A 57671-nucleotide genomic window follows, 5' to 3' on the forward strand; every position below is an offset into this window, starting at 1 on the left:
GGCGGGCGGCCACGTAGTCGGCGATGTCGCAGACGCGGAGTTCGATCACGTCGTCGAGGTCCTTCTCCGCCAGGAACTCCGCGAGGTTGACGTCCGCGCCGAAGAACTCGGCGAGGATGCTCGCGAAGGTCACCAGGTCGATGCTCTCCAGCTGCAGATCCTCGTGGAAGGTGGTCTTCGGGGTGATCTCGATGCCGAGGACGTCGGTGTCCCCGACCAGTTCTCGCAGCAACTCCGCCACGGTGCCGAAGACCGACGTCGGGCTCTGCTGTTCGATCGTCATGCTCTGCTCCCTGTTCTTACCCGCGGTTCCAGGCCACCACATGCCCGGGGATTCCGGCGAATTCCGCCCCGATACCGATCTCCTCGGCCAGCCCGGCCAGCTCACCTTCCGCCCGGATCGCGATCCTGGGCGGCGTCGCGGCCGGTTCGCGGACGAGGGCGACCGCGACCTCTCCCGTGGTCGCGACGGCCACCTCCAGCGGTGGCACCGTCCGGCCGTGGAGCCCGGTCACCCTGGTCCCGTCGGCGCTCACGCGGAGTTCCGCCGGGTACACGCCGCCCAGGCCGAGTTTCGCGCGGACCGCGTCCTTGATCGCGATCCGTTCCAGCAGCCAGCCGCGCTGCCGCCGGGGCGCGCAGGCGGCGAACTCGGCACGTTCCTCCGTGCCCAGGTAGATGCCGGCGTAGATGTCCCGCGCCGCCGGGCTCGGCCACCGGTCGGTGACCAGCGTCCAGCCGCCGTGGTGGTCCTCGGAAAGCCGGTTCCGGTCCGGGAAGGCGTAGACCCGGTGGGCAGGCCGGTCGCACGGGAACCGGATGTCCCGCCACTGCTCGATCCTGGCCAGCACGGCGCCGTCCAGCACGAGTTCCGCGTCCATCTCCAGCACGTCCGGCCGCGGCAGCCGGACCCGCACCACGCACCGCAGCCGGGTGCCCGGCGCCGGTTCCGGCGCGTACCAGGTGATCCGGCCCATCGACGTCGGGAACGCCAGCAGCGCGTCCGCCTTCGTGGCCATCAGCCAGCAGCCCAGCAACTGGCCGACGTTGTCCAGCAGCGCGCCGGGCGCCGTCGGCACGACGAGGTCGCCGCGGATATGCCGTTCGCCGAGGCCGATGAGCCTGTCGAGCCCTTGGTACGCGGGGCCGTGGAACATCTCGCGGCGGGTGTAGATCTCGGCGGCGCTCAGCGGCGGCGCGGTTTCCGGTCCCGGCGGCGGGGACGGCCGGGGGGCCGTCGGATACCGTTGTTCGAGATGGACGTCCATACTGGCGTGGGGTCCTATTTGGACACTGATCCGATCATCCTCGCGGGTCATCGAAAGCGGCACGCGTACGGCGGGGGCGGCGATCAGCCACCGGGAGAACGCCGCGTTGCTCACCCCGGTCGCGACCGTACCCGGCCAGGCCCGTTCCGCTTCCCGGCAGGCCAGGTCGACCAGCGTCGTCGCCGGCACGGTGGGACGGAAGTCTGCTTCGTCGGGCCAGCCCTCGCGCTGACGGAAGAACCGATGGTCCACCAGGTACGGCATCGTCGTCAGCGACACGTCCACAGCGGACTCGAAGGTGCGCCGCGCCGCGGCGTTGGCGACACTCGCGGCGGCCTCCCTGGTCTCGGCGAGCAGCGCGGTGAACTCCGCGACGATCGCGTCCGGCACGCCGTGGACCAGCTCGGGAACCGCGCCGTCGAACATGCCTTTGAAGTCACCCTCGACCGAGAGCAGCGTGCCCGCCGTGTCGATCCGGGTGCGACGCGGCTCCAGCGCCTCGAACGCCGGGCGTCCGCCCTCCACCCAGACCGCGGTGGCGACCCTGCGCAACTGCGCGAGGCCCGGCCTCGTACCGGACGACGCCGGGATGACCAGATGCGGCCGCGAGCCCAGCGTGTCCGACACGAACGAGCCGAGCTGACCGGCGCCCGCCTGCACGAAGACCCGCGCGCCGTCGGCGTAGAGCGCGTCGACGAGTTCCCGGAACCGGACCTTGCGCACCAGGTGTGCCAGGTACAGCTCGCGGACCTCCACCGGGTCCGCGGGATACGGCCGCGCCGTGGTCGCCGACCAGACCGGGATCCGCGGCGGTTTCAGGTCCAGTTCCGCGGCGAGCCGGGTGAACGGGCCGAGCCGGGATCGCATCAGCGGCGTGTGGAATCCCGACCGGAACGGCAGTGTCCTGGCGACGATGCCATGCTGCGTGCACAGCTTGGCTAGCCGGGCGGCGGCGGCCGGGTCACCGCAGACGATCGTCTGCCGTGGCGCGTTCTCGTGCGAGATCATCAGCTCCGGTTCGGCCGCGAGCAGCGCCTCGGCACGCTCCGCGGAGCAGCCCAGCACGAGGAACTCGGCGTCCGGCAGGGTGAACCCCTGCGGCCAGTACCGGTTCAGCATGTCCTCTGTGGACTGTCCCGGGTACATGCCCGCCGCCTGCATCGCGGTCCATTCGCCGACGCTGTGCCCGGCGAGCAGATCCGGCTTGATGGCGAGCCGCCTCAGCGCGGCGTCGAGCAGCAACCCGACCTGGGACACGCTCGTAGCCCGCGAAAGCACACTCGCCGTCGACCACTCCGGACGGTCCGATCCGAAGTGCCTGGCGACGTCGTCGCACCGTGGTTCCGCGTCCGCCTCCAGCCCTGGGTAGACGAAAGCGGTCTTCGCCCCGGCCTGGTCCAGCAGGGGCGCGGTCGTGCACCAGATGTCGTTGGGGCCGTGCCAGGACCCGCCCTCGGCCGTGACCTTGGCGAGCACCCTCCGCGCGACTTCGAGCCGCTTCTCGTCGGGCCGGACGATCCCGATCCGGCACGGGCCGTGCCCACCGGATTCCGGCTTCGGGCGGGCGAGCAGGGCGCGCAGTTCCCCGGGAGTGTGCGCCGCGAGCAGCAGGACGCGCTCGGGTTCCCCGGTCACCTTGGCCCGGCGCGGCCGCGCGGGCGCCGGGTCGGCCTCCTCCAGCACCACGTGCGCGTTGACGCCGCCGAAACCGAAGGCGTTGACCGCCGCCCGGCGCGGGACGTCCCCCGAACGCCAGCGCTCGGCGGTGGTCAAGGTACGGAATCGCGTTTTGTCCAGAAGGGGGCTCGGATCGGCGCAGTTCAGGGTCGGCGGCAGGATCGCGTGGTGCAGGGCGAGCGCCGCCTTGACCAGTCCGGCGGCCCCGGCGGTCGGCATGGTGTGGCCGATCATCGCCTTCACCGCGCCGATCGCGGCGCGGGGTCCGTCCGGCGGGCCGAACACCTCGGCGAGGGTGGCCAGTTCGGCCGCGTCCCCGGCCGGTGTCGCGGTTCCGTGCGCCTCCAACAGGCCGAGCGCGCCGGGCGCGGTGGGATCGAGGCCCGCCGACGCCCACGCGCGGCGCAGCGCCAGTGTCTGACCGGCGACGGCCGGGCTGAGCAGGCTCGCGCCCTTCCCGTCGCTCGACGTCCCCGAACCACGCAGTACCGCGTAGACCCGGTCGCCGTCGCGGCGCGCGTCGTAAAACCGCTTCAGCACGACGATCGCGGTGCCTTCGCCGATCAGCAGCCCGTCAGCGTCCCGCGAGAACGGGCTGATCCGCTGGCTCGGCGAGAGGGCGCCGAGCTGGGTGAACATCGACCAGAGCGTGTCGTCGTGGCAGTGGTGCACGCCGCCGGCCAGCACGACGTCGCAGCGGCGCCGGGCGAGTTCGCCGATCGCCTGGTCCACGGCGAGCAGCGACGACGCGCAGGCCGCGTCCACCGTGTACGCGGGGCCGCCGAGGTCCAGGCGGTTGGCGACCCGCGACGCGGCGAGGTTCGGCACCAGCCCGATCGCGGTGTCCGGCCGGAACTCGCCGAGCGGTTCCAGCAGAGCGTCCCGGAGCCGGTCCAGCATCTCCGGACGCGCCGACGGCAGCAGCTCCCGGACGGCGCCGGTGATCTGGCGGACCGACCGGACCCGCTGGTCGAACCGCTGGAGCCCGGGCGAGAGGTAGCCGCCCCTGCCGAGGATCACGCCCACGCGTTCGAGGTCTCCGAGCCGTCGCAGGCCACCGGCGTCGTCGACCGCGGAAGCGGCCACGGCCAGCGCGACGAGCTGGTCCGGCTCCATCCCGGCGACGCTGCTGGGGGCGATGCCGAGCGCCGTCGCGTCGAAGTCCAGGCTGTCGGCGACGAACCCGCCGCGCCTTCCGTAGGTGCGATCCGGGGTGCGGCCGTCTCCGTCGTGGAAACTCGGATCCCAGCGGTGCGGCGGGATCTCGGTGATCGCGTCGGTGCCCGACTCGATGTTCCGCCAATATTCGTCCACAGTGGACGCGCCGGGCAGGAACACGCCCATCCCGACGATCGCGACCGGCTCCTGGTTCACCACAGCGACGCCGTGTACAGCACCGAGCGGACGTCGGCCGGACCGTAGGCCAGCTCACGCAGGAGCGCGGCGGTACCCTCGTCCGGGTCGATCAACGCCACCTCGCGGCGCTCGTACTCGCGCGCCAGCTCGGGCGAGACCATGCCCGCGTGATCGTCCGAGGGCGCCCACGGTCCCCAGTGGACGGTCAGCGCCCGGCAGCCGGTACGTTCCGCCCACTGCTCGCCGAGGGTTTCGAGCGCGTCGTTCGCCGCCGCGTAGTCGGTCTGCCCCCGGTTTCCCAGCACCGCGGCGATACTGCCGAAGAAGGTCACGAACCCGGGCCGCACACCGAAATGCTCCAGCGCGTCGAGCAACGCCCGCGCACCGTCCACTTTGGTCCCGTAGACCGTGCGGAACGAGTGCTCGTCCTTGTCGGCCATCAGCTTGTCGTCGATCACGCCGGCCGCGTGGACGACGCCGTCGATCCGCCCGTAGCGGGTGTGCAGATCCTTGACCACCTGCCGGACGGCGGCGGCGTCGCGTACGTCGAGCGACCGGTAGGCGGCGATACCGCCCGCCGCCCGGATCTGGTCGAGCGTCCGCGCGATCTCGCGCTGGGCCAGGACGGTGCGCACCCGGCGTTCGATGTCCGCGAGCGAGCCGCCACGCGCGGCCAAGGCCGAGCGCATCCCCGGCGCGTCATCGGGAAGGTCCTCGTCGCCGGGTTCGGCGGGCCACGGTGTGCGGCCCGCCAGTTCGATCCGGCATCCGCTCGCCGCCAGCGCGACCGCCGCCCGCGCGGTGATCCCGCGGGCGCCGCCGACCAGCAACAGCACCGAATCCGCGTCGAGGCCGAGCGCCTTGACCTCGCCCCCGCCGGGACCGGCGCCCGCATACGCGATCGAACCGAGCGAGCCCGCGGAAGGCTCGAACGCCGCGCGTCCCGCGGTGTCGTAGCGAACGGCCACCGGACCGTCGGCGATCGCCTCTTCCAGCACGATCCGCCCGAGGTCCACTGTGGACTCCACCTCGACCAGTCTGGTCGGCTCGCTCCGCTCCCGCGCCGCCGCGCGAACGAGACCACGCAGCCCGGCGGTGTGCGCGGCACCTGGCCTCGCCACCACGACCACCGCGCCCTTGGCGCTCTTGAGCAGGCCGAACACCTGCGCCGCGACGGGTTCCTCGGCGTCCGACAACGGATTCAGCACGACGACGACGTCGGCCTCGTCCCGCTCCCCCGGCAGGGCACCCGCGTCGGCGAACACCGCGCGGACCGATTCGGCCAGTTCCTCCTGGCCGGGCTCGGCGCTCACCGCGATCGATCTGCCGGTCACCTTGGCGAGGTCGGGCGTGCCGAGCGGCGCGGACACGCGGTCGAGCAGGTACCGGCCGGGAGCGGTTCCGACGGGTGTCTCGGCGGGAACCGGTGTCGCGACGACCGGTGCCGCCGGTTCGAGCCACTTCCGCAGCCGTGCGGCCAGCGCGCTCGCCGTCCGATCACGGCTGAGCTGATCTTGGGCGTCGTCGTGCACCCGGCCGGTGAGACCCAGCTTCGCGAGCAACGAGCCCGCGATCTCGGTGCGTTTGATCGAGTCGATGGAGAGATCCGCTTCCAGGTCGAGATCGGCGTCGATCATCTCGGCCGGATAGCCGGTGCGTTCGCTGATCGCGCCGATCACGGTGGCCAGGACGTCCGTGACCGCGGCCTCCGCGACCGGTTCCGGCTCGGCGACCGGCGTGTGCACGACGGCCGGGGCCTCGACCGGCGGGAGCAACGCCGGCACGACCGGAGCCCGCACCGGAGCGGCGGCGAGCGGCGCGGTGCCGAGGTACCCCAGCATCACGTCCCGTTGCGCCGCCAGCAGCTCGCGGCTGGTGCGAAGGAATTCGACGACGGCCTGGTCACGTCCGGGCGCGGGCTGGTTCATGGTCGTCCTCGGGATTCGTCGGGCGGGCACGAGCCCATGGGCGGGGACCTCGCCGCCTGGCGCGCGGACGGTCTGGCCGTCCACGGTCCAAACGGGCTTGGGAAGCGGACCGACACGGACACGGCCGCGGAAGAGCCGTTCGATGCGCACATCGACACCGGTGAGAGCCAGTCGCGCGAGCGCGGTGAGGAACCCGCGCAGCCCCGGCCCGCCGGGGTCGCACGCGATCACGGTATGCGGCCGGTCGCCGAGGATGTCCTTGGCCAGCCGGGAAAGCACCTGCCCGGGGCCCGCCTCCACGAATGTGCGCGCGCCTGCCGCGTACATGTCCTCGATCAGTTCGACGAACCGCACCGGCGAGCCGATCTGTGCCGCGAGCTCGGCGCGGACCGCCCCGGCTTCGTACGGCCGGGCGGTGCGGTTCGACCACACCGGCGGACCCGGCTCGCCGATCTCGGCATTGTCGAGATCGACGGCGAACACGTCGCTCGCCCCGGCCACCAGCGGGCTGTGGAAGGCGCAGGCGACCGGGATCCGCTTCGCGCCGATCCCCTGGGCGCGCAGTTCGCGGACCGACTCCTCGATGGCGGCCGTCGGTCCGGAAAGGACGGTCTGCCCCGGCGCGTTGTGGTTGGCCAGTACGACGTCCGGGTGGTCGAGTGCGGTGGCCAGTTCCTCGCTGGATGCCTTCACCGCGGCCATCGCGCCCGGGTCCGCGCCCGCGACTTCGGCGATCGAACGGGCCCTGGCCCGGCTGAGCGCCACCAAGGTCGGCGTGTCGAACGCGCCCGCGACCGACAGCGCGGTCAGTTCGCCGTAGCTGTGCCCCGCCAGCAGATCCGGCCGGACGCCGAGGTCGGCGAGCAGCCGGCAGACGGCCGACTCGACGAGCCCGAGCGCGGGCTGTGCGATACGCGTGTCCTTGAGCGCTTCGTCCTGCGCGGCGCGGGCGTCTTCGGTGAACGCGCGCGGCGGGAAAGCCGTCGCGGCGACGTCGGGAGCGAGCCTCAGGACGTCGGCCAGTTCGGGGAAGTGCACGAACAGGTCCGCCAGCATTCCCGTCCGCTGGCTGCCTTGGCCGGGGAACAGGAAGGCGACCGCACCGGGTTCGGTGCTCTCCGCGGCAAGACCTCCACCGTTCTCGACGGCCTCACGCAGTTCCGCGACGTCACTCGCGACGACCGCGAGCCGCACCGGCCCCGATCCGCCCCGCTCGGCGGCGAGGGCGGCGATCTCCCGGAGCGGACGGCCTTCGTTGGCCGCCAGCAGATCACGCAGGGTGGCGCGGGCGGCGTCCACGTCGGTGCCGCGGAGCAGGACCAGCTCGGCGTCCCAGTCACGCGGGCCGTGCCGCCGCCCCGGCGGCACTCCGGGGGCGGCGAGCACCGCGTGGAAATTGGTCCCACCGAACCCGAACGCGCTCACTCCGGCGAACTCGCGTCCGCGCGGAACCGGCGTCGGCCGGGCGCCGGTGGAGAAGGTGAAGGGACTGCTCTCGGCGTCCCAGGCGGGGTTCGGCCTGCTCAGGTGCAATGTGGGCGGCACGACCTCGTGCCACAGCGCCAGCGCCGCCTTCATCAGGCCCGCCAGTCCCGCGGCGCATTTCGTGTGCCCGATCTGGCTCTTCACCGAACCCAGCGCGCACGTGCCCGGTTCGGCACCCGCGGCGAGGAAGAACTCGGTGAGCGTGGTCAGTTCGGTGGCGTCGCCGACGACCGTGCCCGTACCGTGCGCCTCGACCAGCGAGACGTCCGCCGGGGACACACCGGCGTCACTGTAGGCGCGGGCGAGGGCTCGCCGCTGTCCCTCGGGACGCGGCGCGGTGAGGCCGAGCGCCTTGCCGTCACTGGCGGCGCCGACGCCCTTGACCACGGCGTAGACACGGTCGCCGTCGCGTTCGGCGTCGGACCGCCGCTTGAGCACGAGGCACGCGACGCCCTCGCCGAGGGCGATCCCGTCCGCCGCCGCGTCGAACGGACGGCACCGGCCGGTCGGCGACAGGGCACCCGCCGAGGTGAACATGAGGTAGTCGTTGACGCCGTTGTGCAGATCGACCGCTCCGCACAGGACCATCGAACTCGTCCCCGCCCGCAGCTCCTTCACCGCGAGGTCCAGCGCGGCCAGCGAAGAGCCACACGCGGCGTCCACGGTGTAATTGGCGCCGCCGAGGTCGAGCCGGTTGGCGATCCGGCCGGAGATGACGTTGGCGAGGGTGCCGGGGAACGAGTCTTCGGTCAGTTCCGGCAGCTGGGCGAGGAGTTCCTCCGGGACGTCTTCGAGGTAGCTGGGGAGCAGCGCGCGCAGGACTCCTGCGTTCGCCAGGTCTCCCCCGGCTTCGGCGCCGAAGATGACGCTGGTGCGCTCGCGGTCGAAGCCGCCTTCACCGTAGCCGGCGTCTTCGAGGGCGCGGCGCGCGGTTCGCAGGGACACGAGCTGGGCCGGGTCGATGCTGCCCATCGACTTGGGCGGGATGCCGTAGGCGAGCGGGTCGAAGTCCACCGGAGGCAGGAAACCGCCCCATTTCGACGTCGACTGGTCCGCGTAGACATCGGTGTCCCAGCGGTGAACCGGCACCTCGGTGACGGCGTCCGCACCGTGCAGGACGTTGGACCAGAAGGCCGGGAGGTCGGGTGCCCCCGGGAACACACAGGCCATCCCGACGATCGCGATGTCACCGTCCACAACGGACTCCTCGGCGGGAACGCGGGCGGCGAGCAGTTTCGCCGCGCCTTCGGTGACTTCCCGGTGCAGGGCGGCGATGTCGGTACACCGCTCGCGCAGGACCGTCACCTGCCCAGCCATGTACATGCCCTCGGCGAGCTGGCCGAGGGTGTCGACCTCGACGAGCGCGTCGCCTTCCCGCCGGATGCCCTTGCTCGCGATCCGCAGCCGTCCGGTGTTCAGCTCCTCCAGCCGCTGCCAGACCTCCTGCGGCGGAACGCCGTCCGAGCGGAGCCCGGCCTTCAGCGCGGCGAACTCGTCGGTGTACGGACTGGGCAGGCAGCGGGTCAGGTGTCCGGGCGCGGTCTCCAGGGTGACCGTGGACCCGGCGTCGAGCACGCGGTCCTGGAAGGTCCCGGTGATGGCGCCATGAGTCACGGCTTCTTCGGTGAACAGGTACGCGGTGCCCATCAGGATGCCGATGCCCGTGAGCGGCTCCGCCATCGCCGACACCATCGCGGCGGACCGGGCGTCGTGGATCCCACCCGCGAACAGGACCTCGACGTCGTCGGCGCCGTGTTCGCGCAGGACGTCCAGCTGCTGCTCCCACAGCACGAAGCTCGACCGCGGGCCGATATGCCCGCCGCACTCGGCGCCCTCGAAGACGAACCGGCGGATCCCGGCGTCGAGGAACTGCCGCAGGAGGATCGGCGATGGCACGTGCAGGAAGGTCGCGATGCCGTCGGCCTCCAGTGTCTTGGCCTGCGCGGGTTTCCCGCCCGCGATCAGCACGCATCGTGGGCGCGCCGCGCGGATCGCCGCGAGCTGTTCGGCGCGCAGGGCCTCAGGAACGAACCCGAGGATGCCCGCTCCCCACGGTCGTTCACCGAGGGCGCCGGCGGTCCGGCCGAGCAGTTCGGCGGTCTTGGCGCCGTTCGCGGTGGCGACCGCGACGAACGGGAAGCCGTCGTTCGCGGCGACGGCGGCGGCGAACCCGGGCTGGTCGCTCACCCGCGTCATCGGGCCCTGCACGACCGGCAGGCGGGTCCCCAACGTGCGGCACAGCCGTTCGCCTTGGTCCGCGGGGATCACCGCCGGCGCCGCGAGCGAGCGCACGACCGAGCGGACAGCGCTTTCCGCGTCCTCGAAGCGATTCGCGAACAGCGCGGTGAGCCCGTCGTCGGCCCTGGCCAGTTCGGTGCGCTCCGCGGCGGGCACGTCGGCCTCCGGGAACAGGCCGAGCCCGTCGAGCACCACGCCCGCGGCGCCGCCGGCGATCGCGGCCACCGCCGTCCTCGGCCCGATGCCCCCGTACGCCCACACCGGGACACCGTCGCCGAACCGCGCCAGCAACCGCTGCAGCAGGACGAACGTGGTGAGATCCGAGCCGCCCGCTTCGGCTCCCCTCGCCACCAGACCGGAGGCGCCGGCGTCGAGCATCCGGACGGCCTGCTCGACACCGGTCACCTCGGCCAGCACGGGGAGGTCGGCCCTGCCCCGCCAGACCGCCCCCTCGGCCAGCAGCACGAGCCCCGCGCCGCTTTCCCGCACCTCTTCGTCCCGCACGTGACGTCCCGTGGGGATCCGGACGCCAAACGGAAAGCCACAGTCCATTGTGGACCCGATATCCACGATCCCGAGACCGCCACCCCTGGCGACGGCGGCCGCCAGTCCGGGATCGGGACGTCCGAGCGGGTTGACGCCGAGTACCCGCGTGCGCGCCGTCGCATGACTCACCGGCGGACCTCCTGTTCGGCTGGGCTGGTCGAACCTCGCCGGGTTCGGCGATCTTTCAGCGGGATTCCCAAGAAATAACCTACTTGCCGCAGAGAGCGCAATAGTCTCGTGCGAAAACTCGGAAAACAAGGGAACGCGTGCTAAAGTCCGACGCCGGAAACAAATATGTCGGCACCCACGAAACAAGCCTCTGACCTGCACTTTTATCACCCACGTCGCATGTTTTGGCAACGCGTTGCTCACCGATATGACAAAACAGAAGAATTGTCACCGAAAGCAGAATCGATAACCATGGAGCGCATGTGGAAGTAACAGGACGAGTCGTCGTGCTGACCGGCGCGGCACACGGTATCGGCGCCGCCATGGCCAGGCGGTTCGCCGCCGAGGGCGCCGCCGGGGTGGTGGTCTCCGATCTCGATCTCGACGCCGCGGAGGAGGTCGTCGCCGGGATCACCGCCGCGGGCGGCGCCGCGATCGCGCGCCACGCCGACGCGTCGTCCAAAGAGGACTTGAAGATGCTGGTGACCGACGCCCGCTCGGCGTTCGGCGCGGTGGACCTCTTCTGTTCCAACGCGGGCGCCGCGTTCGGGACCGGCGTGCACGCCGCGGACGAACAGTGGACGCGGTCGTGGGCGATCAACGTCATGCAGCACGTGCACGCCGCACAGGTCGCGCTTCCCGGGATGTTGAGCCGAGGGCACGGCTACCTGCTGATCACGGCGTCGGGCGCGGGCCTGCTGGGCACCCCCGGTGACGCGCCGTATTCGGTGACCAAGCACGCGGCCGTCGGGCTCGCCGAATGGCTGGCCATCACCTACCGTCCGCGGGGGGTGCGGGTCAGCGCGCTGTGCCCGCTCGGCGTGCGGACCGCGCTGCTGGAACCCGGGATCGCGGCCGGGCACCCCGCCGCGCTCGCGATCGCCGCCGCCGCGCCCCTGCTGGAACCGGAGGACGTCGCGGAGTCCGTCGTGCACGGGCTGGCGTCGGAGGAGTTCCTGATCCTGCCGCACGAATCGGTGCGGGAGACCTACGCGCGCAAGGCCGCCGGTCTCGACGAATGGATCGACCGCACCATCCTCGAAACCGGCGCGCGGAAGAGGTGACCATGGAGTACCGCAGGCTCGGCGCGAGCGGGCTGTCCGTCAGTGAGATCTCCTACGGCAACTGGCTCACCCACCACGACGGCGCGGAATGCGTGCAGGCCGCGCTCGACGCGGGCGTCACGACGTTTCACACCGCCGCGGCCTGGGACGGCGGTGCCGCCGAGGAGAACCTCGCCGCGGCGCTGAGCCACGCCCGCCGCGACGATCTCGTCCTGTGCACCGGCGTCTTCTGGCCGGAAGGCCCGGGGGTCAACGACGCGGGCCTCAGCCGCAAACACCTGGTCACGTCGCTGCACGGCTCGCTCCGGCGGCTGCGCACCGACTACATCGACGTCTACCAGTTGCTGCGGTTCGACTACCGCACGCCGCTGGAAGAGACGTTCCTCGCGCTGTCGGATCTGGTGCGGCAGGGGAAGATCCTCTACGCGGGCACGGCGGAATGGACGGCGGAACAACTGCTGGAGGCGCGGCCGATCGCCGAGCGGCACGGCGTCCCGCTCGTCGCGAACCAGCCGCACTACTCGATGCTCTGGCGGGTCGCCGAAGCCCAGGTGATGCCGGTGTGCGAACGCTCCGGGATCGGGCAGTTCGCGTCGGTCCCCCTCGCGCAGGGTGTGCTGACCGGCAAGTACCGGCCGGGTGAGATCCCGCCGGGCTCTCGGGCCGCGAAGGCGGTCGAGGCGCGGCCGTTACTCCTGCCGGACCTCCTCGAACGCGTCGGCATGCTGCGCGGCGTCGCCGACGAGGCCGGGTTGACCATGGCTCAGCTGGCGCTCGCGTGGACGTTGCAGCACAACACCGTCGCCTCTGTGGTGACCGGCGCGAGCACCGCCGCCCAGGTGACCGAGAACGCGAAGGCGGCAGGCGTGGTGCTGGACCTCGACGCGCTGACGCGGATCGATCACCTGCTGGGCAGCTTCGTCCAGACGGATCCGCGGCTGACCTGGTCGCCACCCGCGACCACCTGAGGCGCCCGAAAGTCCGTGAAGGCCTCCTTACCTACCCTGAAGGTAGGGAAGGAGGCCTTCACGGACACCCCAGGCCTGCCCTGACGTTGCGGAAGTGGCTTTCGCAACGCGCTCACGAGGGCAACGCGGTCCGCAGGATGGCCTCGAACCGTTCCGCCGTCGGCGGCTCGTCGCGCAGCAATCCCTGCAGCAGCACCCCGTCCACCAGCCCCACCACCATCTCGACCCGAACCGGATCGTCGGTGTAACGGCGGGCGAAGTCCGCCAGGGCCGCCATCCAGCGATCGGTCGACTCGCGGAGCTTCGGCTCCCTCGCCGCCAAGAGGTACAGCTCGTACTCCGCCAGCAGATGCCCTGGCTTGGCGACCACTTCGGCCATCAAGGCGCCGAACCTCCGCAGTGCGTCCTCGCCCCCGTCGGCTTCGGCGGCGAGCATCCGCATCCGTTCGGAGTCCTCGTCCATGCACTGGGTGAGCGCGGCTGTCAGCAGGTCTTCGATCCCCCGGAAGTGGTACGCGGCCGCTGTCGCGGGCAAACCCGCCTCGCGGGCGACGGTACGGTGGCTGACCCCCGATACTCCGTCCCTCGCGACGATGCGCAGCGTGGCCTCGATCAGTTCCCGTTTGCGTTGCTCGCCTTTGGCGAGGCGGCCGTCGGTGCTCGGCTCGTTCAGCGTGCCGCCTCCTCACTGATCGCGGTCCTCCTGCTCAGCAGAGGATACGAGAGCAGCGCGATCAGGATGATCAAGCCACCGGCGACGACCGCCACGGCGAACCCGCCGTCCGCCCCGAACCGGTCGACGACCTCGCCCGACACGGCGGCGCCGAGCGCGACACCGATGCTGAGGCCGGTGATCGCCCACGTCATCCCCTCGGTCAGCTTCTCCGCCGGGACGACCTTCTCGATCATCCCCATGACGACGATCATCGTGGGAGAGAAGAACAATCCGGCGACGAACACCACCGCGCACAGACTCACGACGCCATCCACGACCAGCAACGGCACCACGCTCGCGGCCGTGCCCGCGGTGCCGATCAGGAGCAGCCGAGGCGGCGTCATGGCCGGTTTGAGCGTCCCGAAGACCAGTCCGGAGATCGCGGAGCCCACCGCGTAGACCGAAACGACGACCCCCGCGGCCGACGGCGACCCGACGTGCCGGGCGAACGCCACACTGACGACGTCGACCGTGCCGACGATGACGCCGCCCGCCACCAGCGTCAGCACGAGCACCCGCACGGCGCCCAGCCGGATCGCCGAACTCCCGGCCGATCCGCTCGGCGGCAGAACGGGCGGTTCGGTCTCGCGCTGCGCGACGAACAGCAGCACTCCGATGGCGAGGAAGACCACGGCGACCAGCGGTCCTGCCTCGGGGAAGACAGTGGTGCACAGCGCCACCGACAGCGCGGGCCCGATGACGAAAGTCAGTTCGTCGACCACCGATTCCAACGCGAAGGCGGTGTGCAGCCGAGGTGAGCCTCGGTACAACCGCGACCACCGGGCCCGGACCATAGCCGCCATACTGGGCATGAACCCGGCGAGGATCGCGGACGCGTACAGCGTCCAGACCGGTGCCCCGAAGCGGGCGCAGAGCAGGAGCGCGCCGAGCGCCATCACGCTGATCCCAGTCACGGGCAACAGGATCCGGCTCTGTCCCCGGCGATCCACCAGCCTCGAGACCTGTGGCCCGAGCAGCGCCATGGACAGCGTGAACGTCGCCGAAACCAGACCGGCGAGCCCGTAGTCGCCCCGCGTCTGCGCCAGCATCGTGATGATCCCGATCCCCATCATCGGGATCGGGACCCTGGCGACCAGGCCGGCGGCGGAGAAGGCGAGAGAGCCCTTCGCGGAGAACAGCTCCCGATACTGGCCTGGCACGGCGCCCCCCCACAACTTGAACGATCGTTACATTTTGAACAGTCGTTTCACTTTATACACGCGGCTCGCTCCACCCCGCAACGAGCGCGGGAGCCACCGCGATGAAGTGCCGTTCGGCCGCCGAGATCTCCAGGTCTCCTCAATCACCTCGCGGAGCGCGGCGACGTGCTAACCGGGACGCAGCAACGCGGCCTGGTCCTCGTTTCGCGCAGTACACGGCCCCAGACGGGGGACGACCACGCCCAGTTTCCGACCCCGAGCGGGACTTCACCCCCCTGGAGCCATTGATCAGCGGCCTCGCGTCGGCCGCGCCGCGAGAGTCGTGAGTGGCGATTCGGGTTCTGGTGGACCAGGTGCCTCGTACTTCGGTTCATCATGTCGGGGGAGCTGGGCTGTCCCGTGTCCATGAAGGATTTGGGACTTTGAGCGTCCCGAATCCTTCATGGACGACCCTGTGCCAGCGGCTCCTCACCGGCCTGACATCAACCTCAGCCGGAATCCACGTAGGTACCTGAGCCACCTTGACTCCAGCCCGGTTCGGCACTTACTACCCCCTGCGCCGACCGCTCCCCGACGACGCGAAGGCCACTTTCGCAACCTTGAAGGTTGCGAAAGTGGCCTTCGCATCATGCCGCGCCGGAACCCTCGCGGCGAAAATCAGCTCAGACTCGAGCAAGGCCTCGCATCAGGGTCCTGTGCCCCTTTGGGCACCCACCGCACGTTGGCGAACGAAGCCGAGAACCTGCCGTCGGTGTACACCAGGAACGGTGTGTTGACGTTCTCCAGATCCAGGCCGTTGGCGAAGCACGACACCGGGATCTTCACCGTCGACTTCGGCGCCCCCGCCAGATCGGTGAAGAGCTTGGTCGCGTTCACCTCGGAGAAGCACGGGTAGACGCAGTGCATGCTGATCACCGTCCGGTTGGCGGGCGCCTCGTGCACGATCGTGTCGAACTCCAGCGCCGCGTCAGCGTTGAGATAGCCCCGCAAATCGTTGGTACCGGCCGGGTTCTGGAAGTAGAGCTGGGCAGGCCCGGTGCCGGTCCAGGTCGACTTGAGCCCGTCTTGCTGCACGTTCACGTCCGACTGCACGACGCCGATCTCAGCGTGTGAAGCGGCGCCGTCGGGGCCGATCTCAGTACCGCCCCAGTTCTCCGCCGAGCCGATGAAACCCTTGTACGGCGCGACATCGGTACGGTTGAATACCTCGAGATCCTCGGTCGCCGTGCCGCCGCCACCGGTCGAGCCGCACGTCGCGGGTCCGGCCGTCTCGTCCAGCTGACCGACGGTGACGCGCTGGCCGGCCTTGAGGCCGTAACCGAGTTCGAACAGCGGGTCGTACTCCGCCGAGCCCGCGTTCAGCGGCGTCTGGCAGGCGCTCTTCGGCCACGAATACGGCAGCTTGCCCTTGAAGCCGCCCTTGAGCAGGACGTCGGCGACGCCGCCGCCTTCGGTGCCGGGCAGCCAGGCCGCGACGAACGCGTCGGAGCGGTTGATCTCCTTGTTCATGTACAGCGGGCGGCCGCCGACGTAGACGGTGACGACAGGAGCGCCCTTCCCTCGGACCTTGTCCAGAACGGCCAGGTCCTCGGGGTAGAGCTTCGACGCCTCCAGTGTCTTGCGGGTCAGGTCGCCGACGCCTTCCGCGTACGGGGTCTCACCGATGACGGCGATGACGGCGTCGTAGCCCTTCGGGTCCGTGTCACCCTTCTCGTCGAAGGTGACGTTGACGTCGCCCAACTGCTGCTTGAGCCCGGCGAGGATCGACGTGGCGTTCGGGAAGTCGGCGTTGGTGTTGCCGGTCCCCTGCCAGCTCAGCGTCCAGCCACCGGTCTGGTTCTGAATGCTGTCCGCGCTCTTGCCGACCACGAGGACCTTCGACTTCGGCTTCAGCGGCAGCACGTTGCCGTTGTTCTTCAGCAACGTCTGCGACGAACGGACGGCGTCGCGCGCCAGCCAAGTCTCCTTCAGCGCCTCGTCGGAGTTGGCATAGGACCGGTCCGACGGCTTCTGCGCCTCGTACAGCCCCGAGCGCAGCTTGACGCGCAGGATCCTGGCCACCGCGTCGTCGATTCGCGAAAGCGGGATCTGCCCACCGTTGACCTGGGCGACGGTGTTGGCGATGAACGCCTTCCAGTCGTTCGGCACCATCACGATGTCGATGCCGGCGTTGATCGCCTGCGGACAGGAAGCGTTGGTGCAGCCGGGAACCTGGCCGATGCCGTTCCAGTCGGACACGACGAGGCCGTCGAAGCCCATCTTGCCCTTGAGGATCTGGTTCAGCGCCTTGTCGCTGCCGTGCAGCTTGCCCTCGTCGATACCGAATTCGGCGTTGGTCCAGCTGTTGAACGACACCATCACGGTCTGGGAACCCGCCGCGAGCGCGCCGTAGTAGCCCTGGCCGTGGACGTTGATCATCTCGGCTTCGGACGACGGGTTGACGCCCTGGTCCTGACCCTTCAGAGTGCCGCCGTCCCCGATGAAGTGCTTGGCGGTACCGATCACGCCGTTGTAGCCGATGCGCTTGGTCGAGCCGTCCTGGAGACCGTTGATCGCCTCGTAGCCGTAGGCCCTGGTGATCCGCGGATCCTCGGAGAATCCTTCGTAGGTGCGGCCCCAGCGGTCGTCCTTCACCACGGCCAGCGTCGGCGCGAAGGCCCAGTCCTGGCCGGTGGCACGGATCTGCCGGGCCGTCGCCGCGGAGATGTCGCGCACCAGGCACGGGTCGTGCGCCGCGCCGAGACCGATGTTGTGCGGGAAGACGGTGGCGCCGTACACGTTGTTGTTGCCGTGCACGGCGTCGATGCCCCAGATCACCGGGATCTTCGTCCGGCTGCCCTTCGCGGCTTCCCAGTAGGCGTCCGCGAGCTTGAGCCAGTCCTGCTGGGAGGCGTGCTTGTCCTTGTTCGGCCACGAACCGCCGCCATTGAGGACCGAACCGATCGAGTACTGCCGGACCTCGTCGGGGGTGATCGCCGCGATCTCGGGCTGCGTCATCTGCCCGACCTTCTCCTCAAGGGTCATCTCTTGGAGGATCCGGGCGATCCGCTGCTCGTCACCGCCCTTGCCCTTGAACCGGCTCTCGACCTTCGGCCAGTCGGCGAACGTCGGCAGGCTCTTCTCGATCCGGGCGCAACCGTCCCGGTCGAACGCGGGCTTCCCGATCACGGGCTGTTCGGCGGCGACGGCCGCGGGCGTGGCCACCACGGCCCCGCCGAGCAGCGTGAGACTCATCAAGGCGATCAGCGGACTTCGGCGCGCACGAGAACGTCTTGCCATGGTCTGGTCCATTCTGCGGGAGGCGGGGACCGGCCGATCCTCACCGGACCCGGCGGCCGCGTCAAGAGTTTCGGGCCGGTACACCGAGTGTTAATTTTTGCCATGAACTAAGATTGGGCGAGTCACCCGGCCACGCGCCGCCGGTTCCGCCACTTGGCGGTATACGGCAGCGCGAACAGGTAGAGACCGCTGAACATCAGCAGGAAGAGCGGCGGCAGTGGCGTGTAGAGCACCCACTGGGCCGGGTCGCCCTGTGCCACGACCACGAAGCACACGATGACGGTGGCGACGAAGACGAGGGACGTCCACCGGTGGAACGTCCGGATCCGCTTGCTCACGAGAACCTCCTGGAGTCGTTTTGCCTGATGGCGAAGACGCTAGGGATCCCGTGGGCACCGACGCTTCTCGATTCCTGATCGGTCCGCTTGACCTCCACATTACTTGAGCTTTTACCTTCGCTGGAAACGAAGGGAATCACTCATGACCGTCTTGGTAACCGGCGCCACCGGGAACACCGGCCGCCACGTGGTGGCCGAACTCGTCCGCCGCGGGGAACGCGTCCGGGCACTCACCAGGAACCCCGCCGGGGCACGGCTTCCGGCAGGCGTCGAACTGGTGGAGGGCACGCACACCGCGCCCGAAACACTCACCGATGCCTTCGAGGGCGTCACCCGCCTGCACATCACCGTGACGGCCGGGCTCGCCGACGTCGGCGCCGATCTGGTCAAACGCGCCGTGGCCGCGGGAGTGCGGCGCATGACCATCGTCTGGGGCGGCTACGTCGGGCCGACGGAACAGGCCATGGCCGAGTCCGGGGTGGAGTGGACGCGGCTCGAGCCGCAGGAGTTCATGTCCAACGCCCTGACCTGGACCGACTCCATCCGCACCGGGAAGGTGGTCCGTGAGCCGTTCGACCTCCCGAGCGCTGTGGTGCACGAGGGCGACATCGGCGCCGTCGCCGCCACCGCACTCGTGGAGGACGGGCACTCCGGCAAGGTCTACAACCTCACGGGCCCGGAAGCGCTGACCACGAACGAACGGATCGCCATCCTCTCCTCCGCGCTCGGCCACGACATCGCGCTGGAGCGGATCACGCGACAGCAGGCGATCGACCGGCTGCTGGCCGAGGGCGTCTCGGTCGCGGACGCCGAATACGTCATCGGCTGGCACAGCGATCCGCCGGTGGAGGCGCGCACCGTGGTCGACACGATCGAGAAGGTGACCGGACGCCCTGCCCGCACGTTCGCGCAATGGGTCGCCGAGCACGCCGACCGGTTCAAGCCGTGAGCGGTCAGACCGCCTTCACGATCTCCAGCACCGGCGCCGTGTGCACCGTGCGGATCGCGCGCAGCGCGCCCAGCCGGTGCGTGAGGTAGCGGTGTAGCGCGGCGGGATCCGGGCACAGCGCCTGCGCGGCCAGGTTGGTGGGCCCGGTCGTGGCGACGACGACGGCGAGCTCCTCGTGAGTGGCCAGCGTCGTCGCCACCTCGTCGAGGTCCGCCGGCGCGACGGCCATCCACAGGAACGCCTGCGTGGTCACGCCGTACAGGGCCGCGCTGATCTCGACGTCGAAGAAGAGCGCGCCCCGTGCGCGCAGATCCGCCAGGCGACGGGCCGCGGTCGCCGGCGCCAGTCCCGCCGCCGCGGCGAGATCCGCGATACTCGCTCGGCCGTCCTGCCGGAGGGCGGCGATCAGCGCGTGGTCCGCCGCGGTCAGCGGAACTTCCTCGGTGACGGATTCCGGCGGCCGCAACGCCTCCTGCTGCTCCTCCGTCAACGCGGCGACCCGCCCGCGCCACGCCGTCGGGCCGCCGAGGTAGGTGTGCAGGATGAAATGCGCGGACACCGCCGTGACGCTCGCGGTGCGCGGGATGTCGTGCAGCAGCATGGCGCTCTGCTCGTGTCTCGGCGTGTGCGCGATCGTCACGATCTCCGTGCCACCCGAGGTGAGCTTGACCAGGACGTGTCCGGCCGTCTCGCCAGCGACCGGGCGAGCGTCCGCGCGGTGGCCGGCTGCGCGCTGAGCCATTCCGTGGCGCAGGCGTTCTCGCTCGCGGCGGTGCTGGTGGTGGCGACCATGGTCGCCACCGCGCTGATGCCCCGGACCACTTGAGGGAAAACGAAGGCGACGGTGAGCGTTGGCCCACCGTGGTCGTGAGTGACGATTCGGGTTCTAGCCCGAATCGCCACTCACGACCACCCGGACCGGCACGCTCGCTACCCCTCGGCGGCCTTGAACCACGCGCCGATCCCGGCGAGCGCGCCCGGACCGTAGTCGCCCCTGACGTCGTCGGCCAGATCGGCGATGGTGACGGCGCGCAACGCCGCCCGCCACTGGATTTCGGCGTTCGCCATCGCGCGGCTGATGGCGCACGGCGTCGTGCACGCCTCGGGCGGCGTCGCCATCGGGCCGCGCTGCCGGATCTCGGTGCAGACGAAGGCCGGCCCGGGCCCGTCGATGGCTTCGACGACGTCAAGCACCGTGATCTCCGAAGGCGGCCGGGTGAGGACGTAGCCGCCGGCCTTCCCCTGCACCGACCGGATGAGGCCGGCCCGGGAAAGCGCCTGAAGCTGCTTCGCGAGATAACTCGGCGAGACGTCGTGCAGCTGCGCCAGGCGCGCGGCGGGCGCGGGTTCGTCGACCGAGGTCAGCACGACACAGCAGTGCAGGGCCCACTCCACCCCACCGGACATCTTCACCCGGATGACTCTAACCCGCCTCTTGACTCGGACAAAATCTGTCCGAGTATTATCTCGGACATGAGGTGTCCGGGTTACGGACGCCACCGACGAAGGGCACTGGGCCATGAAATTCGCGATCATCGGCGGGACCGGGCTGATCGGTTCGCAGGTCGTGCGCGACCTGAAGGAGGCGGGGCACGAGGCGGTGCCGCATTCGCCGTCCACCGGGGTCGACCTGCTCACCGGCCAAGGGCTGGACAGCGCGCTCGACGGCGCCGACGTGGTCGTCAACCTCACGAACTCGCCGACCTTCGACGACGCCTCCCCCGCGTTCTTCCGGACGTCGATGGACAACCTCGTCGCGGCCGCGAAGAAGGCGGGCACCGGGCACTTCGTGATCCTGTCGATCGTCGGCGTCGACCAGGTGCCCGAGCTCGACTACTACCGCGCGAAGACGCTGCAGGAGGACATTCTCAAGGAGAGCGGCCTCCCCTACTCGATCGTCCGCGCCACCCAGTTCATGGAATTCGTCGACGCGGTTCTGTCCTGGACCTCCGACGAGACCGCGGTCCGCCTGCCCAGTACGCCGATCCAGCCGATCGCCGCGGCGGACGTCGCCGCCGCCGTTTCCGAGGTGTCGGCCGGGAAGCCGCTGAACGGCACCCTCGACGTGGGCGGCCCGGATGTCTACCCGCTGGACGAGCTGGGCCGGATCACGTTGTCCGCCAAGGGAGACACGCGTCCGGTGACCGTCGACGAGACCGCGGGCATGTTCGCCGCCGTCAAGGGCGACGTCCTCACCACGACGGACGGCGCCCGCATCGCCGAGACCCGCTACCCCGACTGGCTCAAGTAGCGGCACAGCGCGTGAAGGCCCCCTTCCCCTTGGCTGAGCCGAGGGAAGGGGGCCTTCACGCGCTTCGGATCAGCTCGGCAGCAGCGCCGGAGCCGCGAGACGGCTGGCGTTCGCCGCTTCGTCGTCCGGCTGGGCCTGGGCGGAGCGCTCCGCCTCGACCCGCGCGAGGTAGTTGGTGACCTCGCGCTCCTGCTTGTGCGAGTCCCAGCCCAGCAGCGGCGCCATCAGCTCCGCCACCACCGGCGCCGCCGTCACACCGCGGTCCCGCTCCTCGATGGAGATTCGCGTGCGCCGTGTCAGGACGTCCTCCAGATGCAGAGCGCCCTCGTGCGAAACGGCGTAGACGACCTCCGCCTTCAGGTACTCCGTTGTCCCCGGGATCGCTTCGCCCAGTTCGGGACGTTCCGAGATCGACTCCAGAATGTCCTCCACGGCGGTGCCGTAGCGCTGGAGCAAGTGCTCGATGCGGCCGATCGGCAGGCCCGCACGCTGGGCGAGCGAGTGCCGCGCGCCCCACATCTCGTGGTAGCCCGTCGCTCCGACGATCGGCAGCCGCTCGGTCCATGACGACGGCGCGGGACGGCCGAGGTCCTCCACCGCGACGTCGACGGCGTCGGCGGCCATCACGCGGTACGTCGTGTACTTACCGCCGGCCACGATCACCAGACCCGGCACCGGATGCGCCACGGCGTGCTCCCGCGACAGCTTCGTCGTCGACGTCGCCTTCGCGGCCAGCAGCGGCCGAAGCCCCGCGTACACGCCTTCGATGTCGTCTGCCGTGATCGGCGTGCGCAGGACCGCGTTGAGGTGGTCGAGCACGTAGTCGACGTCCGCCTGGCTGGCCGCCGGGTGTTCGCGGTCGAGGTCCCATTCGGTGTCGGTGGTGCCGACGATCCAGTGCCGCCCCCACGGGATGACGAACAGAACACTCTTCTCGGTGCGCAGGATCAGCCCGGTGTCCAGGTCGATCTTCTCGCGCGGGACCACGAGGTGGATGCCCTTCGACGCGCGCACGGTGAACGGCGCGGGGATGCCCGCCGCTTCCGCCATGTCGTCGCTCCACACGCCGGTGGCCGCGACGACCGTCTTCGCCCGGACCTCGATCTCCGCGCCGCTCTCGCGGTCGACGACCTTGGCGCCGACGACGCGTTCGCCGTCACGGATCAGCGACGTGACCCGGGCGCGGGTGAGGACGGAAGCACCCTGTTCCGCCGCGGTGCGCGCGATCATCATCGTGTGGCGTGCGTCGTCGACCTGCGCGTCGTAGTACTGGATGGCGCCGATCAGGGCGTCGTCCGCGAGGCCGGGAGCGGCCTTGCCCGCACCGCGCTTGGACAGGTGCCGGTGCCGCGGCAAGGCCCGCGCTCCGCCGAGGGTGTCGTAGAGCGTGACACCCGCGCCGATGTAGCCGCGTTCCCAGACGCGGTGCTTGAGCGGCACGAGGAACTTCACCGGCCGGACCAGGTGCGGCGCCAGCGTCTGCAGCAGCAGGCTCCGTTCCTTCAGCGCCTCGCGGACCAGCTTGAAGTCCAGGTTCTCCAGGTAACGCAGCCCGCCGTGGATCAGCTTCGACGACCGGCTGGAGGTTCCCGCGGCGAAGTCACGGGCCTCGACGAGCGCGACGGAGAGCCCGCGCGACGCCGCGTCGAGCGCGACGCCGGCACCGGTCACTCCCCCGCCGACGACGAGTACGTCGATCTCCTCGCGAGCGACCTTGCGCAGCGTCTCGGCACGGTAGACCGGGGAAAGCGGTACGGGTGTCACTCTGTTCCTCCTGTTCATCGGGCTCACTCGACCTCGACCCAGTCGAGCGTGCGGCCGACGGCCTTCTGCCAGCCCGCGTAGCCCTCGGCACGCTGTTCGTCCGTCCACGACGGCTCCCAGCGCTTGTCCTCGTTCCAGTTCTGTTCCAGTTCGTCGGTGCTCTTCCAGAACCCGACGGCGAGCCCTGCCGCGTAGGCGGCGCCGAGCGCGGTGGTCTCCGCGACGACCGGCTTCGACACCGGCACACCGAGGATGTCCGCCTGCAGCTGCATGCACAGTTCGTTCGCGGTCACGCCACCGTCCACCCGCAACACGTCGAGCGTGACGCCCGAGTCGTTCTGCATGGCCTCGACGACATCGCGGGTCTGGTAGCAGATCGCTTCGAGGGTCGCCCGCGCGAGATGCGCGTTGGTGGTGGCCCTGGTGAGGCCGACGATCGCGCCGCGCGCGTCGGATCGCCAGTACGGCGCGAAAAGCCCGGAGAACGCGGGGACGAAGTACACGCCACCGTTGTCTTCGACCTGGCGGGCGAGGCTCTCGCTCTGGGACGCGCCGCTGATGATGCCCAGCTGGTCGCGCAGCCACTGCACGGCGGAACCCGTGACGGCGATCGAGCCCTCCAGGGCGTACACCGGCTTCTCGTCGCCGAACTGATAGGCCAGCGTCGTGAGCAGGCCGTGCTTCGAGCGCACGACCTCGTGCCCGGTGTTCAGCAGCAGGAAGTTGCCGGTGCCGTAGGTGTTCTTGGCCTCACCGGGGCGGAAACACACCTGGCCGACGGTCGCCGCCTGCTGGTCGCCGAGCACGCCGGTGATGGCGACCTCGCCGCCGAGCGGGCCGTCCGCACGGGTGACGCCGAAGCGGCCGTTGTTCGACGACGGCGCGATCGACGGCAGCATCTGCTTGGGGACGCCGAAGAACGACAGCAGTTCGTCGTCCCACTCCAGCGTTTCCAGGTCCATGAGCATGGTGCGCGACGCGTTGGTCGGGTCGGTCACGTGCACGCCGCCGTCGGGCCCGCCGGTGAGGTTCCAGATGAGCCAGGTGTCGGTGGTGCCGAAGAGCGCGTCACCCTTTTCGGCGTCTTCGCGGACGCCCTCGACGTTCTCCAGGATCCACTGCAGCTTGCCGCCGGAGAAGTAGGTGGCGGGCGGCAGACCGGCCTTCCGCCGGATGACGTCGCCCTTGCCCTCGCGCTCGAGCGCCGACGCGATCCGGTCGGTGCGGGTGTCCTGCCACACGATGGCGTTGCAGTAGGGCCGCCCGGTCCGGCGGTTCCACACCACCGTGGTCTCACGCTGGTTGGTGATGCCGAGCGACGCGAGATCGGCGGCGGTCAGCTTCGCCTTGTTGAGCGCGGTGGCGATGACCGAACGGGTCCGCTCCCAGATCTCGGTGGCGTCGTGCTCGACCCAGCCCGGCTTCGGCAGGATCTGCTCGTGCTCGAGCTGGTGGCGGGCGATCTCGTTGCCGCCGTGGTCGAAGATCATGAACCGCGTACTGGTGGTGCCCTGGTCGACGGCGCCGATGTAGTCAGACATGGTTTCTCTCCCTAGGAAACGCGCTCGATGTCCTTGGCGGGCAAGGCTTCCGGTGCCGGGTCGGCGGGCAGGTAACGCTCGATGAAGAACTTGTAGATCGCGCCGCCGATGACCGCGCCGATGACCGGCGCCACGATGGGGATCCACCAGTACGGATAGCCGTATTGATCGGTGAACGCGGTGTCGTAACCGGTGAGCCAGGACATCAGCCGCGGGCCGAAGTCGCGGGCCGGGTTGATCGCGTAGCCGGCGTTGGTACCCCAGGCCATGCCGATCGCGACCACCAGGAAGCCGACGACGACCGGGGCGAGGTTCGCGGCGGGCGCGGTGTTGCGGAGGTCGGTGATGGCGAAGATCACCAAAGCGAGGATGGCCGTTCCGATGATCTGGTCCCGGAAGGCGCCCCAGTCACCCACCGGCAGGGTTCCGTTACCCGGAAGAGTGGAGAACACACCCTGGGTCTTGATCGTCAGGCCGGGGTCGGCCGCGTTGAGCACCTCGGTGTAGTTCCAGCGCACCAGCAGCGCGCCCAGGAACGCGCCGGCGGTCTGCGCCAAGGCGTACGGGGCGACCTTGCGCCACGAGAAACCCTTGAACACCGCGAGCGCCACGGTGATGGCGGGGTTCAGATGCGCGCCGCTGATCCGTGAAGCCACGTAGATACCGAGCGTGACACCGATACCCCAGGCCCACGCGATGCTGTCGTGGTCCCCGATGCCCGCGGCGACGACTTGAGCCACCACCCCGCAGCCGAACAGGATGAGGATCATCGTCCCGACGAACTCCGCCGCCAGTTCGCCCGCCAGTCCGCGAGCTTTGAGGTTTCGCACCATTGCTTCCTCCACAAAGGACACCGTTGCCCTGTTGAGGCCGAAGTTAAGTTCGCGGAAACCCGGGGTCAACGGACACCGGTCGGCATTGTCGAACGCCCGGAGACGATGTTCGACATTGTCGAATCAGGGCCGGTCGGGCTACGGTTGAGCCGTGCCCGGTCCGATCCAGTCCATCGAGCGCGCCGCCGCGATCCTGCGGTTGCTGGCGCGCGGTTCGGGGCGTCTCGGCGTCGGCGAGATCGCCGATTCCCTCGAACTCGCCAAGGGAACCGCGCACGGGATCCTGCGCACCCTGCAAGGGGTCGGCTTTGTCGAACAAGACCGGGACACCGGGAAATACCAACTGGGCGCGGCACTGCTGCATCTCGGGACGAGCTACCTCGACGTCAACGAACTCCGGTCGCGCGCGATCAACTGGGCCGACGCGCTGGCCGCGCGCAGCGGTGAAGCGGTCCGGATCGGCGCACCGCTGGAAGGCCGCGTCTTGGTGGTGCACCACGTGTTCCGGCCCGACGACAGCCTTCAGACCCTCGACGTCGGCACGCTTCTGCCGTTGCACGCGACCGCGCTCGGAAAAGTACTTCTGGCCTACGACACCGGTCTCGTGGCATCGTTGCGCACCGGCGAGCCGGAGGCCTACACCCGCCGGACCCTGGTCACCCAGACCGCGATCAAACGCGCCTGTGGCAAGGTGCGCGAGGCGGGCTGGGCGAGCGAGAACGGCGAGATGATCACCGGCGAGGCCGGGATCGCGGCGCCGATCCGCGGCCACGGCGGCATCGTGGTCGGCGCGATCGGGGTGTCCGGCGCGACGGAACGGATCTGTGAAGCCGACGGCAGCCCGATCCCGCGGCTGCTCGGCCACGTGCGCGACGCGGCACGGGCGGTCTCCCGCGATCTCGGCGCGTCCCGATGGTGATGGAGGTGCTCGCGTGGTCCAGCGCTACGTGATGTCGATCGACCAGGGCACCACCTCGACGCGGTGCATCCTGTTCGACGCGCGCGGCAGGCTGGTGTCGGTCGCGCAGCGCGAACACCAGCAGCACTTCCCCCGGCCGGGCTGGGTCGAGCACGACGCGACCGAGATCTGGCGCAACGTCGGCCGGATCGTGCCGCAGGCACTGGCCGACGCCGGCGTCGAACCGGCGCAGGTGGTCGGCCTCGGCATAGCGAACCAGCGCGAGACGACGGTGCTGTGGGACCGGCACACCGGCAACCCGGTCGGCCGCGCGATCGTCTGGCAGGACACCCGCACCGACTCGATGCTCGAACAACTCGCCCGCGAGCCGGGCGCCGACCGCGTCCGGCGGCTGTGCGGGCTGCCGCTGGCCACGTACTTCTCCGCACCGCGTATTCGGTGGATGCTGGAAAGGACCCCTGGCCTGCGGGAACGCGCCGAGCGGGGCGACGTGCTGTTCGGGACGGTCGAGAGCTGGTTGATCTGGAACCTGACCGGCGGGCCCGACGGCGGCGTGCACGTCACCGACGTCACCAACGCCTCGCGCACCATGCTGATGAACCTGCGGACGCTGTCGTGGGACGACGAACTGCTGGAGTTCTTCGACGTCCCGCGCGCGATGCTGCCGCGGATCCGGCCGTCGACCGAGGTGTACGGGACGACGTCACGGGTGGTGCCGGGGATCCGGATCGCGGCGGCGCTCGGCGACCAGCAGGCGGCGTTGTTCGGCCAGACCTGCTTCGCGCCCGGCGAGGCGAAGTGCACGTACGGCACGGGCAGCTTCCTGCTGCTCAACACCGGTCCGACGCCCGTGCTTTCGACCCACGGCATGCTGACCACCGTCGGGTTCAAGATCGGCGACGAGCCCGCCGTGTACGCCCTCGAAGGGTCGATCGCCGTCACCGGATCGCTGGTGCAGTGGTTCCGCGACGGGCTCGAACTGATCGGCAGCGCTCCCGAGATCGAGACACTGGCGCGGACGGTCGAGGACAACGGCGGCTGCTACATCGTGCCCGCGTTCTCGGGCCTGTTCGCGCCGCACTGGCACAGCGAGGCGCGCGGCGTGATCGCCGGGCTGACCTCGTACATCACCAAGGGGCACCTGGCCAGGGCCGTCCTGGAGGCGACGGGCTGGCAGACCCGTGAGGTCGTCGACGCGATGAACGCCGATTCGGGGCTCGCGCTGTCGACACTCAAGGTCGACGGCGGCATGACCGCCGACAACCTGCTGATGCAGTTCGTCGCCGACGTCCTCGACGTGCCGGTGGTGCGCCCGATGGTCGCCGAGACGGTTTCGCTGGGCGCGGCGTACGCGGCCGGGTTGTCGGTCGGGTACTGGCCGGATCTGGAAGGCCTCCGCCGGAACTGGCACCGTGCCGGACAGTGGCTGCCGACGATGGACCCCGCCCGCCGCGACAGCGAATACTCGCACTGGCGCCAGGCCGTGGAACTGACGTTCGGCTGGATGCGCCCGGGTCCGACCGCCGCTCCCCCGGGCTCCGACCTGGTCGAGGTCGTCCTGGCCGATCACCGCCGGATCGAACAGCTGTTCCGGGATCTCCGTAACGACGAGGCCGACCGTCCGGCGCTGATCGCGGAGCTCTCGGCGGCGCTGGTCGCCCATGCCACCGCGACCGAACGGATCGTCCGTCCCGATGCGACGGAGAGCGGGCTCGCGGACGAGCTTCTGACCGTGCTCGAATCCACCGACCCCGAGAAGGCCTTGGTGGTACTGGAGAATTCTGTGGACGCGCATACTCGCGTGGAGGAACGCGGGTTGCTGAACGACCTCCGGCGCACGCTGTCCACTTCGGACCGCACCGGCCTCGGCCGGGCGTTCGTGGCCGAACGGCAGCGGCAGCTGGACCTCGACTGCGGCTCCGCCGCGCACGTCCGCGAGCAAGGCTCCCGGCTGCGCCTCTCGTGACGTGCTACCCTGTCGCCGTGCGCCGCTGGACTCGACTCGTAGTCAAGCGCGCCGGCTGAACCAGGTCGCCGGCGCGCATTCCGGCGACCCCTCGATACGGGGCATCTCCCGGGACCTGGCCCTCCATGGCCTGTACGTTTCCCGCCCTTGGAGTCCACGATGTCCGCTGTTTCGTTCCAGATCCCCGCACCTCGCTCGTCCATGCTGGTCCGCCGCCGGATCGCGACCTACTTCGTCGGCGGCGTCGAGCAGATCCCCGGCCTGGTCGAGGCGCTCGGCTGCCTGGTCCACGACCTGTCCGTCGATGTCCGCGACGGGGTCCGCGAAAGCACCATGACCTGCGCGGTCCTGATCGACGCCGATGAGGTCGAGCCGCTGCTGGAGAGGCTGCGCGGGCTGACCTCGGTCGTCTCCTCCGAACTGGTCTGACCGCCGGTCACGGCCCGGAATCCGTGACTCGCGTGATCAGACACGGAACTCACGTGATTGAAGGCGGATCTCACGAGTTACGTCTCCAAGCACGCGAGTTACGTCTCTGATCACGCGAGATCGGCGCATACATCCCCTATGCCCGAAGTTCCTTGCACGGTTCCATGCAGCCGGTCAAGAAGGTGCCGTCGCGAGGGACGACCGACCCGGTCAAGGACGGAACGACCTACATCACCGCGGGCGGCGGAGGCGGAAGCGTCTCCGAATTCCCGGCGCCGGACACCTACCTGGGCCATGAGACCGCCAACGACACTCCGGTCCAGATGAAGTACTCGGAACGGGACGGCCAGGATCGCACCAAGAAGGTCACCTGGTCCCGTGTCCGGTTCCGCGGCTACAGCCTGGTCGCGGTCGACGTCATCGCGGGTACGGGCACCACACCGCCCAAAATGGACGTCCGGGCGATCAGCGCCGACGGCACCCTGGTCGATCAGATCATCGTGCAGCGTTCCTGAGCAGGCACATCCACCGGACGAGGGGTCCACATCGGCCGATCGGCCGATGTGGACGCCCGTTTTCCCGGCCCATTTCCCGAAGCGAGAAAGCGCCTTCCATGTAGTCGGCCGCTGTTACGGAGTCATGACATGAACGAGACGGGGCCACGATGATCGCCTCTGAACATCGGCAGCATGCTCGACCAACGAACCACGCCCATCGCGGTGCCGGGCACGAACCGGCGAACACGCCTTCGCGTGACGATCCTGATCGTCTTCCTGGCGATCGCCGCGATCCTCGGCTACGTGGTCTTCCGCGTCGGCACGGAAAGCCTTCCGGCCCCCGAACGACGCGACGCCACCGTGGTCTTCGACCGCACGTCGGACGAGCAGGTGATCGGCGACCGGGGCTCGGAAAGATTCCGCACGGCGTCGGTCGTGAAACTGTTCATCGCGCTGGACGCCGTCACCCGCAAGGCGAGCAGGACCGACGAATCCCACATCCACCGGATGCTGGCGAAAAGCGACGACGCCGTCGCCAACACCCTCTGGACCAGAAACGGCGGGCCGGCGATCGTCACCAGGACAGTGGCCGCCGCGGGCCTGAAGAACACCACCCCGCCCGCCGACCCGGGCCGCTGGGGCGACACACTGTCCACAGCGGACGACGTCGCCGCGGTCTACCGCCACATCCTCGCCCTGCCGAAGGCCAAACGGAACGTGGTGCTCAAACCGCTCCGGGAGGCGACGCGCACCGCCGCGGACGGGTTCGACCAGCATTTCGGCATCCCCTCGGCCTTCCCCGGCCTGCCGTGGGCCGTGAAGCAGGGCTGGGCGGCCGGCCGGGGTTCGGTGGACGCGCACACGACCGGGCTCGTCGGTGAAGGCGACCGCTACATCGTCGTCATGCTGTCCGCTTTCGCCGACGGCACGAGCCTCGACGTCGCGACGGCGGCGGTCACCTCGGCGGCCGTGTCGCTGGCTCCCCGTCTGCGAAAGTGACTTCGGCCGCGTTCTCCACGGTCGCCCTGAAAGCGCTTACCAGGAGCTCGGTGAAGCAGGCCCAGGAAGCTGCCGACATACCGCCGGTCTGGGCTTTGAGCGTGGCCAGTTGCTCGCACGCCAGCGGCGCGACCCGGTCCATGAACTGCCCGAGGAACCGCAGCGCAGCGGCGGGCGGCACCCCGGCTCCGGCGAGCTCCGCCACCGCGCGCGAAAACGACGGGCGCACGACGGACGGCGTTCCCGCATCGTCCCGCCCGAGCACGCCGTGCCGCTCCAGGCAACGGACGACGGAGGGCTGGTCACGGGCGATGTCGGCCATCGCCGCGTCCAGCCGCTCGACGCCGTCCACTGTGGTCGTTCCGAGCATCGCGGCGATGGACACCAGGTTGAAGCCCTGTTTCTGCAGCATCGTGATCCGCCGCAGCCGCCGCAGGTGGGCCGGGCCGTAGTAGGCGGACCTGCCGTGCCGCACCGGCGGGGCGAGCAGGCCCCTCGTCTGATGGGCCCGGATATTGCGCGCCGACATGCCGACGATCGTGGAGAGTTCTTCGATCGTGTATCCGGCCGGTCTCGGCGAAAAGGGCTTCACACCGACCAGCTTAACCAATGGTCGGATGAGTGCACCATGAAGCCGGGGCAATGGCACCGCCACTGTCAACCGGCTGAATCAGCGAGTTGCCATAAGTTGATCGGTTCGCGCGCCCGAACACAAGGTGAACGCCCGGTTTACATGGGTTCATGTCAAGCAATGCCGGTTTTGAGGCGTTCCGCTCCCGCCGACTGCTCCAGTCAGGCGATCTTGATGGGCCAAGGACCCCCCTGCCGTTTAAATGCACCTGAGACATCTGATGTCTCGACTCTGTCGACGCCTGCGGAGCGCCGCTGAACCCCACGGTCGGTCGTCAAAGTTTCAACCTTTTCCCCAGGAGGTTTCAATGTTCTGGAAACGGATCGCGGTCGCGGCCGTGGCCGCGACCGGGCTGGCCACGGCGCTGGTGGTGTCCCATCAGGACACACCCGCCGCCGCGGGCACGCCCGCTGCGGCGGCGGTGCCCCAATTCGACCACATCGTTCTCGTGATGTTCGAAAACAAGGACTACAAGGAGATCAGCGGCAGCTCGAAAGCACCGTACTTCAACCAACTCGCCTCGCAGGGAGCCAAGTTCACCAAGGCGTACGGGACGACGCACCCGAGCCAGCCGAACTACATCGCCCAGTTCGCGGGCTCGACGCACGGTGTCGACAGCAACAAATGCCAGGATCTCGGGAACAAGGAGAATCTCGCTTCCCAGCTGGCGGGGATCGGCAAGAAGTTCGTCGGTTATGCCGAAAGCATGCCTTCCGACGGCTACACCGGCTGCACGAAGGGAAAATACGCACGCAAGCACAACAGCTGGGTCAGCTTCGGCAATGTGCCGTCGTCGGCGAACAAACGGTTCTCGTCGTTCCCGAGCGACTTCACCAAGCTGCCGGACGTCGCTTTCGTGACCCCGGACCTGTGCAGCGACATGCACGACTGCCCGGTCGACACCGGTGACAAATGGCTGAAGAAGAACCTCGACGCCTACGCGCAGTGGGCGAAGACGCACAACAGCCTGCTCATCGTCAATTTCGACGAGGACAGCGGGACGTCGGTGAACCAGATCTTCACCACGTTCGTCGGTGCCCACGTGAAGCCGGGCAGCTACAGCGAATCCATCAACCACTACTCGATCCTCCGCACGATCGAGGCGGCGTTCGGCCTGCCGGGCATCGCCAACGCGGCGAACAAGCCGCCGATCACGAGCGTCTGGCGGTGATCGGGTGAACTCCGCGGGCGTGTCCATTGTGGACGCGCCCGCGGGGCGCCCGCGACCCGTCTTGACCATGAGGCACGCCATGAACCCGGCGGAGTCGTAGCGAAGGAGGCCTTCACGGCCGAGTGAACCCGGACACCTCAATAGTTCTTTGGCTCCCCGCAGGAAGGCACGACCGTGAACACCCGCACCCGCGTCCTGATCGCCGTCACCGGAACACTCACGCTGGCCGCGGCCGCCGTGATCTACGTCGGGGCGGCGGGCGCGCGCAACCAGGACGCCGCGTCGGCGGGCACCAGCGACGCCGTCACGCTCGAAGGCCCGCGGTTGCTGTTCCGCAGCACCGCCGACGCCGACCGCGGGCACGTGTCCAGTGTCAGCGCGGCAGATCCCGGCGGGGCACGGGCGGTGTCGACCGTGTCCTGCGGCCGGCTCCACGCGGCGGGCGGCACCGGGATCTGCCTGCGGCCGGAAACCGGGCTGACCACCTACCAGCTGGCCGTGCTCGACCGCCGTCTCGCGGTGACGCAGGAGATCCCGCTGGTCGGGGTGCCCAACCGGGCGCGGGTCTCGGCAGACGGGAAGCGGCTGGCGTGGACGGTGTTCGTCACCGGCGACTCCTACAACGGCGGCCGGTTCTCCACTCGCGCCGGCACCCTCGACCTCACCACCGGCGACGTCGAGGGCACGCTCGAGGACTTCGCCGTGACAGTGGAGGGCAAGCCGTACAAGGCGGCCGACGTCAACTTCTGGGGCATCACCTTCACCCGGCAGCCGAACCGGTTCTACGCCACCATGTCGACCGGCTCCCACCGGTACCTCGTCGAAGGCGACTCGACGGCCCGGACCGTGCGGACCGTGCGGGACAACGTCGAATGCCCGTCCCTCTCCCCCGACGAGACCCGCATCGCCTACAAGTCCGCCGTCGACGGCGACCCCGCGAAGGGCTGGCGGGTCTCGGTGCTCGACCTCGCGAACGGCACCGTGACCGCGCTGGCCGAGACCCGGAGCGTCGACGACCAGCCCGCCTGGCTCGACGGCCGCACCGTCGCCTATGCCCTCCCCCGCACGCCAGGACACTCCGACGTCTGGTCGGTCCCCGCCGACGGCACCGGAACGCCGCGGCTGCTCATCCCGGAGGCCGAGTCGCCCGCCGCGCTGCCCTAGGCTGCCGCGTATGAGGGCCGCGCTGCTGATCGTCGACATGCAGGAAATGCTCGTTCCCCCTGGTCTGGCGCGGCGAGGAACTGGCGGCCGGGCTCGCCGGACTCGCCCGGCGAGCCCGTGAGAACGGCGTTCCGGTGATCGCGCTGCGGCAGATCGGCGCCCCCGGCACCGACTTCGATCCCGCGTCGCCCGGCACCCGGGTCAGCGCGCTGCTCGGTCTCGAACCGGTCGACCTGGTGATCGACAAGACGGCGACCGACTCCTTCTACCGCACCGGCCTGGCGGGGACTGCTGGTCGACCGGGGCGTCGACACCGTGGTGCTGACCGGGCTGGCCACCGACTACTGCGTCGACGCGACCGCCAGGGCCGCGCAGAGCCATGGCCTGGACGTCGTGCTGGTCGCCGACGGCCACGCGCCGTCCGCCGACGGGGATCCCACCACGGGCCTGACGGCCGAACAGGTCATCGCCCGGCACAACCTGCTTCTGAGCACGGCGATCCATCCCGGCGGGCGGGTGCGCGTGGTGCCGTCGGCGGAGGTCGAGTTCACCGGCCCGTAGGATCGGCCCGCCATGATCACGAACTTCCTGCTCGACCACTCCGCCCTCGTGCCGGTGGCGATCCTGCTGGTCGCGCTCGTCTGCGCCGTCCTCGGCCGTCTGTTCGTGGACAGGCGACGGATCCTGTGGGCGCTCGCCGGGGTGTCCTCGCTCCCGGTCTTCGCGCTGACCTTGGTGCCGACAGTGCACACGATCGACGAGGTCCTGTGCACCGTCCAGTTCTCCGTGCCCACGCTGGGAGCGGTCGAACTCCTGGCCAACGTCGCGCTGTTCCTCCCGCCGGTCTGTTTCGCCGCGCTGGCGTCCCGGCGACCGGTGACGATGCTCGCGGCGGGTTCGGTGCTGTCCGCCGTGATCGAGACGCTCCAGGCGCTCGTGCCCGCGATCGGCCGTGCCTGCGACACCAACGACTGGCTGATGAACACCATCGGCGCGGTCCTCGGTGCCCTCATCGCGGCGGGCACGGCGTGGCTGGTAAACCGCCGCGCTCAGTCGGGCAGTTCGACCGGCGCGATCTCGTCGTAGACGTCACCCGGTCCCGGGTTCGCCGGGTCCGTCTCGCCACCGAAGTGGTGCAGGACGCCCCACACCGCGTTGAGCGCCGTCTGGACGGCGCCTTCGGCCCAGCCGGCGGTCCACGAGATGTCGTCGCCCGCCAGGAAGAGACCGCGGTGGCGCTCCTCCAGCCGGTCCTGCTTGAAATGGGTGAACAGCCGGTGCTGGTACCGGTAGTGGCCGGGCAGGTTGGCCTTGAACGCGCCCATGAAATGCGGCTCGGCCTCCCACGACACGGTCACCGGGTCGCCGATGATGTGCCGCCGGACGTCGACGCCCGGATAGATCTCCTTCAGTGACTGCAGCATCACCTCGACCCGCTCGGAGACCGAGAGCGGCAGCCACTTCAGCGAGTCGTCGGCCCAGGTGTAGGACAGGCAGATCACCGCGGGCGCGTCCGGGTCGTCGCCGAGCAGGTACGTGCCGCGCGGCATGCGGTCGGTGAGCGTCATGCTCATCGTGTCGCGGCCGGTCGCCGGGTCCTTGTCCAGCCAGAAGGGCCGGTCGACCGGGACGAAGACCTTCGAGGACTCCATGTAGTGCGTGCGCTCGATCGCCGTCCAGTGGTCGATCGGGAACAGCGCCTCGTCGCATTCGATCTTCGACAGCAGCATCCAGCTCTGCGCGGTGAACACCGCCGCCGGGTAGGTGCGGATGCGGCCCTCGGTGTCGGTCACGGTGATGTTGTTCGGCGCGGTGCGGTGCAGCCGGGCGACGCCGGGGTTCGGGCTCCCGCCGTGCAGCGAGCTCAAACTCGTTCCCACGGGCCAGAACGCGATGTCCTCGGGCGCGTGTTCCCACAGCCGCAACGGGAGCTGCCTGCTCCCGCCGACGATACTGCGGTGCTCGTCGTCGGCACCGGTGTAGACCACCCGCAGGATCTCCAGGATGGAGTTCGGGAAGTCGGTGTCCCAGCCGCCGGTCCCGAAGCCGACCTGTCCGAAGATCTCACGGTCGCGGAAGGACGCGAACGCGGGCGAGTCGCAGAGGAAGCCGTAGAAGGTCTGATTGTCCAGCTTCGGCACGAGTTCGTTCCACAGCCGCTTGATCGTCTTAACGTCGCGTTCGCGGATCGCCTTCTGCATCTCGGTGAACGCGGCCTGCTCGGACAGTGTGCTGTCCCAGGCGGCCGCGACCTTGCCGAAGACGGCGGGAAGTTCGTCCGCGGTGCGCGCGTAGTGGCTCTCCCCCTTGAGATCGACGACGGTGCTCGGCGTTCCCGCAGCCAGCGGGTTCGGGAACGGTGTCGTCTCCAGGCCGACCTTGTCGATGTAGTGGAAGAGCGCGGTCGACGCCGGCGGGAAGCGCATCGCGCCCATCTCCGCGACGACGTCGTCCGGGCAGCCGGGGAAGTTCACCGTGCGCAGGCGGCCGCCGATCTCGGCGATCTCGTACACGACCGGGCGCAGGCCGAGCTTCATCAGCTCGTACGCGGTGACGATGCCGGAGAGGCCGCCGCCGATCACCGCCACCTCGGTGCCGTGGCGCTCGGCGGGGAGCGAGCCGAGCCCGGCGGGGTCGGCGAGGAAATCGTCGTAGGCGAACGGGAAATCGGGGCCGAACATGGTGATCGGACGGCCCGTGGATTCGTCGTGGTGGATCGCGGTCGGGAGGGCGGAGGTCATGCGGAAAGTCCTCGGTACAGATCGGGCCTTCGGTCGGCCAGGTGGGTGTTCTCCAGACGCGACGCGGCGAGCGCGTCACGGGTGACTTCGGCGCCGATCAGCTCCGGACCGGCGCCCGCGCGAGCGAGCACTTCGCCGGTCGGGGCGACGACGCAGGAACGGCCGCAGTAGTTCAGTTCCTGTTCGGTGTCGCAACGATTCGCGTAGGCGACGAACAGCTGGCTCTCGTAGGCACGGGCGGGCACCAGCGTGTCGGCGACCAGTTCGTAGGGGCTCATCAGCGCGGTCGGCACCACGAGCAGTTCGGTCCCCGCCAGCGCGTGCGCCCGCACCAGTTCGGGGAACTCGACGTCGTAGCAGATCAGCAGGCCGACGCGGAGACCGCCGAGGTCCGCCTGCACGACCGCCTCGGTGCCCGGCTCGAACCAGTCACGGTCGATGTCGCCGAACAGATGCGTCTTGCGGTAGTTCGCCAGACGTTGTCCGCCGGGGCCGATCAGCTGGACGCTGTTGTACACGCGGCCGTCGGCGGACTCGGGGTACCCGTAGGCCAGTGCGATACCGCTTTCCCTTGCCAGCGTGGACATCCGCTCCGCCGTCGGACCGTCTGCCGGTTCGGCGAGTTCGTGGGAACGGGCGCCGATGTGGTAGCCGGTGGTGATCATCTCGGCGGCGATCACGAGATCGGCGCCCGACGCCGCGACGGCGGACGGCAGCTCGGCGGACGAGCCCTGATGGACGGCGACCTTCATACCGACGACGATATCCACCGTTTCGATGCACCGATAAGGGCAAATCGTTGCACAGAAAACTGGTATACCGTCGAGTCAGTGCAGCATCACGCAATCCAGCGGCGATTTGTTGTCTGGATCACCCGCCCGGCGGCGGTTCCTCCGCGTGGTCGTCCGCCCAGCCGAGCGCCTCGGTGATCGCCTTCTCCGCGATGGCCGACATGGTCGACATGTAGGTACCGCTGACGTGGTTGTCGTCGAGGTAGACGAGCACGTTGCCGATCACCGGCGGGCAGACCTCGGCCGTGCAGAAGTAGTCGCTGAAGTCGACGAACCGCACGTTCGGCGGGAGATCCGGAACTGTTTCGTACGGCGGCTGGGCAGCGTAGAGCTCTGACCGTGGAGTCGCGCATTCAGGCGCCGTGACACCGCGGACTTCGACACACGCCGACGGCGACTGGCCGAAGCGCGGGTTGTCCCGCACCGCGAGCACCGGGATGCCCGCGTCGTCGACCTTGCGCCACTGCGCGACGTAGCCGGACGGCACTCGTTCCTCGACGCCGGGTTTCACGTCCCTGGTGCCGATCGTCATCACCGCGTCGGGGCGGGTGGTGACGATCTCGTCCACCACGGCGGCGTTCCAGTCGATGCAGGACTGGTCCCCCGGCACGGTGTCGGAGTCGGTGGAGAACGGGCAGCCGCCGCGGAGGATCGAGGTGACCTCCCAGTTCTTCTTTTCGGCGATCGGGAGGAGGGCACCGAGGAACTGCCCGGCGTGGGAGTCGCCGGTGACCACGATCCGGCGAGTGGGATGCCCGGAGGTCTGCGAGGTGCAGACCTCGAGGTCGGCGTTGCGCGGGGAAGTGCCGCAGCGGGCGGGGTCGATCCCGGCCCAGTCTTCGGACACCGCGACGAACGACGGGACGAGCGCGGCGTCGGCGGCGCCCCAGTAGGTGAATCCTTCGGTGTGCGCGAGCGCGCCGGGGTGATCGGGGTCGTCGACCGCGATCGAGTAGCGCTCCGCCTGGCTCACGCTCACCCACTGCCACGCGCCTGCCGCGGCGAGCACGGCCGCGAGCGTCGCGGCGCCGAATCGGTAGGCGCCCCAACCGGTCGCGGTCCCGATCGCGGACACGCGGACCGGTTTTTCGACCAGGTGATGGGTGAGCACGGCGAGAGCGAACGAGAGCGCGATGATCACCGCGCCGCCGCGCAGGCCCACCTCCTCACGGTCACGGGCGACGAGGTAGAACACCAGGACCGGCCAATGCCAGAGGTAGAGCGCATAACTCAGGTCGCCCAGGTACTTCAACGGGCGGCTGCTGAGGAAACGATCGGCGCCGGCTTTGAACGCGGTGTCGCCCGCGAGGATCACCAGCGCCGCGGAAAGCGTCGGCCAGAGCGCGAGATACCCGGGGAAGACCGTGCCGACCTGAAGCACCAGGCCGCAGGAAACGAGACCCGCGACCCCGGCCCAGCCGAACACGACCCGCGCCGGCCGGGGCACCGAAACCCGGTCGAGCACCAGCGCGAGCAGCCCGCCGAGCGCGAACTCCCACACCCGCGTCAGCGAATCAAAGTACGCCAACGGCTGGTCGACCGCGGTCAACCACACCGAATACGCCAGCGAACCCACGAACACCGCGCCGAGCACACCGAGAAGCATCGACCGGACGTTGCGCCGTGTCCGCCTGGCGACCAGCAGCACCAGGCCGACCAGCAACGGCCAAACCACGTAGAACTGCCCCTGGATCGACAACGACCAGAAATGCTGGACCACACTGGCCGAGTCGTGCTGCGCGAAATAGTCCGTGGAATCCGCCGCCAACTGCCAGTTCTCCAGGTACAGCGCGGAAGCGACGACCTCCTTGATCGTCTGGAACCAGCGATTCTGCGGCAGCAGCACCAGGCTCACCGCGACGACCAGCAGCAGCACGGTGAGCGCGGCCGGGAACAACCGCTTGATCATCCGGCCCCACATCGGCCGGTACTCGATCCTCCCGCGCACCGCCGCCCGGTAGAGCTGGCCGGTGACAAGGAACCCGGAGATCAGGAAGAACGCGTCGACGCCACCGGAGATCCGGCCGAGCCACACGTGATAGACGACCACCAGAACACACGCGAGTGCCCGCAGCCCCTGGATTTCCGGGCGGAACCGCCGCTCCGTCTCCCGCACACAACCACCACCAAGATCACCGGCCACCGACGGGCGGGGACCCTACGGCAGGAAGCTGTGAGCGAGCTATGCCCCCTCGTGAGTGGCGAGGTTGCTCGCCACAAGTACATGAAGGCCGGTCATCTCGAGGGGTTGGGCAAGGAGACGGGGTTGCGAAAGTGGCCGGCCCAGACGGTAGCGAAGGCCTCCTTCCCTACTCTGAAGGTAGGAAAGGAGGCCTTCACTACGCCGCCGTGGCTTTGGTGAGGCCCATGCTCACCTTTGCCTTATCCCCTCAAGAAAACCCGGCCACGAGAGTCAGGTCGACTTCTGGCCGTCGATGCTCTCCCGCAGGATGTCGGCGTGGCCGGCGTGTTGCGCGGTCTCGGCGATGACGTGCGTCAGCACGCGGCGCACGCTGCGCACCGCGCCCGGCGGGTTCCAGGGCGCCTCCGGCAGCGGGTGGGTCGCGGAAAGATCCGGGATCGACGAGACGATCTCCCTCGTCCGCGCGGCCACCTGCTCGTAGCGCGCGAGGATTCCCGCGAGCGTGTCGCCGGGCAGCATCCTGAAGTTGTTCCGGTGGTCGATCGCCCACTGCGGGAACTCGCGGGCGGTACCGGCGCCGAGGTCGGCCCAGGTGACGCCTTCCGGCAGGTCGTAGGTCATCGCGGACGGGCCGTCGACCGCGAAGCGCAGCCACATCTCCTCGATCGAAGCGACGTGTTTGATCAGGCCGCCGAGGCTCAGTTCGCTGATCGTCGGATGCGCGTCGAGCTGCTCGTCCGTGAGCCCCTGGACGGTGGCGGTCAGGGCGGCGCGAACGGTGTCGAGGGCTTCGAGCAGGTCGGCGCGCTCGGCGTCGAGGATGGTGGCGGTCATCGGGCCCTCCGAGTTGTCGTTTTCTGGCACATGACGACTCTCTCAGGGGTAGAGGACAGGTTGTGGCCGCTTCTCGGGGCATCATGGAAACATGCCGAAAACCTCCGCGCGCCTGCTCTCGATGCTGTCGTTGCTGCAGGCCCGCCGTGACTGGCCGGGAGCGCTACTGGCCGAGCGGCTGGACATCAGCCCGCGCACCGTACGGCGCGACGTCGACAGGTTGCGCGAACTCGGCTACCCCATCGCGACCATCAAAGGCCCCGACGGCGGGTACCGGCTCGACGCCGGGTCCGAACTGCCGCCGCTCCTGTTCGACGACGATCAGGCGGTCGCGCTGGCCGTCGCGCTCCAGATCGCCACCACCAGCGGCGCGGGGATCGAGGAAGCGGCGATGCGGGCACTGCACACCGTCCGGCAGGTGATGCCCTCCCGGCTGCGGCGCCGGATCGACACCCTGCGGGTCACGGCCGTCGAATCGCCCGCGAGCCGGTCGAGCCCCCGCGTCGACGGCGACGTCCTGCTCGCGCTCGGCGCGGCCGTGCACGCCCGCGAGGTCCTGCGGTTCGACTACGCGGACGCGCCGCGCCGGGCGGAACCGCATCACCTCGTCACCTGGCATGGCCGCTGGTATCTCGTCGCGTGGGATCTGGATCGCGCGGACTGGCGCACCTTCCGGGCTGACCGGATCTCACCGCGCACCCCGACCGGCCCGCGGTTCACACCACGTGAACTCCCGGTCCCCGATGTCGCCACCTTCGTCGCGAGCCGCTTCCGTGGTGCGTCCGAGTCCGGCGAGTGGCCGTGCCGCGGCGAAGTCGTCCTCGATCTTCCCGCGGCCACCGTGTCCCACTACGTCCGCGACGGTGTCGTCGAAGAACTCGGGCCGGATCGGTGCCGTCTGCTGCTGGGGTCGTGGTCGTGGGCCGGGCTCGCGGCGCGTATCGGCCGCTTCGACGCCGACATCGAGGTCGTCGGGCCTCCCGAACTCCAGGACGCCTTCGCCGTTCTGGCCCGCCGCTACGCGAAGGCGGCCCGGATCGGCTGAACACGGATACGACGCCGGGAACCGCCCAGGGTCTGGGGACGGTGCCCGACGTCGCCTACCGCCCGGGATCCGGAGGCGGTGCCCTCCGGTACCGGGACCGCCCGGCATCCCGGTTACCGAAGCTTCGATGCTCCTCACGCCTTGTGGTGCACCTCCTGGAGGCCGTACACCGGTGTCGGGATGCCCTCGTAACGCGCTTTCAGTTGCAGCGCGAGGTAAAGCGAGTAATGGCGCGACTGATGCAGATTCCCGCCGTGGAACCACAGGCCTTCCTTCTGCGTGGGCTTCCACATGTTGCGCTGCTCCCCCTCCCACGGCCCGGGGTCCTTCGTGGTCCCGGAGCCCAGACCCCAGCACTTGCCGACGAGGTCCGCGGTCTCCTGCCCGACCAGGTCGGCGACCCAGCCGTTCATCGAGCCGTAGCCGGTGGCGTAGACGACGAGGTCCGCCTTCAGTTCCGTGCCGTCGGCCAGCACCACCGCGTCACGGGTCAGATGGTCGACCTGTCCGTGTGCCAGTTTGATCTTCCCGTCGGCGACCAGTTCCGACGCGCCGACGTCGATGTAGTAGCCGGAGCCGCGGCGCAGGTACTTCAGGAACAGGCCGGATCCGTCGTCGCCCCAGTCGTGCTGGAACCCGGCCGCTTCCAGCCGCGCGTAGAAGTCCTTGTCCCGCTCACGGATCGCGTCGTACACCGGGATCTGGAACTGCGGCATGATCCGGTACGGGATCGACGCGAAGATCATGTCCGCCTTGTCGGTGGTGATCCCCGACCGCACCGCGCGTTCCGAGTACAGGTCGCCGAGTCCCAGCTCCATCAACGAATCCGACTTAACCACATGCGTGGAGGACCGCTGCACCATGGTGACGTCCGCGCCGTGTTCCCACAGTGCCGCGCAGATGTCGTGCGCGGAGTTGTTGGAGCCGACCACGACGGCCTGCTTGCCCGTGTAGGAATCCGGGCCGGGGTGCTGGGACGAATGATGCTGATCGCCCTCGAACACGTCCATCCCGGGGAACGACGGGAGATTCGGCTTGCCCGACATTCCGGTCGCGAACACGACGTGCCGTGGCGTGAGCACCAGTTCCTCGCCCTCGCGGACCACGGTCACGAGCCACTGCCGCTGTTCCTCGTCCCAGGACGCCGAGGTGACCTCGGTGCCGGTCCAGTACGGCACTTCCATGAGCCGCGTGTACATCTCGAGCCAGTCGGCGATCTTGTCCTTGGGCGCGAACACCGGCCAGTTGTCCGGGAACGGCAGGTACGGCAGGTGGTCGTACCAGACCGGGTCGTGCAGGCAGAGGTTCTTGTACCGCTTGCGCCATGAATCGCCCGGCCGCTCGTTGCGCTCCATGACCAGCGTTGGCACGTCGAGCTGCCGCAGCCTGGCGCCGAGCGCGATCCCGCCCTGGCCGCCGCCGATGACGACGACGTACGGCTGCTGCTCGTAGCCGAGCCGGGTCAGTTCCTCCTGGCGCTTCTCGGACCAGGACTTCCGGCCGCGTACGACGCCGTGCTCGACACCCTTCGGCCGCTGCTCGTTGCGACGTTCCTCGAAACCTTTGAGCTCGCGCAGACTCGTCAGCAGCGTCCAGGCGCCCTCGTCCTTCAGCCTCAAGTGCCCCTTCCCGCGTCCGGTCGCGGTTTCGAATTCGAGCCACGCTTCGGTCACGCCGTCGGCTTCGGTCGGCGTCTCGGTCGTACGAAACCCGGACGGGTCGATCCGGTCGAGGCACGCGCCGAGCATTCCGGCCACCGCGTCACGGCCTTCGACCGTCTTGATCGTCCAGGTGAAGGCGACCAGGTCACGCCAGTAACTGTCGATGGCGAAAAGCGCGGCGACGGCTTCGACGTCGCGGGCGGCGAGGGCCGATTCGAACCGGCTCAGCCAGGCGTCCACCCGAGCCTGCGGCGAGCCCGTCGCCTCGATCCGGTCCACCGTCTGTGTCATGGCCACTCCTGAACTTCGGCGTTCGGCTGTTACCCCGATCACACGCCTCGGGCGAGTACGGCGGCAAAGGTTGCAGCGTGTTGCACCTCCGGCTTCTTGGCGCGCCTCGGCGGGCGGTCCTATGCTGGTCAATCGACGCGATGGTGCGGAGGTGGCCGGTGAGCTTGTACAGCTCGGTCCCGCCCGGCGTCGACCTGCCGATGCACGCCCGGGACCTGATCCGCATGCACGAAGCCGTGATCGGCGGCGGCCGTCCGCGGGTCCGGCCGCGGCCGCTGGTGTCGCGGTCGTGGTCACGGATGCTGAGCCTCGGGCTCGCCGCCGACGGGGTGAACACCCGGGATTCGGTGCCGCTCGACGAGGTCGGCCGCCGTCGCCGCGCCTCCCCGCTGCGGCTGGTGGTGGAAGACCTCGGACAGGTGGTCGGCGCGACGGCCGACACCGCGAACATGCTTCTGGTGGTGACAGACGCCGAGGGGATCATCCTCTGGAGGGTGGGATCGCCCGCCGTACGGCGCCGGGCCGACACCTTGGGCTTCACCGAAGGTGCCGTCTGGACCGAGAGCAGGGTCGGCACCAACGCGATCGGCACCGCGCTCGCCGAGGCCTCGCCCGTGGAACTGCTCGCCGGTGAACACTTCGAACAGGGCCAGCATCCCTGGTACTGCACCGCCTCGCCGGTGCACGATCCGCGCACCGGCGAACTCCTCGGCGTGATCGACGTCAGCGGTCCCGCGCTGACGCTGCACCCGGCGATCGGCGCGTTGGTGGAGACCGGGCGGCGCCTGGTCGAATCCGAACTCTGGCGGCACCATCAGCAGGGTCTCGACCGGTTGCGCCGGACCGCCGAACCGGTGGTGACCGGCGTCGGCGGCCCGGTACTGCTGGTGGACGACGACGGCTGGGTGGCCCACTCCGCCGGCGTCGCCTCCGGCGCGCGGATCGCCGCGCCGGCGGAAGGACAGATCCTCGCCGTGCCGGGACTCGGCGCCTGCCTGCCCGAACGGCTGGCCGAAGGCTGGCTCGTCCGCCCTGCCGACACCGCGCGCCGCGTCCGGCTGGACCTCGAACTCGGCCACGCGCCGATGCTGCGGATGGCGTCGGGCGACGTCGGCTGGGTCCGCACGGTGACGCCCCGGCACGCGGAGATCCTGGTACACCTCAACACGGCGGGCCTGTCCGGGCTTTCGGCCGAGGCGCTCAGCCGGGCGCTCTACGGCGACGCCGAACACCTCGTCACCGTCCGCGCCGAGGTCTCCCGGCTGCGACGGCTGCTCGGCGCCATTGTGGACACCCGGCCGTACCGGCTGGCCGCGGGCGTCACCCTGACAGTCCACAAAGGACTTGAAGTGGGCGGCTGAACCCCGCCCGGTTGCCGGAGGAGCAGGCCGGGTACTCCGCGCGAATGGAGATCTTGCTCGCCGGGGCAGGCGTTCTGGCGCTGTGTGCCGCCGTGCTGCCGAACCTGTTGCACGAACGCGCGCTTTCGATGCCGTTGGTCCTCCTGGTCGGCGGGCTCGTTTTCGGGCTGCTCCCGTTCGGACACCCCTATGGCCAGGGGGTGCTCGACCCACGGTCGCAGGTGGGCGCGGTCGAAGTGATCACCGAGCTCGGCGTGCTGGTGTCACTGGTCGGCGCGTGGTTGAAATCCGACCGGCCGTTCGGCTGGCGGTCGTGGAACTCGACCTGGCGGCTGCTGGCGATCACGCTTCCGCTGTCGGTCTGCGCGGTCGCCCTGCTCGGCTGGTGGGCGCTCGCCCTGTCCCCCGCCGCCGCGCTGCTGCTGGGCGCCGTGCTGTCGCCGACCGACCCGGTGCTGGCGAGCGACGTCCAGGTGCCCGCCCCGCATACCGACGACGGCCGGGGCTCGGACAACGAAATCAGGTTCACCCTGACCTCGGAAGCCGGGCTGAACGACGGACTGGCGATGCCGTTCGTGCTGCTGGCCCTCGTGCTGGCCGGAACGGCGAGTACGTCCCCCGTGCCCTGGCTGCTGACCGAGGTCGTGATTCCGCTCGCGGTCGCCGTGCTGGTCGGCTTCGCCTGTGGCCGACTGTTGTCCTGGCTGATGTTCCGGGTGCGGCACGACAGGCTGCGCCTGGGCGAATACTCCGACGGGCTGGTAGTGCTGGCCATCGCGTTTCTCCCCTTCGCGCTCTGCGAATGGCTGGGCGGCATCGGCTTCGTCGCGGTGTTCACCGCGGCCGCGACCATCCGCGCCAGCGAGCGTTCGCACGAGTATCACGAGGTGCTGCACGAATTCGGCGATCAGCTGGAACGGCTCTTCGTCGCGCTGGCCTTGCTTGGTCTCGGCGTCGCACTGGGCGACGGGCTACTGGACGGGCTGAAACTCGTCGAAGTCCTGGTGGCGGTCGCGGCCGTGGGCATCGTCCGCCCGTTGTTCGGCGGCCTCGCCCTGCTCGGCGGCGACTCCACCACCCGACCGGCCGCGGTGGCGATCGCGTTCTTCGGTATCCGCGGGATCGGCAGTCTCTACTACCTCGCCTACGCGCTGGGGCACGGCGATTTCCCGATGGCCGACTCGCTGTGGCGGGTCACTGCGCTGACGATCGCGGTTTCGGTGCTCGTGCACGGGCTGCTGTCCGGCCCGGTGATGCGCAAACTGGAGCACCGGGGGATGCAGAACTTCGAGAACGGGTGAGGCCGGCGCACCGGTACCGACTGGGTCACCGTGGTCGTGAGTGGCAAGTAGGGTTCTAACCCGAAACGCCACTCACGACCCCCTCTCCAAACCGCACAAATCACTCAACTCGGGCACTGCCACCGCGGAAAAAGTCCCTTATGGACAGTCAGGAAGGTGTCCCTTCGGCGAGCCCCGCTCCTGCCGCCAACTCCGGCACGCCACGTTTGCCTTACCCCCTATAGAACCCGAATCGCCACTCACGACCCGCTAGCGGTGCCACTCACGGCCCTCGAGCCGGGCCTTCACCCGCTCCAGCGTGGCGGCGATGTTGGCCCGGTTGGTCCCGGCCCGATCGGGCTCGCCGGTGATGAGGATGGCGAACGGGACGAACCACGGCGGCACGAGCAACCAGTTCGCCACGGCGAGCCGGGTGCCGTCGCCTTCCGGGACGATTTCGTACTCCCACCGGGAAATCGGCACGAAGAACGGGGTCCGCACCCGGTAGGCGAACCGGCGGCCGGGTTCGGCCTCGGTGATCTCGGCGTGGGTCACCCAGCGCCGCCATCCGTTGCGGTTGCTGCCGGCGAACCAGTTCCCGACGCGCGCCTCGGTCGCGCCGCGGATCCAGCGTGCCTTGCGGAGCTCTTCGGTGCACTCCGACATCGAGACCGGATCGCTGACGAGCCGGTACACCTGCTCGGGGGCGGTGTCGATCGTGACCTCCCCGGTCGCGATCGGTTCGCTGTAGGTCAGGCTGTCCCTCGGCTTCGTCACCATCGCGCCTCCCAGTCGACTTCGCCAGCCCACCAGCACGAGCCCGTCCGGTCAAGACCGGCGGGGTAAGCACCGCACGGACGCGGAATCAGTGTGCGGCGATGAGTGCCTGGGGTGCGCTTTGCTTCATCCGCGTACGAAGCCAGGTCAGTTGCCGCGCGGTCTCCTGTTCGTGATTCTCGACCAGATCGAGCAGCTCCCGGTCTCGGAGACCCTGCGCCGCCTGACCGACCACCGTCCAGGTGATGTCGGTGAACGAAGACAGGGCGTAGAGGTCTTGCAGGTCCCGGAGCAGGCCGACGCCGCCGCCGCGGGTGCCTTCCAGGCCCGCGGCGTGGAGCCGCTCGGGCTCCTGCTCGCCGTCTTCGCCGTAGCGCTCGACGATCGGGGCGAGCGCCTCGGTCTGCCGGTCGATCCGCCCGGCGAGCAGCAGGCACGTCTGCCGGACGTCGGGTTCCTCACCGTGGCCTCGGCCGACCTGCCGGAAGGCGTCGGCGAGCGTGGTCAGCGAGCTGTGCAGAAGCCCCAGATAGGTGGCGAGATGCATGAGTCAGCCCTCCACCTTGCGGAGGCGGACGGCACCGATCTTGAACAACGGCTGTTTGGACACCGGATCCCATTCGGTCATGGTCAGCTCGTTGGCGGCGCGCGGACGATCTTCACCGCCGGTGTCCCAATAGCCGTAGTGGAACGGCAGGAACACGACGCCGGGACGGACCCGGCCGATCCGCGCCGGCACCTCGACACCGCCCCTCGCCGACTCGACCCGGACGAGATCTCCGTCCGTGACCCCGAGTACGGCGGCGTCGGCCGCGGCGAGTTCCGCCCAGGGCTCCGGTGCGGCCCGCCGGAGTTTCGGGGCGCGTCCGGTCTTGGTGCGGGTGTGGAAGTGGTACACCGTGCGCCCGGTCGTGCAGACGAACGGATATCGCTGGCCGGGTTCCTCCGGCGGAGGCGTGTATTCGGCGGCCTTGAGGAAAGCGCGCCCGTCCGGGCGCAAGGCTTTGTGTTCCTGAGCCGATACCATCCCGCCGGTGAGCAGGTCGTGGCCGTAGTCCTCGCACGCGTCCGTCTTCGTGGTGAACACGCCGTCCGCGTAGAGCCGTTCGATCCCGTCCGGGTGCTCTTGGCCGCAAGGCCATTGGATCCCGCTGCCGCCGCGGAGTTTGCCGTACGACAGCCCGCTGTAGTCGCACAACCGGCCCCGGCTGCACTCCTGCCAGGCGCGAAAGGCCTCCTCGGGGGTCCGCCAGCGATCAGCGGGTCGCCGTCACGATCGCGGAAGTCCATCCGCCGCGCGTAGTCGAGGAAGATGTCCAGATCGGCGCGGGCCTCCCCGGGCGGGTCGACCGCCTTCTCCGAAAGATGCACCGTCCGGTTGGCGTTGGTGAAGGTCCCCTGTTTCTCGCCCCAGAACGCGGCGGGGAGCACGACGTCGGCGAACTCGGCCGTCTCGGTCCGGAAACCGTCCTGCACCACGACGAACAGGTCCTCCTTGCCGAGGATCTCCCGGATACGCGGCAATTCCGGCATGGAGACGGCCGGATTGGTGGCCGAGATCCAGAGGAACCGGATCGAACCCTGCTCCGCGTACCGCCAGATCTGCATGGCGTGCGTCGGCGGCGACCAGTGCGGGATGGTCATCGGATCGACGTTCCACAGCTCGGCCAGCTGCCGGACGTGCCCGGGATTCTCCCAGTTGCGGAACCCGGGAAGGTCGCCGTCGGCGCCGCATTCGCGCGTGTTCTGCGCGGTGGGCTGGCCGTTCATCTGCAGCACGCCGCCGCCCGGCCTGCCGATCATCCCCCGCAGCAGATGCAGGTTGTTGACCTGGCAGGCCGCCGCCGTCGCCTGATGCGACTGATAGAAGCCCTGCAGCACGGTCGACAGCACCCGCTCGGCCGTGCCGAAGATCTTCGCGGCCCGCACCAGCGCGTCCGGGTCGATCCCGCAGATCTCGCCGACGTGACCGGGGGTGTACGGCTCGACGGTCTTTTCGAGTTCGGGGAAACCGAGGGTGTGCGCGGAAACGTAGTCCTCGTCGACCCGTTCGTTCACGATCAGCTCGCGGACCAGGCCGTTCATCAGTGCCTGGTTGGCGCCGGGCAGTGGGGCGAGGTGGAGACCACCGGATTCCACCGCCGCCTCGGCGACCTTCGTCCGCCTCGGATCGACCACGACGACCACGGGCGGCTCCGGCCCGGCGAGCCGGTCGAGGACACGGCTCCACAACACCGTCTGCGTCTCGGCCATGTTGTGGCCGAACAGGAAGAGCGCGTCGCAGTGGTCGATGTCGGCGTACGTCCCGGGCTGGCCGTCGGAACCGAAACTCTCCTTCATCGCGGCGGCGGAGGTCGCCGTGCACAGCCGGGTGTTGCCGTCCATATGCGGTGTGCCGAGGCCGGCTTTGCCGATGACGCCGAGCGTGTAGTACTCCTCCAGGAACAGCTGGCCGCTGGTGTAGAACCCGTGCGACAACGGCCCGGCCTCGTCCAGCAGTTCCGTGGAGCGCCGCACGATCAGGTCCATCGCGGTATCCCAACCGGCTTCCACCAGTTCACCGTCGCGACGGATCAACGGCCGGGTCAGCCGGTCCTTGCCGTTCCACTGCCACGATCCGTAGAGGCCCTTGGGACCCATCCTGCCGTGGTTGACGAGGTCGGTCTCGCGGCCGCGGACACCGACCATCCGGCCGTCCTTCACCGCGATGTCGCACGCGCATCCGTTGCTGCACAACACGCAGGCCGACTGGACCCATCGGTCCACATCGGATTCCCCGACACCTGCTTCCAGATGCGAGTCCGTTCTGCGGGGCCAAGTGTCCCCACGCCGGTAGGGCGTCCGTTCTCCCCAGACTTCCGCGATCCGCTCCGGCACCGGGTTTGCGTTCATGTGGAAGCCGTACCACCTCGCTCACCAGCCGAAACACCGGACAAAGCGGGCGAACGGGGTCAGGTGGCCGGTTCCGCCGCGAAGGTGACCTGGAAGCCCAGCGCCCGCAGTAGCCGCGTGAGCATCACCTTCGTGTTGGCCTTGGCGCGTTCGAGCAGGCCGGAGTGTTGCGCGGCCTCACCGATGCGTTTCTCCGCGGCGAGGTAGAACGGCCGCTGGTCCTGCGCGGAAACCAGCGCGCCGAGCCGGTCGATCAAGCCGCGCTCCTGACCGAAGACGTAGCTGCGTTCGTGGTCCAAGGTGGGTTTCGCGAGCTTCGGCTCGGGCAGCCGCACCTCGACCGACCGCCGGTCCTCGGACACGGTCAGCGAATACTCCACCAGCGGGCCGAAATCGACGTACGCGTCGACAGAGCCCGCCGCGACGAACAGGGTACGTTCCCCGGCGATGCTCGCGGGCACCCACTCGACGTCCTTCTCGATGTCGACGACGACCTGGTAGTCACCGGCCGCCGCGTGATACCGGCTCAGATCCCGGACCGCCTGGAGCACCGCGGGTTGCGAACGGTCCACAGTGGACGTCCCGAACGGATCGAGCTTCGGCAGCAGCCCGGTGATCCGCAGTGCCGCCGCGACGATCAGGAGCCCGACCAGCGCGAACGCCCCGAGACGCACCCAGCGCTTCTTCACGCTCACCACCGCCTCTCCACGGCGTGGAGTACCCGGCGGACGCGGCCCCGAAGCGTCCATGCCGGTTTACCGTGCGATCGGCGGAACCGGATTCCGCACTTGGAGTAGTTTGGCCGCATGCAGAACGTCTTGCCCGCGCCGGAGAAGACCGGGCTGAACATCTCGGCGTTGCACTGGGCGGGTTTCCTCGGAATCGCCGTGCTGGTGCTGGTCACGTCCGGGATCGGCCTCCCCTCGGTGCTGGTGGTGGCGCTGGGCGTCGCCGGGATGGCCACCCTCGTACTCTCCTGGCTCGGCATCGGACGGCTCGCCGCAGGGCTGCCCGAGCGGCGGCTGCACTGGATCGCGGTGTCGTGGTGCGCGCCGCTGCTGGTCGCGCGCCCGCTGTTCAGCGGCGACATCAACAGCTATCTGGCACAGGGCCTGATCGCGGCCAAGGGATTCGACACCTATCTCGTGGGGCCCGCCGAGGCACTCGGCGCCGATTCGCCGGTGACGATGGCGGTCAGCCACTACTGGCGGGACACGCCCGCACCCTACGGTCCCGCGTTCGTCGCGCTGGCCCGCACGATCGCCCACGTCGCCGGGGACGCCTTCGTGCCGACGGTGCTGCTGCACCGGCTGCTCGGGCTGATCGGAATCGTGCTGATGGCGTGGGCGCTCCCCCGGCTCGCCCGCCGTGTCGGGGTCTCGCCGTCGATCGCGCTGTGGCTGGCGCTGCTCAACCCGCTCGTGCTGTGGCACGTCGTGGCGGGTGTCCACAACGACGGGCTCATGGTCGGCCTGATGGTCGCCGGGCTGGAACTCGTCCTCATGGGCGCGGCGAAGACCGGCGTGGCCCGGCCCGCACTGATCGCGGCCGGGGTGATCGCGGTGAGCGCCGCCGCGAACATCAAGATCGTGGCCGTCGCCGGCTTGCTGTTCGTCGGCGTCGATCTGTTCCGCCGGGCCACTCCCGCCGGCCGGGCGGCGGTGGCGCTCGGGCTGCCCGCCGGATTCGCCGCCGTCACGGTGGCGATCTCACTCGGCAGCGGGCTCGGCTTCGGCTGGGTGCGCGTGCTGTCCGGGGTTTCCGGCCAGGTCCACAGCTGGATGGCCCCCACCAACGAACTCGGCTTCCTCGTCGGCGGGCTGGGCAAGATCTTCGAGGCCGACCTGACCGACGGCGCGATCAAGGTGTTCTCCCTGATCGGCGCGATCCTCGGGCTCGTCGTGGGCGCCAGGCTGTTGTGGCTCACCTACCGTGAGAAGCTGCACCCGCTCTACGCCGCGGGGCTGACCTTCGCCGCGATGCTGGTCCTCGGGCCGGTCGTCCAGCCCTGGTATCTCTTGTGGACGGTCGCCCTGCTGGCCGTGAGCCTGACGACCGACCGCGGCCGCCGGCTCCTCGCCGTCGTCAGCGCGGTGTTCGGTGTTCTGCTCCCACCCGCGAACGGCGGCGCCGTGTCCTTGGCGCTCGGTTACTTGATCGCCGTCGTGCTCGTCGGCGGCACTTTGGTCGCACTCAAGCGAAAGGGCCTCTTGCCGGAGATCAGGCTCCGCAAGAGCCGGACGTAAAGGCTCCATCGCGCGGGCTTCGCGACCGTGCCGGTGAGTTCACGTTCGGCACGGTCGAGACAGTCTTCCAGCAGCGCGTCGTGCATCGGCCGCCACAGCAGCGGATAGGTGAACCAAGCCGGGTGCCGAAGCCGCAGCACCATGAGGTGCGCGAGTTCGGTCTCCCCCGTTTCCGTCGCACGCAGGGTGAATTCGTGGAACCCGTCGAAGCCGCGGGGCGCGCTGAACCTGAACCGCACGGACCTTCCGGGATCGTAGGACTCCACGTGGTACCGCACCGGTCCGTGGCCGCCGTCGGCCCCCACCCCGAGTGGCCGGTCGAACCGCAACGGCGGCCACGTGTCGACGGGCCAGAGCCTGTCTCCGTCCGTGGACAGAGTGTCGATCAGCGCGCCGGCACGCTCCTGTGCCACGTCGACGATCCGGTGATGCCTGTTCCACACGCGCATCGCACCTCCCAGTTCTAGAGATCTTCCCCTAAAACCATAGTAGAGGATAGTCTCTGAAAATGGGACGGCCACCGCGGCACACCGCCGACGACTTCCTCGACGCCGCCGTGCGGATCTTCGCCACCGAAGGGGTCGCCGGGGTGACCATGTCGGCCGTCGCCCGCGAGGTCGGCGCGCCGAGCGGGTCGATCTACCACCGCTTCCCCGGACGACCGGCGCTGCTCGCCGCCGTCTGGCTCCGCACGGTGAGCCGCTTCCAGCAGGGCTACCTCGAAGCACTCGAACGGGAACCGGTCACCGAAGCCGCCATCGAGGCGGCCGCACAGGTCGTCCACTGGTGCCGAGCCCATCCCGCCGAGGGGAAGCTGCTCTACGGTGGCGACAGAGCGCTCGGCGTCGACGACTGGAGCGCCGAAGATCGCGCTCGCGTCGACGACGCCAACCGCCGCCTCGATGCGGCGATCACCAGGGTCCTGCGGCGGCTGCGCCCGTTGACCGGCCGGAGCACCGACGAACTGATGCTGGCCCTCGTCGACCTTCCCTACGCGGCGGTGAGGCGGCACCTCGACCGCGGCGAGGCGCCACCGCCGCGCACCGTCGACCTGGTCGCCAGGACGACCCGCACGTTGCTGACGGGCTGAACTCAGGGCCGGGCCGGGAGCACGAGGGAGAACTCCTCTTCGTCGATCAGGTCGAGCAACAGCCGGGCGACCCGGCCGGGCGGCCGCTCTCCCCTGGTGGCGATGGTCAGCGGCCAGGCGAGCCCCGGTTCGTCGAGCGGGATCGTCCGGACCCCTGCCAGCAGGCGAAGATCGGGAACGACGGCGACACCGAGCCCCGCCGCCACATAGGCGGGCACGGCGCGCAGGTCGGCGACCTCGACGACGACCCGTCTCGGCGTCCCGAGCGCCTCGAAGGCGCGATCCAGGGCGACCCGGTTGCCGAAGCCGCGCGGATTGTCCACGAACGACTCGTCCGCGAGGTCCGCCAAGGTCAGCGACCGCCGGTCGCACAACGGGTGAGCGTCGGGAAGCACGACGACGAACGGCGCCGAGCCGAGCATTTTGGTGTCGAGCCCGGCGAGGTCGGATTCGGGCAGGCCGAGCAGGGCGATGTCGAGCCTGCCATGGCGCAGGTCCTCGGCCAGCCCGGTGGACCCGGTGATCGACACCGAAACGTGCAGGTCGACCAGCGGGTAACGCCGATGGAACGCGCCGAGCAGATCGGGCAGGTCGAGGTCCCCGACGCTGGTCAAAGTGCCGATACGGAGGCTGCCGCGCAGGCCGGCGGAGGCGTCGGCGACCACCTCGCGTGCCCTTTCGACCGCCTCCAGCGCGGCCTTGGCCTCGGGAAGGAACACCTTGCCCGCCGGAGAGAGCGCGACCCGCCGTGTCGAACGGTCGAACAGCTTGACGCCCAGTTCGCTTTCGAGCGCCTGAATCGTCGCTGAGACGGTGGACTGCACCGCGTACAGGCGCCGGGCCGCGCGCGTGAAACTGAGTTCCTCGGCGACGGCGACGAAACATTCGAGCTGACGGGTCTCCACGGTCGCGGATTATCGCATTCACCGATAACTGTGACCAGTATTGTTCGTTGGACTTGGATGATCCGGCGATTCACAGTGGAGGCATGCTGAACAGCGTCGCCCTCCCTCGCCCCGCGCTCCGGCGGATCAGCCACGGCCGCGGTTTCTGGGTCGTCGCGGCCGCCTATGCCGCCTCACTTGCCTTCTCCACCGTTCCCACCCCGCTCTACGTGCTCTACCAGCAACGTGACGGCTTCCCGACCTACGTCGTCACCATCGTCTTCGCCGCCTACGCGGTCGGCGTGATGGGCAGCCTCTACCTCGCCGGCCATGTCAGCGACTGGCTGGGACGGCGGCGGGTGATCCTCGCCGCGACCTTGACCCAGGCGCTTTCCGCGACGCTTTTCCTGGCGTGGCCGGACGTTCCCGGCCTGATCCTGGCCAGGCTCGTCGGCGGGGCGGGGATCGGCGCGCTGACCGCGACCGCCACCGCGCACCTGTCCGAACTGCGCGCTGTCGCCCGCCCGCGCGAGGACCACGGCCGCGCTGGGCTGATCGCGACCGTGGTCAACATGGGCGGGCTGGCGCTCGGGCCGTTGTTCGGCGGCGTGTTCGCGAGCTATTCGGCCGAGCCGCTCACCACGCCGTTCGTGTTCTTCCTGGTTCTGTTGCTCGCCGCCGCGATCGCCGTCGCGCTGGTGCCGGAGACGGTGGAGCGCGCCGAAGAGCGACCTGCGTACCGGCCGCAGCGCGTCTCACTGCCGTCGAGCGCGCGACCTGCCTTCTTCGGCGCGGCGATCGGCGCCTTCGCAGCCTTCGCGATCACCGGGTTGTTCATGGCACTGACGCCGACGTTGCTGGCGCAGGGCATGCACGAGAGTTCGCGGATGCTCGCTGGTCTCGCGTCGTTCTCCGTATTCCTCGCGGCCGCCGGCGCGCAGGTGGTCTTCGCCGGACTGGCCAGGAACACCCAGCTACGGCTCGGCCTCGGGCTGATGGTGGCCGGTCTGGTGGCCTTGCCGGTCGCGGTCACCTCGTCCCAGCTGTGGCTCTTCCTCGCGGGCGGGTTCGTGGCGGGCGCCGGCGTCGGGCTGGGCTTCCGCGCGTCGGTGGCCACCGTCGCCGCCCTCGCCGAGCCACCGGTGCGCGGCGAGGTTCTCGCGGCCCTGTTCCTGGCCGCCTACGCCGGGCTGGTCCTGCCCGTCCTTCTCGTCGGAATCGCGCTGGTCTGGCTGCCGAGTGCATGGGCGCTGATCGGATTCTCGGTGCTGGAGCTGGGTTTGCTCGCCTGGTCGGCGCCCAAGGTGCTGACCTGACCGTCCACAGTGGCGCGTCCGGGTGGTGACCCTCGTCAAACCCGCGGGCGCTCCGCGCGGCGGTGTGCCATCCTGGTCGCGGAACCTCGTGATCGAGGTCCCCGGACGAGTGGGTGCCGTACCCGGCCAGCGACAAGACGGCACTCTGGGAGCGCGTCATGTCGTGGCTTGTCCTGATCGTTTCGGGTGTGCTGGAAGCCGTGTGGGCCACCGCCCTCGGCAAATCCGAAGGGTTGTCGCGGCCGGTACCGTCGGTGATCTTCGGCGTGACGCTGGTCGCCAGCATGGTGGGTCTCGCGTACGCGATGAAGGATCTCCCCGTCGGCACCGCCTACGCGGTCTGGGTCGGGATCGGGGCTTCGCTCACCGTCGCGTACGGCATGTGGTCGGGCGCGGAAACCGTTTCAGTGGCCCGGATCCTGCTGATCGTGGGGATCGTGGCCTGTGTGGTGGGCCTGAAAGTCCTGCACTGACCCGGTCGTGAGTGGCGATTCGAGTTCTATTGAGGGGTGAGGCAAACGTGTCGGGTGCGGTGGGCGGTCCGCTCATGGCCGCCTTCGATCGTGTCGCGAAAGCCACTTTCGGGACATCACACGCCGCGAAAATGGCTTTCGCGACACACGCCCCAGGCCATGTCGACGACGTAGCGAAGGCCCCCTTCCCTACCCTCAGGGTAGGCAAGGAGGCCTTCACCACCACCTGGGTCGATCACTTCAGCTGACGGCGCGAAAGTAGCTTCGCAACACGCCACAGTTGCCTTTCCCCTCAATAACCCGAATCGCCACTCACGACCACCTCAGCGCAAAGAGGGACCGCCCCCGACGCACGGACGACGTCGGGGGCGGTCGGTCCGGGCGCACCCCTGCGTGTGGCCCGGACGGCTAGGCGGTCAGGCGCGCGCCCAAAGCGCTGGGACGTTCGGCGGCTCCCAACCTGCCTGTGCGGTGTGGCCCTGCAGGGCCCGGTAGGTGGCACCGCCGTAAGTCACCGTCGCGCCGACGGCGTAGGTGGTGCCCGCCGCCCAGGTTCCACCGGGCGGGTTGTTCGACGTCGTGGTGGTCGGCGTCGTGCTGGAGGGCGGGTTCGAACCCGAGGTCACCAGGCGCAGGTTGTAAACGCTCAGGATCTCCGAGATCGGCTGGAAGTAGAACGTGCCGCCCGAGCTGCAGTTGCCGGAGCCACCCGAGGTCACGCCCTGGGCCTGGTCGCCCGCGAGCCACGAACCACCGGAGTCGCCCGGCTCGGCGCAGGCGTTGGTCCGGGTGAGGCCGGAAACGGTGCCCTGCGGGTAATTCACCGACGCGTTCTTCTGCTGGATGGTGCCGCAGTGCCAGCCCGTCGTGGAACCGGAACGGCAGACCGACGCGCCGATCGCGGCCTCCTGCGAACCCGCCACCGGAACGGTGCCCGGGTAGCGGTTGACCAGCGGACGCGGGGTGTTGCCCGCGTCCACGCGGACCCACCCGTAGTCGTTGCCGGGGAAGCTGGAGCCCGCGACGCTTCCGCTCGGGTTCGAGGTCCGCGTTCCCGTGGTTCCGCAGTGTCCCGCGGTCACGAAGCCGCCTTCGACCGAGAAACCGATCGAGCACCGGCCCGAGCCGAAGGTGTACGCGTTGCCGCCGATGACGTCGATCAGCGGAACCGGGCTTTCGGCGCTGGTCTCGACCCGCACCGCGTCGGCACCCACGCCCGCCGCGGTCGCCCACGATTTCGCGGCCGCCTCGCCACCGGCGTTGGCCAGCACCACGATCGAGTTCGTGGTGGCGTCGACGTACCAGCCGGGCACGGTCTTCGGAGCGGTGGTTCCCTTGGCGTCCAACGACAGCTTCGCCGCGTCGAGCTGCGCGGCACTCCGCGCGACCGTCTTCGGGGTCGCGCCCGCAGCACGGACGACACCCTCCAGCGCCGCGTCGGTGACCGCGACGGTCAGCGTGGTCCCGGCCGAGTCCAGCCAGGATCCGGCGTAGGACGAGCCGAGGCGGGACTTGAGGTCGCTGTCGGCGCGAGCCGCCTTCTGCTCGCCGGCGAGGCGGGTCCTTGCCTGGTCCGGGCTGATCTTCAGGTCGCGCGCCAAGGCGGCGACGATCTCCGACTGGACCTGGTCGGCCACAGGCCCGTTCTGGCCGGCGCTGGCGCTCGGCGTCAGCGCGATGGCCGTGACCAGGCCCGCGCCGGTCAGGGCCGCCGCGGCGGCCGCTACGATCTTTCGGTTCATTTCAGGCGTTTCCTCACCGCGTTCCGGAAGAAGATCTCGTCCAGACCGTACGAGGCACCTGCTACGAATGGTACATACCATTTAGGTCATATCCACCCAGTGGACTGGACCTTTCAACCGCTTCCGCGCAGGTCAGCGCATCCCGGCGTCCGTGTAGTCCACGCCGTACCCCGGGTTCAACTCCAGGTACTTCGAGTAGGTCGGCCGCCGGTCGATCAGTTCGCCGTACACCGCGCGGGACAGGGCGATCATCTCCGCGGCGAAGGGACCCATCTCCCCCCGCTCCGACCAGCCGACGAGATTCCGCCAGCTCAGCGGGTTCCCCGCGATCGGGACCGCGACGATGCCCGGGATCTCGTGGAACAGCGGCTGGCACAGCACCACCGCGTGCCCTGATTCGACCATCTCGATGCAGGTCAGCACATCGGTTTCGTACAACGAACGCGGCGTGAACCCCGATCTCGCGCACGCGGAGGCGAAACAGTCGCCGAAGCATCCGTCGCCCGGCGTCGCGCACCACCGTTCGTTCGCGAGCGCGCCGAGTTCGACCTCGGGCCGCTGCGCGCGCTCGTCCCGCGCCGACATCAGCACGAACACCGGATGATGCGCGAGCGTCCGCCAGCGGAGACCGGGCTCCGGCGGTGGCGCGGCGTCACCGCAGACGCCGACGAAGGCGAAGTCCAGCGCGCCCTCGGCGGTCATGTCCGCGAGTTTGTTGGCCGACCACGATGTATGCGTGGCGACATGGATGTCGGGATGGGTGGTGCCGAGGCGCTGCAGGAGCGCCCCCAGCATCGGCC

At 69.5% G+C, this 57671-nt stretch carries 46 protein-coding genes, 1 pseudogene and 1 riboswitch (2 of these 48 cut by a window edge); of the genes and pseudogenes, 21 read left to right on the forward strand and 26 right to left on the reverse strand.

All coding sequences use genetic code 11. The features are described 5' to 3' along the window. The 3 genes in view from AC0685_RS06880 to AC0685_RS06890 are tightly spaced (at most 16 nt apart) and all read right to left on the reverse strand, a layout consistent with a single transcriptional unit that may run on beyond the window. On the reverse strand, positions 1 to 283 hold the 5' portion of the coding sequence (locus AC0685_RS06880) for a phosphopantetheine-binding protein (protein ID WP_478224704.1). It extends 17 nt beyond the left edge of the window; the window shows 283 of its 300 coding nt (coding positions 1-283); it begins with the start codon at positions 281 to 283; its stop codon lies off the left edge, out of view. A 16-nt stretch (positions 284 to 299) separates the two neighbouring features. Next, complete coding sequence (locus tag AC0685_RS06885; RefSeq protein WP_478224705.1) at positions 300 to 4322, reverse strand: beta-ketoacyl synthase N-terminal-like domain-containing protein; 4023 nt, start codon at positions 4320 to 4322, stop codon at positions 300 to 302. Continuing rightward, positions 4316 to 10627, reverse strand: coding sequence for an SDR family NAD(P)-dependent oxidoreductase (locus tag AC0685_RS06890; RefSeq protein ID WP_478224706.1), 6312 nt, complete (start codon positions 10625 to 10627; stop codon positions 4316 to 4318). Before AC0685_RS06890 ends, AC0685_RS06885 begins: the two co-directional genes overlap by 7 nt. A 302-nt stretch (positions 10628 to 10929) precedes the next feature. Between AC0685_RS06890 and AC0685_RS06895 the strand changes: the two genes are divergently transcribed. Further along, the gene (locus tag AC0685_RS06895) at positions 10930 to 11730 is read left to right on the forward strand and encodes an SDR family oxidoreductase (RefSeq protein WP_478224707.1); all 801 of its coding nucleotides are present in this window, start codon (positions 10930 to 10932) and stop codon (positions 11728 to 11730) included. Between the two features lie 2 nt (positions 11731 to 11732). Then, positions 11733 to 12698 carry an aldo/keto reductase gene (locus AC0685_RS06900; protein WP_478224708.1) on the forward strand — a complete coding sequence of 322 codons (966 nt, stop codon included), beginning with the start codon at positions 11733 to 11735 and terminating at the stop codon, positions 12696 to 12698. A 112-nt stretch (positions 12699 to 12810) separates the two neighbouring features. On the opposite strand, the gene AC0685_RS06905 is transcribed toward AC0685_RS06900, so the two are convergent. The 4 genes from AC0685_RS06905 to AC0685_RS06920 all read right to left on the reverse strand — a co-directional run bounded on the left by AC0685_RS06905 (position 12811) and on the right by AC0685_RS06920 (position 18190). Then, on the reverse strand, positions 12811 to 13371 hold the full coding sequence (locus AC0685_RS06905; RefSeq protein WP_478224898.1) for a TetR/AcrR family transcriptional regulator: 561 nt from the start codon (positions 13369 to 13371) through the stop codon (positions 12811 to 12813). Further along, a complete protein-coding gene (locus AC0685_RS06910) occupies positions 13368 to 14573 on the reverse strand; it encodes an MFS transporter (protein WP_478224709.1) in 1206 nt (401 codons plus the stop codon). Before AC0685_RS06910 ends, AC0685_RS06905 begins: the two co-directional genes overlap by 4 nt. Positions 14574 to 15230: 657 nt before the next feature. Next, positions 15231 to 17807 carry a glycoside hydrolase family 3 protein gene (locus tag AC0685_RS06915; RefSeq protein WP_478224899.1) on the reverse strand — a complete coding sequence of 859 codons (2577 nt, stop codon included), beginning with the start codon at positions 17805 to 17807 and terminating at the stop codon, positions 15231 to 15233. A 167-nt stretch (positions 17808 to 17974) separates the two neighbouring features. Then, positions 17975 to 18190: a hypothetical protein gene (locus AC0685_RS06920; protein ID WP_478224710.1), complete on the reverse strand. Its 216-nt coding sequence runs from the start codon at positions 18188 to 18190 to the stop codon at positions 17975 to 17977. A gap of 142 nt (positions 18191 to 18332) precedes the next feature. Here AC0685_RS06920 and AC0685_RS06925 point away from each other — a divergent pair, with 142 nt between their 5' ends. Next, entirely contained in the window at positions 18333 to 19139 is an 807-nt protein-coding gene (locus AC0685_RS06925) for an NmrA family NAD(P)-binding protein (protein WP_478224711.1), read from the forward strand. Between the two features lie 4 nt (positions 19140 to 19143). Here AC0685_RS06925 and AC0685_RS06930 read toward each other — a convergent pair whose 3' ends face one another. Continuing rightward, the gene (locus AC0685_RS06930; protein ID WP_478224713.1) at positions 19144 to 19779 is read right to left on the reverse strand and encodes an Lrp/AsnC family transcriptional regulator; all 636 of its coding nucleotides are present in this window, start codon (positions 19777 to 19779) and stop codon (positions 19144 to 19146) included. Positions 19780 to 19815: 36 nt separating this feature from the next. On the opposite strand from AC0685_RS06930, the gene AC0685_RS06935 reads away from it, so the two are divergent. Then, positions 19816 to 19965, forward strand: a complete 150-nt coding sequence (locus AC0685_RS06935; protein ID WP_478224714.1) for a hypothetical protein — start codon at positions 19816 to 19818, stop codon at positions 19963 to 19965. 104 nt (positions 19966 to 20069) lie between these two features. On the opposite strand, the gene AC0685_RS06940 is transcribed toward AC0685_RS06935, so the two are convergent. Beyond that, positions 20070 to 20552: an RrF2 family transcriptional regulator gene (locus tag AC0685_RS06940; protein ID WP_478224715.1), complete on the reverse strand. Its 483-nt coding sequence runs from the start codon at positions 20550 to 20552 to the stop codon at positions 20070 to 20072. A 106-nt stretch (positions 20553 to 20658) separates the two neighbouring features. Between AC0685_RS06940 and AC0685_RS06945 the strand changes: the two genes are divergently transcribed. Next, on the forward strand, positions 20659 to 21390 hold the full coding sequence (locus AC0685_RS06945) for an SDR family oxidoreductase (protein ID WP_478224716.1): 732 nt from the start codon (positions 20659 to 20661) through the stop codon (positions 21388 to 21390). 69 nt (positions 21391 to 21459) lie between these two features. On the opposite strand, the gene glpD is transcribed toward AC0685_RS06945, so the two are convergent. From glpD to AC0685_RS06960, 3 genes are read right to left on the reverse strand one after another with little or no spacing between them, the layout of a single operon-like run. Then, entirely contained in the window at positions 21460 to 23172 is a 1713-nt protein-coding gene (gene glpD / locus AC0685_RS06950) for a glycerol-3-phosphate dehydrogenase (RefSeq protein WP_478224717.1), read from the reverse strand. Between the two features lie 5 nt (positions 23173 to 23177). Beyond that, complete coding sequence (glpK, locus tag AC0685_RS06955; RefSeq protein ID WP_034316660.1) at positions 23178 to 24695, reverse strand: glycerol kinase GlpK; 1518 nt, start codon at positions 24693 to 24695, stop codon at positions 23178 to 23180. 11 nt (positions 24696 to 24706) lie between these two features. Further along, the gene (locus AC0685_RS06960; RefSeq protein WP_340685576.1) at positions 24707 to 25528 is read right to left on the reverse strand and encodes an MIP/aquaporin family protein; all 822 of its coding nucleotides are present in this window, start codon (positions 25526 to 25528) and stop codon (positions 24707 to 24709) included. A gap of 151 nt (positions 25529 to 25679) precedes the next feature. Here AC0685_RS06960 and AC0685_RS06965 point away from each other — a divergent pair, with 151 nt between their 5' ends. The 5 genes from AC0685_RS06965 to AC0685_RS06985 all read left to right on the forward strand — a co-directional run bounded on the left by AC0685_RS06965 (position 25680) and on the right by AC0685_RS06985 (position 30338). Next, entirely contained in the window at positions 25680 to 26447 is a 768-nt protein-coding gene (locus AC0685_RS06965) for an IclR family transcriptional regulator (RefSeq protein ID WP_007033228.1), read from the forward strand. A gap of 13 nt (positions 26448 to 26460) precedes the next feature. Continuing rightward, complete coding sequence (glpK, locus tag AC0685_RS06970) at positions 26461 to 28413, forward strand: glycerol kinase GlpK (protein ID WP_478224718.1); 1953 nt, start codon at positions 26461 to 26463, stop codon at positions 28411 to 28413. 159 nt (positions 28414 to 28572) lie between these two features. After that, a complete protein-coding gene (locus AC0685_RS06975; RefSeq protein WP_340685579.1) occupies positions 28573 to 28842 on the forward strand; it encodes a hypothetical protein in 270 nt (89 codons plus the stop codon). 164 nt (positions 28843 to 29006) lie between these two features. Continuing rightward, positions 29007 to 29357 carry a hypothetical protein gene (locus AC0685_RS06980; protein WP_478224719.1) on the forward strand — a complete coding sequence of 117 codons (351 nt, stop codon included), beginning with the start codon at positions 29007 to 29009 and terminating at the stop codon, positions 29355 to 29357. Between the two features lie 174 nt (positions 29358 to 29531). Next, a complete protein-coding gene (locus AC0685_RS06985; protein ID WP_478224720.1) occupies positions 29532 to 30338 on the forward strand; it encodes a serine hydrolase in 807 nt (268 codons plus the stop codon). On the opposite strand, the gene AC0685_RS06990 is transcribed toward AC0685_RS06985, so the two are convergent. Next, positions 30295 to 30930 carry a MerR family transcriptional regulator gene (locus tag AC0685_RS06990; RefSeq protein WP_478224721.1) on the reverse strand — a complete coding sequence of 212 codons (636 nt, stop codon included), beginning with the start codon at positions 30928 to 30930 and terminating at the stop codon, positions 30295 to 30297. The genes AC0685_RS06985 and AC0685_RS06990 overlap by 44 nt on opposite strands. Positions 30931 to 31276: 346 nt before the next feature. On the opposite strand from AC0685_RS06990, the gene AC0685_RS06995 reads away from it, so the two are divergent. The 4 genes from AC0685_RS06995 to AC0685_RS07010 all read left to right on the forward strand — a co-directional run bounded on the left by AC0685_RS06995 (position 31277) and on the right by AC0685_RS07010 (position 34390). Further along, positions 31277 to 32140: an alkaline phosphatase family protein gene (locus AC0685_RS06995; protein WP_478224722.1), complete on the forward strand. Its 864-nt coding sequence runs from the start codon at positions 31277 to 31279 to the stop codon at positions 32138 to 32140. Between the two features lie 174 nt (positions 32141 to 32314). After that, the gene (locus AC0685_RS07000) at positions 32315 to 33304 is read left to right on the forward strand and encodes a TolB family protein (RefSeq protein WP_478224723.1); all 990 of its coding nucleotides are present in this window, start codon (positions 32315 to 32317) and stop codon (positions 33302 to 33304) included. A 315-nt stretch (positions 33305 to 33619) separates the two neighbouring features. Next, complete coding sequence (locus AC0685_RS07005) at positions 33620 to 33865, forward strand: isochorismatase family protein (protein ID WP_478224724.1); 246 nt, start codon at positions 33620 to 33622, stop codon at positions 33863 to 33865. A 12-nt stretch (positions 33866 to 33877) separates the two neighbouring features. Then, positions 33878 to 34390 (forward strand): VanZ family protein, encoded by a 513-nt coding sequence (locus AC0685_RS07010; RefSeq protein ID WP_478224725.1) that lies wholly within the window; start codon positions 33878 to 33880, stop codon positions 34388 to 34390. Here the strand turns inward: AC0685_RS07010 and AC0685_RS07015 are convergent. The 4 genes from AC0685_RS07015 to AC0685_RS07030 all read right to left on the reverse strand — a co-directional run bounded on the left by AC0685_RS07015 (position 34354) and on the right by AC0685_RS07030 (position 39813). After that, positions 34354 to 36045, reverse strand: a complete 1692-nt coding sequence (locus AC0685_RS07015) for a flavin monoamine oxidase family protein (RefSeq protein ID WP_478224726.1) — start codon at positions 36043 to 36045, stop codon at positions 34354 to 34356. The genes AC0685_RS07010 and AC0685_RS07015 overlap by 37 nt on opposite strands. Continuing rightward, complete coding sequence (locus tag AC0685_RS07020; RefSeq protein WP_478224727.1) at positions 36042 to 36797, reverse strand: carbon-nitrogen hydrolase family protein; 756 nt, start codon at positions 36795 to 36797, stop codon at positions 36042 to 36044. Before AC0685_RS07020 ends, AC0685_RS07015 begins: the two co-directional genes overlap by 4 nt. Before the next feature lie 118 nt (positions 36798 to 36915). Continuing rightward, entirely contained in the window at positions 36916 to 38952 is a 2037-nt protein-coding gene (locus AC0685_RS07025; RefSeq protein WP_478224728.1) for an acyltransferase family protein, read from the reverse strand. 297 nt (positions 38953 to 39249) lie between these two features. Further along, positions 39250 to 39813 (reverse strand): DinB family protein, encoded by a 564-nt coding sequence (locus AC0685_RS07030; protein ID WP_478224729.1) that lies wholly within the window; start codon positions 39811 to 39813, stop codon positions 39250 to 39252. Between the two features lie 91 nt (positions 39814 to 39904). Here AC0685_RS07030 and AC0685_RS07035 point away from each other — a divergent pair, with 91 nt between their 5' ends. After that, the gene (locus tag AC0685_RS07035) at positions 39905 to 40858 is read left to right on the forward strand and encodes a helix-turn-helix transcriptional regulator (RefSeq protein WP_478224730.1); all 954 of its coding nucleotides are present in this window, start codon (positions 39905 to 39907) and stop codon (positions 40856 to 40858) included. A 134-nt stretch (positions 40859 to 40992) separates the two neighbouring features. Here AC0685_RS07035 and AC0685_RS07040 read toward each other — a convergent pair whose 3' ends face one another. Beyond that, positions 40993 to 42810 carry an NAD(P)-binding domain-containing protein gene (locus AC0685_RS07040; protein ID WP_478224731.1) on the reverse strand — a complete coding sequence of 606 codons (1818 nt, stop codon included), beginning with the start codon at positions 42808 to 42810 and terminating at the stop codon, positions 40993 to 40995. 158 nt (positions 42811 to 42968) lie between these two features. Here AC0685_RS07040 and AC0685_RS07045 point away from each other — a divergent pair, with 158 nt between their 5' ends. Further along, a complete protein-coding gene (locus tag AC0685_RS07045; protein ID WP_478224732.1) occupies positions 42969 to 44171 on the forward strand; it encodes a sigma-54-dependent transcriptional regulator family protein in 1203 nt (400 codons plus the stop codon). A gap of 44 nt (positions 44172 to 44215) precedes the next feature. After that, the gene (locus tag AC0685_RS07050) at positions 44216 to 45472 is read left to right on the forward strand and encodes a cation:proton antiporter (protein WP_478224733.1); all 1257 of its coding nucleotides are present in this window, start codon (positions 44216 to 44218) and stop codon (positions 45470 to 45472) included. A gap of 249 nt (positions 45473 to 45721) precedes the next feature. Here AC0685_RS07050 and AC0685_RS07055 read toward each other — a convergent pair whose 3' ends face one another. The 4 genes and pseudogenes from AC0685_RS07055 to AC0685_RS07070 all read right to left on the reverse strand — a co-directional run bounded on the left by AC0685_RS07055 (position 45722) and on the right by AC0685_RS07070 (position 49815). Next, positions 45722 to 46231 (reverse strand): SRPBCC family protein, encoded by a 510-nt coding sequence (locus AC0685_RS07055; RefSeq protein ID WP_478224734.1) that lies wholly within the window; start codon positions 46229 to 46231, stop codon positions 45722 to 45724. Positions 46232 to 46316: 85 nt separating this feature from the next. Beyond that, complete coding sequence (locus tag AC0685_RS07060) at positions 46317 to 46775, reverse strand: hypothetical protein (RefSeq protein WP_478224735.1); 459 nt, start codon at positions 46773 to 46775, stop codon at positions 46317 to 46319. A gap of 3 nt (positions 46776 to 46778) precedes the next feature. Then, a pseudogene (locus AC0685_RS07065) lies at positions 46779 to 49120 on the reverse strand (molybdopterin oxidoreductase family protein). A 59-nt stretch (positions 49121 to 49179) separates the two neighbouring features. Continuing rightward, positions 49180 to 49815: a DUF4230 domain-containing protein gene (locus AC0685_RS07070; protein WP_478224736.1), complete on the reverse strand. Its 636-nt coding sequence runs from the start codon at positions 49813 to 49815 to the stop codon at positions 49180 to 49182. 111 nt (positions 49816 to 49926) lie between these two features. Here AC0685_RS07070 and mptB point away from each other — a divergent pair, with 111 nt between their 5' ends. Beyond that, positions 49927 to 51366: a polyprenol phosphomannose-dependent alpha 1,6 mannosyltransferase MptB gene (gene mptB, locus AC0685_RS07075; protein ID WP_478224737.1), complete on the forward strand. Its 1440-nt coding sequence runs from the start codon at positions 49927 to 49929 to the stop codon at positions 51364 to 51366. On the opposite strand, the gene AC0685_RS07080 is transcribed toward mptB, so the two are convergent. Further along, positions 51270 to 51815 carry an SRPBCC family protein gene (locus AC0685_RS07080; protein WP_478224738.1) on the reverse strand — a complete coding sequence of 182 codons (546 nt, stop codon included), beginning with the start codon at positions 51813 to 51815 and terminating at the stop codon, positions 51270 to 51272. The genes mptB and AC0685_RS07080 overlap by 97 nt on opposite strands. Before the next feature lie 59 nt (positions 51816 to 51874). Here AC0685_RS07080 and AC0685_RS07085 point away from each other — a divergent pair, with 59 nt between their 5' ends. Beyond that, entirely contained in the window at positions 51875 to 52456 is a 582-nt protein-coding gene (locus AC0685_RS07085) for a TetR/AcrR family transcriptional regulator (protein WP_478224739.1), read from the forward strand. Between the two features lie 2 nt (positions 52457 to 52458). On the opposite strand, the gene AC0685_RS07090 is transcribed toward AC0685_RS07085, so the two are convergent. Beyond that, entirely contained in the window at positions 52459 to 53361 is a 903-nt protein-coding gene (locus tag AC0685_RS07090; RefSeq protein WP_478224740.1) for a LysR family transcriptional regulator, read from the reverse strand. An 83-nt stretch (positions 53362 to 53444) separates the two neighbouring features. Between AC0685_RS07090 and AC0685_RS07095 the strand changes: the two genes are divergently transcribed. Both AC0685_RS07095 and AC0685_RS07100 read left to right on the forward strand, forming a co-directional pair. After that, positions 53445 to 54656, forward strand: coding sequence for an MFS transporter (locus AC0685_RS07095; protein ID WP_478224741.1), 1212 nt, complete (start codon positions 53445 to 53447; stop codon positions 54654 to 54656). A gap of 78 nt (positions 54657 to 54734) precedes the next feature. Continuing rightward, positions 54735 to 54803, forward strand: a riboswitch (guanidine-III (ykkC-III) riboswitch). An 11-nt stretch (positions 54804 to 54814) separates the two neighbouring features. Beyond that, positions 54815 to 55129, forward strand: a complete 315-nt coding sequence (locus AC0685_RS07100; RefSeq protein WP_063277207.1) for a DMT family transporter — start codon at positions 54815 to 54817, stop codon at positions 55127 to 55129. 416 nt (positions 55130 to 55545) lie between these two features. Here AC0685_RS07100 and AC0685_RS07105 read toward each other — a convergent pair whose 3' ends face one another. Beyond that, a complete protein-coding gene (locus tag AC0685_RS07105) occupies positions 55546 to 56871 on the reverse strand; it encodes an alpha-lytic protease prodomain-containing protein (RefSeq protein WP_478224742.1) in 1326 nt (441 codons plus the stop codon). Positions 56872 to 57003: 132 nt separating this feature from the next. Then, on the reverse strand, positions 57004 to 57671 hold the 3' portion of the coding sequence (locus AC0685_RS07110; protein ID WP_034316722.1) for a LysR family transcriptional regulator. It continues 316 nt past the right edge of the window; the window shows 668 of its 984 coding nt (coding positions 317-984); its start codon lies off the right edge, out of view; the stop codon is at positions 57004 to 57006.

Source organism: Amycolatopsis sp. NPDC043889 (genome assembly GCF_056435645.1).

What these genes read in the sequence shown, in the direction of transcription:
- AC0685_RS06900 (WP_478224708.1), top strand. Translation starts at nt 11,733, where the DNA reads ATGGAGTACCGCAGGCTCGGCGCGAGCGGGCTGTCCGTCAGTGAGATC.
- AC0685_RS06915 (WP_478224899.1), bottom strand. Translation starts at nt 17,807, where the DNA reads ATGAGTCTCACGCTGCTCGGCGGGGCCGTGGTGGCCACGCCCGCGGCC.
- AC0685_RS06925 (WP_478224711.1), top strand. Translation starts at nt 18,333, where the DNA reads ATGACCGTCTTGGTAACCGGCGCCACCGGGAACACCGGCCGCCACGTG.
- AC0685_RS06945 (WP_478224716.1), top strand. Translation starts at nt 20,659, where the DNA reads ATGAAATTCGCGATCATCGGCGGGACCGGGCTGATCGGTTCGCAGGTC.
- glpD (WP_478224717.1), bottom strand. Translation starts at nt 23,172, where the DNA reads ATGAACAGGAGGAACAGAGTGACACCCGTACCGCTTTCCCCGGTCTAC.
- glpK (WP_034316660.1), bottom strand. Translation starts at nt 24,695, where the DNA reads ATGTCTGACTACATCGGCGCCGTCGACCAGGGCACCACCAGTACGCGG.
- AC0685_RS06960 (WP_340685576.1), bottom strand. Translation starts at nt 25,528, where the DNA reads ATGGTGCGAAACCTCAAAGCTCGCGGACTGGCGGGCGAACTGGCGGCG.
- AC0685_RS06975 (WP_340685579.1), top strand. Translation starts at nt 28,573, where the DNA reads ATGTCCGCTGTTTCGTTCCAGATCCCCGCACCTCGCTCGTCCATGCTG.
- AC0685_RS06980 (WP_478224719.1), top strand. Translation starts at nt 29,007, where the DNA reads ATGCAGCCGGTCAAGAAGGTGCCGTCGCGAGGGACGACCGACCCGGTC.
- AC0685_RS06985 (WP_478224720.1), top strand. Translation starts at nt 29,532, where the DNA reads ATGCTCGACCAACGAACCACGCCCATCGCGGTGCCGGGCACGAACCGG.
- AC0685_RS06995 (WP_478224722.1), top strand. Translation starts at nt 31,277, where the DNA reads ATGTTCTGGAAACGGATCGCGGTCGCGGCCGTGGCCGCGACCGGGCTG.
- AC0685_RS07010 (WP_478224725.1), top strand. Translation starts at nt 33,878, where the DNA reads ATGATCACGAACTTCCTGCTCGACCACTCCGCCCTCGTGCCGGTGGCG.
- AC0685_RS07015 (WP_478224726.1), bottom strand. Translation starts at nt 36,045, where the DNA reads ATGACCTCCGCCCTCCCGACCGCGATCCACCACGACGAATCCACGGGC.
- AC0685_RS07020 (WP_478224727.1), bottom strand. Translation starts at nt 36,797, where the DNA reads ATGAAGGTCGCCGTCCATCAGGGCTCGTCCGCCGAGCTGCCGTCCGCC.
- AC0685_RS07030 (WP_478224729.1), bottom strand. Translation starts at nt 39,813, where the DNA reads ATGACCGCCACCATCCTCGACGCCGAGCGCGCCGACCTGCTCGAAGCC.
- AC0685_RS07035 (WP_478224730.1), top strand. Translation starts at nt 39,905, where the DNA reads ATGCCGAAAACCTCCGCGCGCCTGCTCTCGATGCTGTCGTTGCTGCAG.
- AC0685_RS07040 (WP_478224731.1), bottom strand. Translation starts at nt 42,810, where the DNA reads ATGACACAGACGGTGGACCGGATCGAGGCGACGGGCTCGCCGCAGGCT.
- AC0685_RS07050 (WP_478224733.1), top strand. Translation starts at nt 44,216, where the DNA reads ATGGAGATCTTGCTCGCCGGGGCAGGCGTTCTGGCGCTGTGTGCCGCC.
- AC0685_RS07055 (WP_478224734.1), bottom strand. Translation starts at nt 46,231, where the DNA reads ATGGTGACGAAGCCGAGGGACAGCCTGACCTACAGCGAACCGATCGCG.
- AC0685_RS07060 (WP_478224735.1), bottom strand. Translation starts at nt 46,775, where the DNA reads ATGCATCTCGCCACCTATCTGGGGCTTCTGCACAGCTCGCTGACCACG.
- mptB (WP_478224737.1), top strand. Translation starts at nt 49,927, where the DNA reads ATGCAGAACGTCTTGCCCGCGCCGGAGAAGACCGGGCTGAACATCTCG.
- AC0685_RS07080 (WP_478224738.1), bottom strand. Translation starts at nt 51,815, where the DNA reads ATGCGCGTGTGGAACAGGCATCACCGGATCGTCGACGTGGCACAGGAG.
- AC0685_RS07085 (WP_478224739.1), top strand. Translation starts at nt 51,875, where the DNA reads ATGGGACGGCCACCGCGGCACACCGCCGACGACTTCCTCGACGCCGCC.
- AC0685_RS07095 (WP_478224741.1), top strand. Translation starts at nt 53,445, where the DNA reads ATGCTGAACAGCGTCGCCCTCCCTCGCCCCGCGCTCCGGCGGATCAGC.
- AC0685_RS07100 (WP_063277207.1), top strand. Translation starts at nt 54,815, where the DNA reads ATGTCGTGGCTTGTCCTGATCGTTTCGGGTGTGCTGGAAGCCGTGTGG.
- AC0685_RS07105 (WP_478224742.1), bottom strand. Translation starts at nt 56,871, where the DNA reads ATGAACCGAAAGATCGTAGCGGCCGCCGCGGCGGCCCTGACCGGCGCG.